Origin of the sequence: Pseudomonas sp. M47T1 (genome assembly GCF_000263855.1) — a bacterium.
Lineage (GTDB): Bacteria > Pseudomonadota > Gammaproteobacteria > Pseudomonadales > Pseudomonadaceae > Aquipseudomonas.
The window spans coordinates 54,419-110,516 of sequence record NZ_AJWX01000016.1 but is presented as its reverse complement, the minus strand read 5'-3'; the positions used below and the strand labels follow the sequence as shown (position 1 = coordinate 110,516).

54 protein-coding genes and 1 pseudogene (2 of these 55 cut by a window edge) are annotated in these 56,098 nt (G+C 62.0%); 30 read left to right on the top strand and 25 right to left on the bottom strand.

The window, feature by feature from the left end; translation table 11 throughout:
* Together PMM47T1_RS17505 and PMM47T1_RS17500 are read right to left on the bottom strand one after the other, a co-directional pair.
* Positions 1–614, bottom strand: the 5' portion of a protein-coding gene (locus PMM47T1_RS17505; RefSeq protein ID WP_008371312.1) for a glutathione S-transferase family protein. 322 nt of this gene lie to the left of the window's left edge; the window shows 614 of its 936 coding nt (coding positions 1–614); the start codon lies at positions 612–614; its stop codon lies off the left edge, out of view.
* A gap of 64 nt (positions 615–678) precedes the next feature.
* Positions 679–990: a GIY-YIG nuclease family protein gene (locus PMM47T1_RS17500; RefSeq protein ID WP_043301216.1), complete on the bottom strand. Its 312-nt coding sequence runs from the start codon at positions 988–990 to the stop codon at positions 679–681.
* 202 nt (positions 991–1,192) lie between these two features.
* Between PMM47T1_RS17500 and PMM47T1_RS17495 the strand changes: the two genes are divergently transcribed.
* Entirely contained in the window at positions 1,193–2,107 is a 915-nt protein-coding gene (locus tag PMM47T1_RS17495) for a hypothetical protein (protein WP_008371310.1), read from the top strand.
* On the opposite strand, the gene PMM47T1_RS17490 is transcribed toward PMM47T1_RS17495, so the two are convergent.
* The 7 genes from PMM47T1_RS17490 to PMM47T1_RS17460 all read right to left on the bottom strand — a co-directional run bounded on the left by PMM47T1_RS17490 (position 2,108) and on the right by PMM47T1_RS17460 (position 9,105).
* Positions 2,108–2,581: a nuclear transport factor 2 family protein gene (locus PMM47T1_RS17490; protein WP_008371309.1), complete on the bottom strand. Its 474-nt coding sequence runs from the start codon at positions 2,579–2,581 to the stop codon at positions 2,108–2,110.
* Positions 2,582–2,699: 118 nt separating this feature from the next.
* Complete coding sequence (locus PMM47T1_RS17485; protein ID WP_008371308.1) at positions 2,700–3,935, bottom strand: CynX/NimT family MFS transporter; 1,236 nt, start codon at positions 3,933–3,935, stop codon at positions 2,700–2,702.
* Positions 3,936–3,950: 15 nt separating this feature from the next.
* The gene (locus tag PMM47T1_RS17480) at positions 3,951–4,610 is read right to left on the bottom strand and encodes a FadR/GntR family transcriptional regulator (protein ID WP_008371307.1); all 660 of its coding nucleotides are present in this window, start codon (positions 4,608–4,610) and stop codon (positions 3,951–3,953) included.
* Positions 4,611–4,940: 330 nt separating this feature from the next.
* Positions 4,941–5,705: an amino acid ABC transporter ATP-binding protein gene (locus tag PMM47T1_RS17475; protein WP_008371306.1), complete on the bottom strand. Its 765-nt coding sequence runs from the start codon at positions 5,703–5,705 to the stop codon at positions 4,941–4,943.
* Between the two features lie 10 nt (positions 5,706–5,715).
* A complete protein-coding gene (locus PMM47T1_RS17470; RefSeq protein ID WP_008371305.1) occupies positions 5,716–6,816 on the bottom strand; it encodes an amino acid ABC transporter permease in 1,101 nt (366 codons plus the stop codon).
* A gap of 10 nt (positions 6,817–6,826) precedes the next feature.
* The gene (locus PMM47T1_RS17465) at positions 6,827–8,005 is read right to left on the bottom strand and encodes an amino acid ABC transporter permease (RefSeq protein ID WP_008371304.1); all 1,179 of its coding nucleotides are present in this window, start codon (positions 8,003–8,005) and stop codon (positions 6,827–6,829) included.
* 71 nt (positions 8,006–8,076) lie between these two features.
* Positions 8,077–9,105 (bottom strand): amino acid ABC transporter substrate-binding protein, encoded by a 1,029-nt coding sequence (locus PMM47T1_RS17460; protein ID WP_008371303.1) that lies wholly within the window; start codon positions 9,103–9,105, stop codon positions 8,077–8,079.
* Positions 9,106–9,584: 479 nt separating this feature from the next.
* On the opposite strand from PMM47T1_RS17460, the gene PMM47T1_RS17455 reads away from it, so the two are divergent.
* Together PMM47T1_RS17455 and rhlB are read left to right on the top strand one after the other, a co-directional pair.
* The gene (locus tag PMM47T1_RS17455; RefSeq protein WP_008371301.1) at positions 9,585–10,241 is read left to right on the top strand and encodes an alpha/beta hydrolase; all 657 of its coding nucleotides are present in this window, start codon (positions 9,585–9,587) and stop codon (positions 10,239–10,241) included.
* A 177-nt stretch (positions 10,242–10,418) separates the two neighbouring features.
* Positions 10,419–11,882 carry an ATP-dependent RNA helicase RhlB gene (gene rhlB, locus PMM47T1_RS17450; RefSeq protein WP_008371299.1) on the top strand — a complete coding sequence of 488 codons (1,464 nt, stop codon included), beginning with the start codon at positions 10,419–10,421 and terminating at the stop codon, positions 11,880–11,882.
* An 86-nt stretch (positions 11,883–11,968) separates the two neighbouring features.
* Here the strand turns inward: rhlB and moaE are convergent, their stop codons facing one another.
* From moaE to PMM47T1_RS17425, 5 genes are all read right to left on the bottom strand, one after another.
* Complete coding sequence (gene moaE, locus PMM47T1_RS17445) at positions 11,969–12,418, bottom strand: molybdopterin synthase catalytic subunit MoaE (protein WP_008371297.1); 450 nt, start codon at positions 12,416–12,418, stop codon at positions 11,969–11,971.
* Between the two features lie 2 nt (positions 12,419–12,420).
* The gene (gene moaD / locus PMM47T1_RS17440; protein ID WP_008371295.1) at positions 12,421–12,666 is read right to left on the bottom strand and encodes a molybdopterin converting factor subunit 1; all 246 of its coding nucleotides are present in this window, start codon (positions 12,664–12,666) and stop codon (positions 12,421–12,423) included.
* Positions 12,663–13,136, bottom strand: a complete 474-nt coding sequence (gene moaC / locus PMM47T1_RS17435; protein ID WP_008371292.1) for a cyclic pyranopterin monophosphate synthase MoaC — start codon at positions 13,134–13,136, stop codon at positions 12,663–12,665. Before moaC ends, moaD begins: the two co-directional genes overlap by 4 nt.
* A 106-nt stretch (positions 13,137–13,242) precedes the next feature.
* Positions 13,243–14,637 (bottom strand): PhoH family protein, encoded by a 1,395-nt coding sequence (locus PMM47T1_RS17430; protein ID WP_008371291.1) that lies wholly within the window; start codon positions 14,635–14,637, stop codon positions 13,243–13,245.
* A gap of 359 nt (positions 14,638–14,996) precedes the next feature.
* A complete protein-coding gene (locus PMM47T1_RS17425; protein WP_008371290.1) occupies positions 14,997–16,121 on the bottom strand; it encodes a polysaccharide deacetylase family protein in 1,125 nt (374 codons plus the stop codon).
* A 185-nt stretch (positions 16,122–16,306) separates the two neighbouring features.
* Between PMM47T1_RS17425 and yaaA the strand changes: the two genes are divergently transcribed.
* The 16 genes from yaaA (at position 16,307) to PMM47T1_RS17345 (ending at position 36,224) form a co-directional block, all read left to right on the top strand.
* Positions 16,307–17,086, top strand: coding sequence for a peroxide stress protein YaaA (gene yaaA / locus PMM47T1_RS17420; RefSeq protein ID WP_008371289.1), 780 nt, complete (start codon positions 16,307–16,309; stop codon positions 17,084–17,086).
* A gap of 829 nt (positions 17,087–17,915) precedes the next feature.
* Entirely contained in the window at positions 17,916–19,232 is a 1,317-nt protein-coding gene (locus PMM47T1_RS17415; protein WP_008371288.1) for a nucleotide sugar dehydrogenase, read from the top strand.
* 79 nt (positions 19,233–19,311) lie between these two features.
* Positions 19,312–20,793 carry a mannuronan synthase gene (alg8, locus tag PMM47T1_RS17410; protein WP_043301214.1) on the top strand — a complete coding sequence of 494 codons (1,482 nt, stop codon included), beginning with the start codon at positions 19,312–19,314 and terminating at the stop codon, positions 20,791–20,793.
* 35 nt (positions 20,794–20,828) lie between these two features.
* Positions 20,829–21,995, top strand: a complete 1,167-nt coding sequence (locus PMM47T1_RS17405) for an alginate biosynthesis protein Alg44 (protein ID WP_008371284.1) — start codon at positions 20,829–20,831, stop codon at positions 21,993–21,995.
* 22 nt (positions 21,996–22,017) lie between these two features.
* A complete protein-coding gene (algK, locus tag PMM47T1_RS17400) occupies positions 22,018–23,436 on the top strand; it encodes an alginate biosynthesis TPR repeat lipoprotein AlgK (RefSeq protein ID WP_085989350.1) in 1,419 nt (472 codons plus the stop codon).
* Complete coding sequence (locus PMM47T1_RS17395) at positions 23,433–24,911, top strand: alginate export family protein (protein ID WP_008371281.1); 1,479 nt, start codon at positions 23,433–23,435, stop codon at positions 24,909–24,911. The genes algK and PMM47T1_RS17395 overlap by 4 nt, the downstream gene beginning before the upstream one ends.
* A gap of 26 nt (positions 24,912–24,937) precedes the next feature.
* Entirely contained in the window at positions 24,938–26,548 is a 1,611-nt protein-coding gene (gene algG / locus PMM47T1_RS17390; protein ID WP_008371278.1) for a mannuronan 5-epimerase AlgG, read from the top strand.
* A gap of 11 nt (positions 26,549–26,559) precedes the next feature.
* The gene (locus PMM47T1_RS17385; RefSeq protein ID WP_008371276.1) at positions 26,560–28,008 is read left to right on the top strand and encodes an alginate O-acetyltransferase; all 1,449 of its coding nucleotides are present in this window, start codon (positions 26,560–26,562) and stop codon (positions 28,006–28,008) included.
* An 8-nt stretch (positions 28,009–28,016) separates the two neighbouring features.
* Positions 28,017–29,144: a mannuronate-specific alginate lyase gene (locus tag PMM47T1_RS17380; protein ID WP_008371274.1), complete on the top strand. Its 1,128-nt coding sequence runs from the start codon at positions 28,017–28,019 to the stop codon at positions 29,142–29,144.
* A 254-nt stretch (positions 29,145–29,398) separates the two neighbouring features.
* Positions 29,399–30,949: an MBOAT family O-acyltransferase gene (locus tag PMM47T1_RS17375; protein WP_008371272.1), complete on the top strand. Its 1,551-nt coding sequence runs from the start codon at positions 29,399–29,401 to the stop codon at positions 30,947–30,949.
* 11 nt (positions 30,950–30,960) lie between these two features.
* A complete protein-coding gene (locus PMM47T1_RS17370; RefSeq protein ID WP_008371271.1) occupies positions 30,961–32,109 on the top strand; it encodes an alginate O-acetyltransferase in 1,149 nt (382 codons plus the stop codon).
* A 46-nt stretch (positions 32,110–32,155) separates the two neighbouring features.
* Positions 32,156–32,806 (top strand): alginate O-acetyltransferase AlgF, encoded by a 651-nt coding sequence (locus PMM47T1_RS17365; protein ID WP_008371269.1) that lies wholly within the window; start codon positions 32,156–32,158, stop codon positions 32,804–32,806.
* A 103-nt stretch (positions 32,807–32,909) separates the two neighbouring features.
* Complete coding sequence (locus PMM47T1_RS17360; protein ID WP_008371267.1) at positions 32,910–34,361, top strand: mannose-1-phosphate guanylyltransferase/mannose-6-phosphate isomerase; 1,452 nt, start codon at positions 32,910–32,912, stop codon at positions 34,359–34,361.
* 135 nt (positions 34,362–34,496) lie between these two features.
* The gene (locus tag PMM47T1_RS17355; protein ID WP_008371265.1) at positions 34,497–34,961 is read left to right on the top strand and encodes a hypothetical protein; all 465 of its coding nucleotides are present in this window, start codon (positions 34,497–34,499) and stop codon (positions 34,959–34,961) included.
* A gap of 79 nt (positions 34,962–35,040) precedes the next feature.
* Positions 35,041–35,388, top strand: a complete 348-nt coding sequence (locus PMM47T1_RS17350) for a thioredoxin family protein (protein WP_008371264.1) — start codon at positions 35,041–35,043, stop codon at positions 35,386–35,388.
* A gap of 23 nt (positions 35,389–35,411) precedes the next feature.
* Complete coding sequence (locus tag PMM47T1_RS17345) at positions 35,412–36,224, top strand: SDR family oxidoreductase (RefSeq protein ID WP_008371261.1); 813 nt, start codon at positions 35,412–35,414, stop codon at positions 36,222–36,224.
* Positions 36,225–36,278: 54 nt separating this feature from the next.
* On the opposite strand, the gene PMM47T1_RS17340 is transcribed toward PMM47T1_RS17345, so the two are convergent.
* From PMM47T1_RS17340 to PMM47T1_RS17325, 4 genes are read right to left on the bottom strand one after another with little or no spacing between them, the layout of a single operon-like run.
* Positions 36,279–37,148, bottom strand: coding sequence for an efflux RND transporter periplasmic adaptor subunit (locus tag PMM47T1_RS17340; protein WP_008371259.1), 870 nt, complete (start codon positions 37,146–37,148; stop codon positions 36,279–36,281).
* A gap of 10 nt (positions 37,149–37,158) precedes the next feature.
* On the bottom strand, positions 37,159–37,359 hold the full coding sequence (locus tag PMM47T1_RS17335; RefSeq protein ID WP_008371257.1) for a DUF1656 domain-containing protein: 201 nt from the start codon (positions 37,357–37,359) through the stop codon (positions 37,159–37,161).
* A 3-nt stretch (positions 37,360–37,362) separates the two neighbouring features.
* Positions 37,363–39,543 carry an FUSC family protein gene (locus PMM47T1_RS17330; protein ID WP_008371254.1) on the bottom strand — a complete coding sequence of 727 codons (2,181 nt, stop codon included), beginning with the start codon at positions 39,541–39,543 and terminating at the stop codon, positions 37,363–37,365.
* A gap of 11 nt (positions 39,544–39,554) precedes the next feature.
* Positions 39,555–41,066 (bottom strand): efflux transporter outer membrane subunit, encoded by a 1,512-nt coding sequence (locus PMM47T1_RS17325; RefSeq protein WP_008371253.1) that lies wholly within the window; start codon positions 41,064–41,066, stop codon positions 39,555–39,557.
* Between the two features lie 188 nt (positions 41,067–41,254).
* Between PMM47T1_RS17325 and PMM47T1_RS17320 the strand changes: the two genes are divergently transcribed.
* The gene (locus tag PMM47T1_RS17320; protein ID WP_008371251.1) at positions 41,255–42,232 is read left to right on the top strand and encodes a LysR family transcriptional regulator; all 978 of its coding nucleotides are present in this window, start codon (positions 41,255–41,257) and stop codon (positions 42,230–42,232) included.
* Positions 42,233–42,318: 86 nt separating this feature from the next.
* Positions 42,319–43,293 (top strand): 2-hydroxyacid dehydrogenase, encoded by a 975-nt coding sequence (locus PMM47T1_RS17315; protein ID WP_008371249.1) that lies wholly within the window; start codon positions 42,319–42,321, stop codon positions 43,291–43,293.
* Here PMM47T1_RS17315 and PMM47T1_RS17310 read toward each other — a convergent pair whose 3' ends face one another.
* Complete coding sequence (locus PMM47T1_RS17310; RefSeq protein ID WP_008371246.1) at positions 43,294–44,196, bottom strand: DMT family transporter; 903 nt, start codon at positions 44,194–44,196, stop codon at positions 43,294–43,296.
* 134 nt (positions 44,197–44,330) lie between these two features.
* Between PMM47T1_RS17310 and PMM47T1_RS17305 the strand changes: the two genes are divergently transcribed.
* Positions 44,331–45,206, top strand: coding sequence for a helix-turn-helix transcriptional regulator (locus PMM47T1_RS17305; RefSeq protein WP_008371244.1), 876 nt, complete (start codon positions 44,331–44,333; stop codon positions 45,204–45,206).
* Here PMM47T1_RS17305 and PMM47T1_RS17300 read toward each other — a convergent pair.
* The 3 genes from PMM47T1_RS17300 to PMM47T1_RS17290 are packed head-to-tail and all read right to left on the bottom strand — an operon-like array spanning position 45,203 to position 47,381.
* A complete protein-coding gene (locus PMM47T1_RS17300) occupies positions 45,203–45,529 on the bottom strand; it encodes a DUF3325 domain-containing protein (protein ID WP_008371242.1) in 327 nt (108 codons plus the stop codon). The genes PMM47T1_RS17305 and PMM47T1_RS17300 overlap by 4 nt on opposite strands.
* On the bottom strand, positions 45,529–47,079 hold the full coding sequence (locus PMM47T1_RS17295) for a PepSY-associated TM helix domain-containing protein (protein ID WP_008371240.1): 1,551 nt from the start codon (positions 47,077–47,079) through the stop codon (positions 45,529–45,531). The genes PMM47T1_RS17300 and PMM47T1_RS17295 overlap by 1 nt, the downstream gene beginning before the upstream one ends.
* The gene (locus tag PMM47T1_RS17290; RefSeq protein ID WP_043301225.1) at positions 47,076–47,381 is read right to left on the bottom strand and encodes a DUF3649 domain-containing protein; all 306 of its coding nucleotides are present in this window, start codon (positions 47,379–47,381) and stop codon (positions 47,076–47,078) included. The genes PMM47T1_RS17295 and PMM47T1_RS17290 overlap by 4 nt, the downstream gene beginning before the upstream one ends.
* 141 nt (positions 47,382–47,522) lie before the next feature.
* Between PMM47T1_RS17290 and PMM47T1_RS17285 the strand changes: the two genes are divergently transcribed.
* From PMM47T1_RS17285 to PMM47T1_RS30925, 7 genes and pseudogenes are all read left to right on the top strand, one after another.
* Positions 47,523–48,056 (top strand): sigma-70 family RNA polymerase sigma factor, encoded by a 534-nt coding sequence (locus tag PMM47T1_RS17285; RefSeq protein WP_050990431.1) that lies wholly within the window; start codon positions 47,523–47,525, stop codon positions 48,054–48,056.
* Positions 48,053–49,006: a FecR family protein gene (locus tag PMM47T1_RS17280; protein WP_008371234.1), complete on the top strand. Its 954-nt coding sequence runs from the start codon at positions 48,053–48,055 to the stop codon at positions 49,004–49,006. Before PMM47T1_RS17285 ends, PMM47T1_RS17280 begins: the two co-directional genes overlap by 4 nt.
* Before the next feature lie 381 nt (positions 49,007–49,387).
* A complete protein-coding gene (fecA, locus tag PMM47T1_RS17275) occupies positions 49,388–51,724 on the top strand; it encodes a TonB-dependent Fe(3+) dicitrate receptor FecA (RefSeq protein ID WP_008371232.1) in 2,337 nt (778 codons plus the stop codon).
* Positions 51,725–51,986: 262 nt separating this feature from the next.
* A complete protein-coding gene (locus tag PMM47T1_RS17270; protein WP_008371230.1) occupies positions 51,987–52,391 on the top strand; it encodes an HPF/RaiA family ribosome-associated protein in 405 nt (134 codons plus the stop codon).
* Between the two features lie 314 nt (positions 52,392–52,705).
* The gene (locus tag PMM47T1_RS17265) at positions 52,706–53,035 is read left to right on the top strand and encodes a DUF3509 domain-containing protein (protein WP_008371228.1); all 330 of its coding nucleotides are present in this window, start codon (positions 52,706–52,708) and stop codon (positions 53,033–53,035) included.
* 192 nt (positions 53,036–53,227) lie between these two features.
* Positions 53,228–53,557 (top strand): YXWGXW repeat-containing protein, encoded by a 330-nt coding sequence (locus PMM47T1_RS17260; RefSeq protein WP_008371225.1) that lies wholly within the window; start codon positions 53,228–53,230, stop codon positions 53,555–53,557.
* Positions 53,558–53,702: 145 nt separating this feature from the next.
* Positions 53,703–53,777: pseudogene (locus tag PMM47T1_RS30925) on the top strand (immunity protein Tsi6 family protein); the annotation flags it as partial.
* A gap of 40 nt (positions 53,778–53,817) precedes the next feature.
* Here PMM47T1_RS30925 and PMM47T1_RS17255 read toward each other — a convergent pair.
* Positions 53,818–54,306, bottom strand: coding sequence for a phosphate-starvation-inducible protein PsiE (locus PMM47T1_RS17255; protein WP_008371223.1), 489 nt, complete (start codon positions 54,304–54,306; stop codon positions 53,818–53,820).
* A 205-nt stretch (positions 54,307–54,511) separates the two neighbouring features.
* Here PMM47T1_RS17255 and PMM47T1_RS17250 point away from each other — a divergent pair, with 205 nt between their 5' ends.
* Positions 54,512–54,775 carry a YebG family protein gene (locus PMM47T1_RS17250; protein WP_008371220.1) on the top strand — a complete coding sequence of 88 codons (264 nt, stop codon included), beginning with the start codon at positions 54,512–54,514 and terminating at the stop codon, positions 54,773–54,775.
* A gap of 55 nt (positions 54,776–54,830) precedes the next feature.
* Here the strand turns inward: PMM47T1_RS17250 and PMM47T1_RS17245 are convergent, their stop codons facing one another.
* Both PMM47T1_RS17245 and PMM47T1_RS17240 read right to left on the bottom strand, forming a co-directional pair.
* A complete protein-coding gene (locus PMM47T1_RS17245; protein WP_008371217.1) occupies positions 54,831–55,934 on the bottom strand; it encodes a dihydrolipoamide acetyltransferase family protein in 1,104 nt (367 codons plus the stop codon).
* Positions 55,935–55,944: 10 nt separating this feature from the next.
* Positions 55,945–56,098: the 3' portion of an alpha-ketoacid dehydrogenase subunit beta gene (locus PMM47T1_RS17240; protein WP_008371215.1), read on the bottom strand. It continues 833 nt past the right edge of the window; the window shows 154 of its 987 coding nt (coding positions 834–987); the start codon falls outside the window, past its right edge; its stop codon occupies positions 55,945–55,947.

Below are 56,098 nucleotides of genomic sequence, written 5' to 3'. Positions count from 1 at the left end.
TCGTCCACCAGTGGCGAAGTGACCGGGGTGCCCTTGAGGAACCACAGTGGATGGGCCATGGCAAAGTCGGCAATCGACGGCTCGCCGAACAGGTAGTCGCCTTCCTCGCGCTGCAATTGCTGCTCCAGGCGGGCCATGAACACGGGCCATTGATGCTTGGCCTGTTCCAGTGGCAAGCGAGTGGCGCTGCCGCCGCTGAACAGCTGCGCACGGTCGGCGATGAACGCCTTGATCGCTTCCGGGGGCAGACGCGCAAAGCGCACGGCCACCGACTCAGGCTGGAACACCAGGCTGACCGCATGGCGAAACAGCTCCGAATCGGCCCAGGCGGCGAAGGTGGCCACGGTCATTTCCTGGCCTTCGGGGAAGAACGCCGGCAGGGCTTTTTCCTGATCCAGACGACGGGCGATCAGCGCAGTATCGCAGTAGATATCGCCACCCACCTGCAACACCGGAGTCTTGCGGTAGCCGCCGGTCAATGCCACCAGGTCCGGCTTGGGCATGACCGGGGAAATCAGCACCGAGCGCCAGGACAGCCCTTTGAAGCCCAGCATCAGGCGGGTTTTCTCGGCGAACGGGGACGTGGGGTAATGATGCAGGATCAGCTCGGTCATCTTCGGTTCCGCCACAGGGCTAAAACGTCAAGCTTACCCCTGTGCCGGATCGTGGCCTAGCCGCTCAGGCCGATAGCGGCTCATCAGCCAGATCTATTGGCACATAGGACGCCACTAACCGCTCCTTGGCGCATTTGCGCAGGCGCTTGATCAGGCGCTCCTGGCGCAGGGCCTCGCCCTTGTCGGGCCAGCACTCCACGTACACCAATGCCACCGCAGGGCTGGAGCTGAAAAAGCGCGCGCCCTTGCCGCTCTGGTGCTGGGTAAAACGGCGCTCGGGGTTGTCGCTGATACCGCAGTACAGCGAGCCGTTGGCAGCGCGTACCAGGTAGACGTACCAGGGTTTCGCGGGCGATGGCAAAGGGGATTCGATCACGCAGTCAGGGCCGGTTCATGGACAGCCCGATTCTACCTTTTCTCACGGGGAAGCGTCCCCTTTCTCTCGCCCTCCTACGCGGGCCCAGGCAAATACCATGGACAGGCAGCGTGTTTTTCCCCCACGGCTGGCCGCTCGGGCGACATACACCCGGTGCCGAAAAAAATAGCGTAGCTAGACCATTCATCATGAGGCTACCCCCATGAAACCTGAACCTGCTAAGCGCAGCCTGCTGGCCTGCGCACTGACTTTGCCACTGGCGTTTGCCGCCCACGCCGACCTCGGCTCAGATACTGCGAAAGCCATGCAGGCCTCATACGACGCCACCCCACAGAACTGCGACGGCAGGCCGGCCTATGGTTGTTCAGGCACGCTGTTGCGCGTTACCAAGCCGTCCGACAAGTACTTCACCTGGAACAACAACCCGAAAGCCGTGGAAAAGGGCGGCATTTCCTTTTCGTACATGCGCGCAGACGCACCGATCACCGCGCTGGCTGAAAGTGCACGAAGCGGCTATACCCTCGCCCCCGTGTTGCAACGCCCGGCCGGCACCATGAAATACCGCCCGCTGTGCGCCTACCCCACCGACGGCGATACCTGGACCCGCGACAAGGCCGGCTGCGGCGATAACTCGCTCACGCCGGCTATCAAAGAGAACCGTTGTGACAAGCTGGGCATACACACAGCCGAACAGTGGGTCAGCCATTACCGCAACTCGCCACAGCCGTTCGCGCCCGACGCCTGGCAGGGCAACAAAGATCAGCGCTTTATCGCACAGTGTGGGTTTGATGTACGTGACAAGGTAGAGATGCCAGGAGCGGAGAACTTCTACCAGGCCTTGCGGGTGATGCAATTGATGAATGATCGACCGTTTGCCTGGAATGAAATCATCGTCGCGGCCTGGGATGAATCACGCTTCAAGGAACTGCCAATCCAGTCGTTCTTCTATATCAAGGGCAACGCGGGCGGCCGTGAAGATGCCCAGCACGTGCAGAGGCAGTGGCACCAGCAGACCGGAAAATTCATCCCGGTCATCCAGATCCAGCTACCTGATGCCGGCAGCAAGGCGCGGTTTGACTACCACCGCGATGACCAGGCGATCATCGCCAACGGTTGATCAGGCGCGCCCGGCTTGAAACGCGCGCAAGCTTTTCAACGCCTGCTGCCGGACCTTGCCCTTGAGCAACGGCGACCAGCCCAGCAGCAGGCCCTTGACCCCCAGGGCCTGACGCGACCAGCGCCAGAAATCGAAATGGTCATGGTGCTCGCAGATCTTGCCGTCACGAAACACGAAGCGGGCGTGGATGTTGTTCACCACCACGCGGCCGGTGGCGCTGAACAGATAGGTCGGCACCCAGTGGGCGGCGCCGGTGGTGTCACGGGCGTGTACATGGTCGAACCTCAGGGAGAAGTCCTTGGCGCGCGAGGCCATCATGCGCCACATGTCGCCGGCGTCCTTCCCGCGCAGAGTGCCGAACGCCGGATCGCTGAACACCACGTCATCGCTGTAGCAGGCCGCCATGGCATCGGCGTCCAGGCGCTGGAAGGCCAGGTAGAAACGGGTGATCAATGCAGCGTTGGCTTCGCTCATGGGCAGGCCTCTTGTTGATGTAGCGCTATCCTAGCACTACGCCCTGCGGGAGCTGGCTTGCCAGCGAGCTTTTAGGGCCAAAAAAAACGCGCTGGCAAGCCAGCTCCCACACAAGAAGTTACTGCGGTGACAGTTTTTCGCTGGTGACCTGCACGTGCAACGAGCGCCCGGCGCCCATGCCGGCAATGATCGCCAGGCTGCCGATCACGGCAAAAATCCAGCCCACCGCGTTCCAGCCACCGGTCCAGTCATGCACCAGGCCCACCGCCAGCGGCCCCATGGACGCCAGGGTATAACCCACGCCCTGAGCCATGCTCGACAGGTTGGCCGCCACGTGGGAGTCACTGGCCCGCAACACAATCAGGGTCAGCGCCACGGCGAACATGGCACCCTGGCCCAGGCCCAACACCACGGCCCAGAACCACAGGCCGCCCAAGGGCGCGTACAGGCAACCGAACAGGCCTGCCAGGGTCAGGCCCATGACGGTGACGATGGCAATGCGCTGGTCCTTGCCGCGCGTCGCCAGCCACGGGGCGATCAGCGAGCTGCCCAGTTGGATGATGATCGAGAACGACATCACCAGGCCCGCCTCGGCCGCGCCCAGGCCACGACCGATCAGCATCGAGGGCAGCCAGCCGAACACGATGTAGGCCAGCGACGACTGCAGGCCCATGAACAGCGTCACTTGCCAGGCCAGACGGTCACGGAACAGGCCGCGCACACGGAAGGCCGCGTGGTGGGCGCCATGCTTGTGAAGGGTCTGGGGCAACCAGAACACGGCGGCCAGCACCGCGGGGATCACCCAGAAGCCGAGCCCCAGGGCCCAGCGATGGCCGAACACTTCCGCCAGCGGCACGCTGGCGCCAGCCGCCAGGGCCGCACCCAGGCACAGCGCCATGGTGTAGACACCGGTCATGGTCCCGGCATTCTTGGGAAAGTCGCGCTTGACGATGCCCGGCAGCAGTACGCCAATGATGCCAATGCTGGCGCCCGACACCACGCTGCCCGCGAACAGCCCCACCACCCCGAACTGGCTGCGCAGGGCAATACCTGCGGCCAGCAGCAGCAGGATGCCCAGCACCACCCGTTCAGCGCCAAAGCGGCGGGACAGCACCGGCGCCAGCGGCGCGAACAGACCCAGGCACAGCACCGGCAAGGTGGTCAGCAACCCCGCCGTCGACCCGCTCAGCCCCAGGCTCTCAGAGACCTGCCCCAACAGCGGCGCCATGCTGGACAGCGCCGGACGCAGGTTCAAGGCCACCAGTACCAGCCCCAGCAGCAACAGCCAAGGCCTGGGCAAGTTCGTCGGCGGATTGGTCGACGCACTGAGCGCCTCGGTGGTTTGGGTGGACATAAGGCAGTTCCTCGATCAAAGGTCCGGGCCGTCGATCAGCGTACGGCAGATCGACATGGCCCGTTCCGGGTCGCTTGCTTCAACGGCGGCCAACAGTTCGCCATGCAAGTCGAATACGTGGGGGTTGCGGGGGGTGTGGTTGAGCGAATGCAGAATCGCCCCACCGACGACGCTGGAAAAAAACCGGTAAAGCTGACTCAGGGTCGGGTTGTGCGCGGCATCCACCAGCAAGCGGTGAAACACCAGGTCGCAGGCAATGTAGCCATCCAGATCGGTGTGGTAATGCGCGCCGCTGTGCTTGAGCGCTTCGCGCAACGCCGCCAGGTCTTCCTCGGTACGCCGTTGCGCCGCCAGGCCAATGGCTTCCACTTCGATGATGCGCCGGGTTTCGCGGGCCTGCTCGATGGAGCAATTGGACAGCACTTTCAGCGTGTCGAACGGGTCGGCACTGCCGCGCAGGTAACTGCCATCGCCCTGGCGAATCTCGATCATGCCGCTGAACGCCAGCACGCGCATGGCCTCGCGCACGGTGTTGCGGCTGATGCCCAGTTCCAGGGCCAGCTCGGGTTCCGTGGGCAGGCGTTGGCCTACGATCCAGTGGCCACGGGTGATGCGGTCGCGCAGTTGGTCCAAGGCTTGATCGACCAGGGAGCGTTTGATCAGCGGGGAAATCATCCAATCATCCGATGAATTGCAGTGATGAAACAGAGTATGGAATGGGACCTGGGTTGGCAAGGTAAATTGCTAGCCATTCGTCGTAATGGGCCAGGTGTCGATGCTTTATCGGCGCTCTTGAGACCGTGCGCCGCCCACGCGGCGCTTCGCGGGTATAACCCGCTCCCACTGTTTGTTTCCAGCGTACCGTTCCAGTGGTATCTCCCACTGTCCGCTTTGTTTGTTTGGCTGCAGATAGGGGGGGGTAGCTTCAGGTGTAGGTGCTCAGCACCCCAAGAACCATAAAAAAACCCGGCACCATGGCCGGGTTTTTGATCGTGCATCAATCCATCAATGCAGAATCTGCCCCAAAAACAACTTGGTCCGCTCGTTCTGTGGGTTATCAAAGAACTCGTTCGGCGGCGCCTGCTCCACGATCTCGCCCTTGTCCATGAAGATCACGCGGTTGGCCACGGTACGGGCGAAGCCCATTTCGTGGGTTACGCACAACATGGTCATGCCGTCTTCAGCCAGGCCGATCATGGTGTCCAGTACCTCTTTCACCATTTCCGGGTCCAGCGCCGAGGTCGGTTCGTCGAACAGCATGATCTTGGGCTTCATGCACAAGGCACGGGCAATGGCCACGCGCTGCTGTTGGCCGCCCGAGAGCTGGCCGGGGAATTTGTGTGCCTGCTCTGGAATGCGTACGCGCTCCAGGTAGTGCATGGCAATTTCCTCAGCCTTGCGCTTGGGCATCTTGCGCACCCACATCGGTGCCAGGGTGCAGTTCTGCAGAATGGTCAAGTGCGGGAACAGGTTGAAATGCTGGAACACCATGCCCACTTCGCGGCGGATGGCTTCGATCTGCTTGAGGTCGTTGGTCAGTTCCACGCCATCCACCACGATACGGCCCTGCTGGTGCTCTTCCAGACGATTGAGGCAGCGGATGGTGGTGGACTTGCCCGAACCCGACGGCCCGCACAGCACGATACGTTCACCCTGTTTCACGTTCAGGTTGATGTCTTTCAGTACGTGGAACTGGCCGTACCACTTGTTCACGCCCTGCATCTGGATAATGCCATCGGCGCCCACAGGCTGTTTGATTGCTTCGCTCATGATGACACTCCTAACGCTTGTGGCCAGTGTCCAGCTTGCGCTCCAGGTGCACGGAGTAGCGGGACATACTGAAACAGAAAATCCAATAGACGGCAGCGGCAAACACATAGCCTTCGGTGGCCATGCCCAGCCATTTGGGGTCGGCGCCCGCTTGCTTGACGCTGTTGAGCAGGTCGAACAGGCCGATGATGATCACAAGGCTGGTGTCCTTGAACAGTGCAATCAGGGTGTTGACGATACCCGGGATCACCAGCTTCAGCGCCTGAGGCAGAATCACCAGGCCCATGGCGCGCCAGTAGCCCAGGCCCATGGCCGCGGCAGCTTCGTACTGGCCCTTGGGAATGGCCTGCAGGCCACCACGCACCACCTCGGCAACGTAGGCGGACTGGAACAAGATTACGCCGATCAAGGCCCGTAGCAGCTTGTCGAAGTTCATGCCTTCGGGCATGAACAACGGCAGCATCACCGAAGACATGAACAGCACGGTAATCAGCGGCACACCGCGCCAGAACTCGATGAAGGTCACGCATACCACCTTCACGGCCGGCATTTTCGAACGCCGCCCCAGTGCCAGCAGGATGCCCAGCGGCAAGGCGCCGGCGATACCCACGGTGGCGATGACCAGGGTCAGCATCAGGCCGCCCCATTGGCTGGTGGCCACGTTTTCAAGGCCCAGGTAGCCGCCATGCAGCAGGCTGTAGGCAATGATCGGGAACGCCACCAGGTAGCACAGGCCGTACAGCGGCTTGCGCGGCATGCGGGCGATAAACAGTGGCGCAGCACCCAGCACGGCCAGCCACACGGTCAGGTCGACGCGCCAGCGCAGTGCCTGCGGGTAGTAGCCGTACATGAACTGGCCGAAGCGCTGCTCGATAAACACCCAGCACGCCCCTGCCTTGGTGCAGTCTTCGCGGGTGGTACCCGTCCAGTTCGCGTCCACGAACGCCCAGCTCAGCAGCGGTGGCACGATCAGGTAGATCAGGTACAACGCCACCAGCGTCAACAGGGTGTTGAACCAGGTGGAAAACAGGTTGGCGCGCATCCAGGCGACAGGGCCTACCGCCATGTTGGGCGGCGGCATGTTCGGTTTGAAAATATGCGTCGTCGTCATGGGCGTTTCCTCACCGTTCGATCAGCGCGATGCGCTTGTTGTACCAGTTCATCAGCAAGGAGATGCTGATGCTGATCGCCAGGTACACGCTCATGGTAATGGCGATGACTTCGATGGCTTGGCCGGTCTGGTTGAGCACCGTGCCAGCGAACAGCGAAACCATTTCCGGGTAACCGATACCGGCCGCCAGCGAAGAGTTCTTCGCCAGGTTCAGGTACTGGCTGGTCAATGGCGGGATAATCACCCGCAGTGCCTGGGGAATGATCACCTTGCGCAGCGTTGGCCCGGGGCGCAGGCCCAGGGAGCGCGCCGCTTCGGTCTGACCGTGGCTGACCGACTTGATGCCCGAACGCACGATCTCGGCGATGAACGCTGCGGTGTACACGCTCAAGGCCAGGGTCAGGGCCAGCAGCTCTGGGATCATCACCCACCCGCCCACGAAGTTGAAACCGCGCAGTTCCGGCATTTCCCAGTGCACGGGGCTGCCGAACACCAGCATGCTCAGGCCCGGGATCACCACCAGCAGGGCAACACCTGCCCAGAACTTGTGGAACGGCTGGCCGGTGTCCTCGAAACGCTTGTTGGCCCATTTCACCATGATGCCGATGGCGACGAACGCCAGCACGATGGCGATCAGGAACGGCCAGATGCCCTCGGCGGTGATGGCCGCCGGCATATTCAGGCCACGGTTGCTCAGGTAGAACATGTTCCACAGGTTATGACTGCCGCGTGGGCCAGGCATGGTCAGGAACACGGCGAAATACCAGAACAGGATTTGCAGCAGCGGCGGAATGTTGCGGAAGGTCTCCACATACACGGTGGCCAGCTTGTTGACCATCCAGTTGGACGACAGCCTGGACACCCCGATGACAAACCCCAGCACAGTGGCCAGGATCACGCCGATGAACGTCACCAGCAGGGTGTTGAGCAGCCCGATCACAAAGACGCGCGAGTAGGTGTCCGACTCGGTGTAGGGGATCAGGTGCTGGGCGATGCCGAAGCCGGCACTGCGGTCAAGGAAGTCGAAGCCGGACGTGATGCCGCGGTGTTGCAGGTTGGTCTGTGTGTTGTTGAACAGGAACCAGCCCAGGGAGATCACCGCCACAATGGTGATGATCTGGAATAGCCACGCACGCACACGTGGATCGGTCAGGGAAAACCCTTTGGGTGCGCCGATTTGATTTTGCATGAAGTGCCCCGGAAGAAAGGGAATGTAACAGCGCCTGGCAGCATTAACGGGCTGCCAGGCGCGGGGCCGACTTAACGTACCGGTGGTGCGTACTGGATGCCGCCATTGTTCCACAGAGCGTTCAGGCCACGGTCAATGGCCAGCGGGGTGCTCTTGCCCAGGTTGCGCTCGAACACTTCACCGTAGTTACCTACCTGCGAAACGATCTTCACTACCCAGTCCTTCGGCAGCTTCAGGTCTTTGCCGTATTCGCCATCGCCGCCCAGCAGGCGAGCCACGTCGGGGTTTTTGGTCGACTTGGCTTCTTCCAGGACGTTCTTGGAAGTGATGCCAGCTTCCTCGGCGTTGAGCATGGCGAACAGGGTCCACTTGACGATGCTGAACCAGTCTTCGTCGCCTTTACGCACGACCGGGCCCAGAGGCTCCTTGGAGATGGTTTCCGGCAGTACCACGTAGTCGCCCGGGGAGGCCAGCTTGGAGCGCTGTGCGTACAACTGCGACTTGTCGGAGGTGAGCACGTCGCAACGGCCGCTTTCCAGCGACTTGGCGCTTTCGTCGGAGGTGTCGAAGGTGATCGGGGTGTATTTCAGGCCGTTGGCGCGGAAGTAGTCCGACACGTTCAGCTCAGTGGTGGTACCGGCCTGGATGCAGATGGTTGCACCGTCCAGCTCCTTGGCACTTTTCACGCCCAGTTTCTTGTTGGCCAGGAAGCCCACGCCGTCATAGTAGGTGACGCCGGTGAACATCAGGCCCATGCCTGCGTCACGGGAACTGGTCCAAGTGGTGTTGCGCGACAGCACGTCGATTTCACCGGACTGCAGCGCGGTGAAGCGCTCCTTGGCGTTCAACTGGCTGAACTTGACCTTGGTGGCGTCACCGAACACAGCGGCAGCCACTGCGCGGCAGACGTCGGCGTCGATGCCCTGGATCTTGCCGGTAGCGTCTGGCACCGAGAAACCAGGCAGGCCATCACTGACGCCGCACTGAATGAAACCTTTCTTCTGAATCGCGTCCAGAGTGGCGCCTGCCTGGGCAAAGCTGCTGACACCGAGAACGGTGGCGGCAGTCAGGACAGCCAGGGTGGATTTCAGCATTTTCATTCAAACCTCCAAAATAGCTCTTGTTGTGTAGAGCGTGTGTCCTGCCGCACCCTTTTGAGGCGATTTCGACCCAGTGTTGGCTTGATTTTGGGTCAAGCGGTGAAGGACGCATTTTTTTGATTGTGTGAGTGCGGCTGCCCTTGCGGTTTGCTGCAAACTCACGGCTCCTTGATCGGTCGAACTGATGAGGCGTTATGGCTCGCCCCTGTCGTTTCGCATGACCCGTGAAAGGTCAGCAATCGGTTTGCGCACCATTGCGCTTTAGCCACCGGGCGTACAGCCTGATAGTGTTACCGGATTGGTATTTCCTTCCACTTGGCGGATACATAGCAAAGCGCGTACCACGTTACAGAGCGCAAGCGTTTCAGCCTCCGTCAATAGGAAAACTTGTACCCTTGCGACATCTTTTTCCCGTATCGCACCGATACGCCCCTTTGCAATGCACTTTATGAGAGCGTTCGCACTTTTTTGGAGCAGTCATGAGCAACCCGATGATCCTCGAACCTACCCAGTCCGCCGACGCCTGTGTGATCTGGTTGCATGGCCTGGGCGCCGACCGCTATGACTTCCTGCCAGTGGCCGAAGCCTTGCAGACCAGCCTGCCCGGCGCACGGTTTATCCTGCCCCAGGCGCCTACCCGGCCAGTGACCATCAACGGCGGCTATGAAATGCCCAGCTGGTATGACATCAAGGCCATGACCCCAGCCCGGGCCATAGACAGCGATCAACTGGATGAATCGGCCGATATGGTCAAGGGCTTGATTGAAGTGCAAGTGGCCTCCGGCATCCCGGCCTCGCGCATTTTCATCGCCGGTTTCTCCCAGGGTGGCGCCGTGGTCTACCACACGGCATTCTCGCGTTACGCCGGTACTTTGGGTGGCGTGATGGCGCTGTCCACCTATGCACCCGGCTTCCACGACGGGGTGCAACTCAGTGCAGCCCAGAAGGCCACCCCGGTGTTGTGCCTGCATGGCACCCGGGACGAAGTGGTATTGCACCCCATGGGTCGCGCGGCCCATGACTTCCTCCACGCCCAGGGCGTGCAGTTGCAATGGCATGAGTACCCGATGGGCCACGAAGTGGTGATCGAAGAAATCCGCGACATCGCCGCCTGGCTCGCGCAAAAGCTCGCCTGACCCCGTGGGAGCGGGCTCTGCCCGCGAAGCAGACGCTGCGGTGCGGCTGATTATCCGTAGTGTCTTTTCGCGGGCAGGCCCGCTCCCACAGGCGCAATGCCTAGAGGCACTACGCCGCGCCCGATTCTTGCATTACACTGCCCGGCGTACATTCCTTAACCAATTAATGAGAAGACCGTGCTCAAAGCACTCAAGAACCTGTTCGGAAAAAGCGAGGCTGAGCCGCTCGCAGCCGAAATGACTGCTGCTGTGGCACCGAGCCTGGCTCGGGAAACGGCCATACCCACGCCAGTGGGGCGTGCAAGCCAAACCGCGCCAGAGGCCCCAGAGCCTGCGCCCCAGGTCCAAGCCGCTGCCCCCGCCCTCGAAGCCGAGCGGGTCAGACCTTCCCCACGCGAACGCAAGCCCAAGCCGGCTGCCGCACTGTGGAAACTGGAAGACTTCAAGGTGGCGCCGCAGGAAGGCAAGACCCGCTTCCACGACTTCAAGCTCTCTGACGAGCTGATGCACGCCATCCATGACCTGGGCTTTCCCTACTGCACGCCCATCCAGGCCGAGGTGATGGGGTTTACCCTGAAGGGCAAGGACGCCATCGGTCGCGCCCAGACCGGCACCGGCAAGACCGCAGCCTTCCTGATTTCGATCATCACCCAGTTGCAGCAGACGCCACCGCCCAAAGAGCGCTACATGGGCGAGCCGCGGGCACTGATCATCGCCCCTACCCGCGAACTGGTGGTGCAGATCGCCAAGGACGCGGCCAACCTGACCAAGTACACCGGCCTGAACGTGATGACCTTCGTCGGTGGCATGGACTTCGACAAGCAACTCAAGCAGCTCGAAGCACGCCACTGCGACATCCTGGTGGCCACTCCGGGCCGCCTGCTGGATTTCAACCAGCGCGGCGAAGTGCACCTGGACATGGTCGAGGTGATGGTGCTGGACGAAGCCGACCGCATGCTCGACATGGGCTTCATCCCCCAGGTCCGTCAGATCATTCGCCAGACCCCGCCGAAAAGCGAACGCCAGACCCTGCTGTTCTCGGCCACCTTCACCGAAGACGTGATGAACCTGGCCAAGCAATGGACCACCGACCCTGCCATTGTCGAGATCGAGCCGGAAAACGTGGCCAGCGAAACCGTGGAACAGCACGTCTACGCGGTGGCCGGCAGCGACAAATACAAGTTGCTGTACAACCTGGTCAACGACAACGGCTGGGAGCGGGTGATGGTGTTCGCCAACCGCAAGGATGAAGTACGGCGCATCGAGGAAAAACTGGTGCGCGATGGCGTCAACGCCGCGCAATTGTCGGGCGATGTACCACAGCACAAGCGCATCAAGACCCTGGAAGGCTTCCGCGAGGGCAAGATTCGCATCCTGGTGGCCACCGACGTGGCAGGCCGCGGCATCCACATTGATGGCATCAGCCACGTGATCAACTTCACCCTGCCGGAAGACCCGGACGACTACGTGCACCGCATTGGCCGTACCGGCCGTGCCGGCATGAGCGGCGTGTCCATCAGCTTTGCCGGCGAAGACGATTCCTACCAGCTGCCGTCCATCGAGGCCCTGCTGGGCCGCAAGATCAGTTGTGAAACGCCGTCGACCGAGCTGCTGCGGCCGGTGCAACGCAAGCACCCCTGATCGGCGTAGCGCCCTGACGCGGCCTGGCGGCCGCCGTGTTGGTGTAGCCGCGCCGTAGGCTGCGGCGACACCGCAGTGGTACAGCGTTATTGCCAGCGATCAGCCGCCTGATTGTCGCTGGCCTTGCCTTCCACCCAGCGCTCGCCTTCCCCGGTCTGTTCCTTCTTCCAGAACGGCGCGCGGGTTTTCAGGTAGTCCATGATGAAGTTGCAGGCGTCGAACGCCGCCTGCCGATGAGCACTGGCCACGCCGACAAACACGATCGGCTCGCCCGGTTCCAGGGCGCCGACGCGGTGCAGCACCTCGACCTTGAGCAACGGCCAGCGCTGTTCGGCCTCGATTACGATCTTGCCCAAGGCCTTTTCGGTCATGCCCGGGTAATGCTCCAGGCACATGCCTGACACCTCCAGGCCGTCGTTGAAGTCCCGCACGTAGCCGACAAAACTCACCACCGCGCCCACGCCGACGTTGGCGGCATGCATGGCATTGACCTCCGCACCCGGATCAAACGCATCAGGTTGCACGCGAACGCCCATGATCAACCCCCGGTCACAGGTGGGAAGAAGGCCACTTCGTCGCCATCGGCCACCGGCTCATCAAGCTTGCACAGATCCTGGTTGCAGGCACACATCAGGTTGGCCTCGCCTAGCACGCTCCAGTTGCCGCCACGCTCCAGCAGTTCCTGGCGCACGTCCTCCAGCGTGGCGAAGGTCCCGTTCAGCTCCTCGCCGTCCATGCCCATAGCTTCGCGGTAGCGGGCGAAATACACCACATTGATGTTCATGCCGGCACCGCCTGGTAGTCACCACTCTTGCCGCCGGTCTTTTCCAGCAGCCGCACGCTCTCGATGATCATGCCCTTGTCCACCGCCTTGCACATGTCATAGAGGGTCAGTGCGGCGACGCTGGCAGCGGTCAACGCTTCCATCTCGACCCCGGTCTGCCCGGCCAGCTTGCAGCGCGCCACGATGCGCACCGCATCGGCGCCGTCGGCCGACAACTCGACCTTGACGCTGGTGAGCATCAGCGGGTGGCACAGGGGAATCAGGTCGCTGGTCTTTTTGGCTGCCTGAATGCCAGCAATGCGCGCCACGGCGAACACATCACCCTTGGGGTGGCCGCCGTCAACAATCATCTGCAGGGTTTGCGGGAGCATCCGCACCCGTGCTTCGGCCACAGCTTCACGAGACGTCACCGCTTTTTCAGTGACATCGACCATGTTGGCACGGCCCTGGGAATCGAGATGGGTCAGCAATTGCCTTGCTCCTATGCGGGGGAGCGGCAATTGTAACCCCTTTGGGGAGCTGCAAGCTTTAAGCTGCAAGCTGTTCGGCGACTAGCTTGCAGCTTGCAGCTACTCCTCAGAGGTGAGACTCGGCGTACTCGGCCAGGATCGAGCGTGGCACCCCTTGCAGGGTGATATGCACCCCATTGGGGAAATCCTTGAAACGCTCGGTCAGGTAGGTCAGGCCAGAGCTTGGCGCCGACAGGTACGGGGTGTCGATCTGCGCCAGGTTACCCAGGCAGATCACCTTGGAACCGGCGCCCGCACGGGTGATGATGGTTTTCATCTGGTGCGGGGTGAGGTTCTGACATTCGTCGATCAGAATCAGGCTCTGCTGGAAGCTGCGGCCCCGGATGTAGTTCAGCGACTTGAACTGCAGCGGCACCTTGCTCAGGATGTAATCGACACTGCCGTGGGTGTTTTCATCGTCCATGTGCAGCGCTTCGAGGTTGTCGGTGATGGCCCCCAGCCAAGGTTCCATCTTTTCCGCCTCGGTGCCCGGCAGGAAACCGATCTCCTGATCAAGCCCCTGCACGCTGCGCGTGGCAATGATGCGCCGGTAACGCTTGGTCACCATGGTTTGCTCGATGGCTGCGGCCAACGCCAGGATGGTCTTGCCCGAACCCGCTGCACCGGTCAGGTTGACCAGGTGAATGTCCGGGTCCAGCAGGGCAAACAGCGCCAGTGCCTGATGCACGTCACGTGGTTTCAGGCCCCAGGCTTCCTGGTGCAGCAGCGGTTCCTGATGCAGGTCCAGCAGCATCAGTTCATCGTCCTTTACCCCCTTGATCCAGCCGACAAAGCCCTGTTCATCAATGATGAACTCATTAATGTGCACCGCAGGCAGTGGTTCCTGAAGTTGCACGCGATGCCAGGTGCGGCCATGGTCCTGGCGAGTCTCGACCTTGCTGACTCGGTCCCAGAACGAGCCCGTCATTTCGTGATAGCCGCGCGACAGCAGGGACACGTCGTCCACCAACTGGTCGGTGCTGTAGTCCTCGGCCGCAATTCCGCAGGCACGCGCCTTGAGGCGCATGTTGATGTCTTTGGTGACCAGCACCACGTCCCAGTCTTTCTTGCGCTCGTGCAGGTCAACCAGCTGGTTGATGATGATGTTGTCGTTGAGGTTGCCCGGCAGCACCGTGGTGGGTGGGCCGCCCTTGGTCATCAGAATGGACAGGAAGCCCTTGGGGGCGCCCTTGCCGCGTTGGATCGGAACGCCCAGCTCGACATCTGCCGGGCAGGCATCGCCCAGGGTCTGGTCGATCAGCCGAATGGCCTGACGGCACTCGGCAGCCACCGATTGCTTGCCGCTCTTCAACTTGTCCAGTTCTTCCAGAACTGTCATGGGAATGGCGACGTGATGCTCTTCAAAATTCAGCAAAGCGTTTGGATCGTGGATCAGTACATTGGTATCGAGCACATAAAGGATTGGCTTGTCGGAAGAAATGGTGCGTCCTTGATCATCCATACTCGGTCACCTTTGAGAGAGCCGTTCGACGCAATACCTGAACGGTGCTGCGCCGCGAAGTGACCGCCGCTTCCGCACGACCCAGAGGGCTGTGGTCGAACGGAACTGCAACTGACGATGGGCCGGGTGCGACGCCACCTGTGTTGCAGGGTTCGGCGATCTGTCTTCGTAATACCGCAAAACCCATGACGTTAAAAAGCACTTTGACGCTTTTTTGAAGTTTATTTTTCTGCATGACGAATAACGCTTGGCGACGGGTGAAAGCACCGTTAAAGTCAGAAGTCCACCCCGCATCAAATCCCTCGAAAATTTACCCCCTGCCGCCGCCATCCTCCCTGTTTAAAGGGGTTTGCCGCTTTTCATTGAAATTGACGACAATCCTGCCAGCCGATGCCTGCCTGTGCGGTCTGCTTGAGCAGCCACGGCAACGCGACTTGAACCTTGGCCTGGGTATCATGGAATGCGATCACGCCATGACGCCATAACAGCATCAGCGTCAGCACGCGCTGGGCGCTCTGCTCGGCCGAGAGCTGGCTGTTAGTGTCCAGCGAATCGATGTCCCACAGCGCCACTTTCATTTGCTGGGTGGTCAGGAAGGCATTGGCGTCGGGACGACGCGTGCCGTACGGAGGCCGAAACAGCGGCACGTAGTTATCCGGTAGCTCGCCCTGCACCGCCGTGGTGGTACGCGTAATCGAGCCCTCCCAGTCGTTCCAGTCAGCATGGGATCGATACTGCCAGCCCTGCACACCCACACACTGGCCCTTGTAGAGAGCAACGAGGCTGCCCGGCTCGCCCTTGTCGCGGCGGTTGGTGAAGTTCTGTCCCAGCACAAAGAAGGTGGCATTGATGCTTTGCTTGCGCAGGAAATCAGCGACCCATTCAGTGCTGCCTACCGCCACGCTGGGGCCGCTGTCAAACGTCAGCAGAAACACTCTATCGTTGAAATCGCTGCCGTTCAGCTCGTTATCAGAGATTTTCAGCACTTCGCTGCTAATCTGCGGAGACAACGCCGCCTTGCGCAACAGCTCGTCCACATAGATAAGGTCGAACACCCGCGCCGGGGCACCCCAGTTGGCATAGAAGGAATCGGGGGCGACGGCAAAATTGTTGGCCTGGGTACGCAAGTCGTCCAGGCTGTCGATGGCGAAACAGAACGAGGCATCCTGCTCGCAGCTTTGCTGGGCCTGGTTGTAGTTCTGCCACAGCTGCTTCCACAACTGCTGGCGCAACTCGTTGATGGCCACCATGTTCACCGTGCGCAGGTCCAGGCGGTCGGCCAGGTCAGCTTCGTCCAGTGACTCCGATTGCAGCAACACATGGGAAAACATGAGGATCTCGGCCCGCGATGCCACGTCGAACAGGGCGGGAGAGCTCAGGGCCTCCGGCCATGAACTGCGGTCGATGGTGGCCACGGGAGGCGGCACGGCGGCCTGGGCAGCGACGCTGGCCAGGGCAGCAAGAAGCAGGCAGGCAAGGCGCAAGGGTGGTCTCTCCATGAGGGGAATGCCCGGCATCATAAACCATCGCACTTGTAGCCGCTGCCGCGAGGCTAGGCGTCCAGTTTCAGGTTCCTGGCAACCACCACCGATCTCACTATCGGGTTAATAGATGGAGTTCCCTGCCCCCAGCCCCTAAAATCGCGCCCACGATAAATGGAGACGAATTCATGCTGACGGTGATTTCCCCCGCCAAGACCCTCGATTACGAAACGCCCCCGGCCACTGACCGCTTCACCCAGCCCCAGTACCTGGACCACAGCCAGGAGCTGATTCAGATCCTGCGTGAACTGGCGCCTGCGAAAATCAGCGAGCTGATGCACCTGTCCGACAAGCTGGCCGGCCTCAACGCCGCGCGCTTCGGCAGCTGGAACCCGGCGTTCACCCCCGAGAACGCCAAGCAAGCCCTGCTGGCCTTCAAGGGTGACGTGTACACAGGCCTGGACGCCAACAGCCTCACCGACGATGACTTCAGCTATGCCCAGGACCACCTGCGCATGCTGTCCGGGCTTTACGGCCTGCTGCGCCCCCTGGACCTGATGCAACCCTACCGCCTGGAAATGGGCACCAAGCTGGCCAATGCCCGCGGCAAGGACCTCTACGCCTTCTGGGGCACGCGCATCAGCCAATGGCTGAACGAAGCCCTGGCAGAGCAAGGCGATGACGTGCTGCTGAACCTGGCCTCCACCGAGTATTTCTCGTCGGTCAAGCGCACCGCCCTGAAGGCCCGCATCATCAATGTCGACTTCAAGGACCTGAAGAACGGCCAGCACAAGATCATCAGCTTCTATGCCAAGAAAGCCCGCGGCATGATGAGCCGTTTTGTCATCCGGGAACGCATCAACGATCCCCAGGCCCTCAAGCAGTTCGACCAGCAAGGCTATTACTACAGCGCCGACCATTCGAAACCCGACCACCTGGTTTTCCTGCGCGATCACGCCGACGACTGAAGCGCGTTTTCGGTGCACTGTTTTGTCCTACAAAACGTGCACCGCTCCCCCTCCCCAAATATGCACATTGCCACTACTCGCCATGAAATTGGCGTCAAATACCCGTCAAATTAGATTATATCCATCAGCCATTCAGCTTCTGTTCAGGAAATTTCGATTTTTTTGACGACTTTTTTTTGAATGCTGGCACAAAAACATGACGCCGCCGCAACTCCCTGCCCACACAGGGCAGAACCGTAGTGTGCTATCAATTTGAAAGCATTTGTACGGATGAAAATCTTGAAGATTTTGTCATCCAGCCGTTCGGGGTTCAGGAACTAATCACAAATTTCGCTGCTCATACCACCCGTAACGATTCTCGAGCGCTATGTGAGAGATGACCTACAGGGAGATTGGAAATAGTGTTGAGCATGAAGCTCGTGAAACTTTGATTGCACCGTCATGTGAATGATCAAAAGTTGATCTCAGGAGAGAACGCACCAAAGAAGTCCGCAAATTGGCCAAGCCAGAGCCCCGTTTACCGAGCTCCTGCAAAGCGTCTTAGTGCTTGATTTCATTGGCGTACAGCCAAGATCGCAGTCAGCACTGCAAGCAAGGAAGTCGCTTTTGTAATACAGGCTGGCTACACATCAGGGCAATTGCCCACTACACGGCCAAGTGCTGCCCAACTTGAGTGCATTCTGACGCACTCATTATTAAAACATGCCTGCAAGCGGGAGTTTGGACATTAAGTTGTCACACTTCCGAGTGCGCAAATGCGGCTGGTTAATTAAACCCGGTCCGACTCTTACTTGTTTGAGTCGGCGTGATAACACATGAGGTGAATGCGATGCGTATCAGCATCTTCGGTTTGGGTTATGTCGGTGCAGTCTGTGCCGGTTGCCTGTCTGCACGCGGTCACGACGTGGTTGGCGTGGATATCTCCAAGGCCAAGATTGACCTTATCAACAACGGCAAATCGCCGATTGTGGAACCGGGCCTGGAAGAACTTCTGGCACAGGGAATTCAAAGCGGCCGCCTGCGTGGCACTACCGACTTCTCGGAAGCCATTCGTGACACCGACCTGTCCATGCTCTGCGTGGGTACGCCCAGCAAGAAGAACGGCGACCTGGAGCTCAACTACATCGAATCGGTGTGCCGTGAAATCGGTTTCGTCCTGCGCGACAAGACCACCCGCCACACCGTGGTGGTACGCAGCACCGTGCTGCCAGGCACCGTGAAAAACGTGGTGATCCCGATTCTGGAAGACTGCTCGGGCAAAAAAGCCGGCGTGGACTTCGGCGTGGCGGTGAACCCCGAGTTCCTGCGTGAATCCACCGCCATCAAGGACTACGACCACCCGCCGATGACCGTCATCGGTGAGTTCGATGCAGCCTCGGGCGACGCCCTGCAGTCGCTGTACGAAGAACTCGACGCGCCGATCATCCGCAAGGACATCGAAGTGGCCGAGATGATCAAGTACACCTGCAACGTGTGGCACGCCACCAAGGTGACCTTCGCCAACGAGATCGGCAACATCGCCAAGGCCGTGGGCGTGGATGGCCGTGAAGTGATGGACGTGGTGTGCCAGGACAAGGCCCTGAACCTGTCCCAATACTACATGCGCCCAGGCTTTGCCTTCGGCGGCTCGTGCCTGCCCAAGGACGTGCGCGCCCTGACCTACCGCGCCAGCTCCCTGGACGTGGACGCCCCGCTGCTCAACTCGCTGATGCGCAGCAACGTGTCCCAGGTGCAAAACGCCTTCGACATCATCTCCAGCCACGACAAGCGCAAGGTCGCCCTGCTGGGCCTGAGCTTCAAGGCCGGCACCGATGACCTGCGCGAAAGCCCGCTGGTAGAGCTGGCCGAAATGCTCATCGGCAAGGGCTTCGAGCTGAAAATCTACGACAGCAACGTCGAGTACGCCCGTGTCCACGGCGCGAACAAGGACTACATCGAATCGAAGATCCCGCACGTGTCCTCGCTGCTGGATTCGGACTTCGAAGGCGTCATCAACAACTCCGACGTGATCATCCTGGGTAACCGCGACGAGAAATTCCGTTCGCTGGTGGAATCGGTGCCGCACGGCAAGCAGGTCATCGACCTGGTGGGCTTCATGCCTAACACCACATGCCCGCAAGCCCGCACCGAAGGGATCTGCTGGTAAGGCCGCCGGGCCTGCCGGTGCGCCGGCAGGCCCGCTTTCCCTATCAGGACTTGCCCGACAATCGATACGGACGCAGATCATGCACAGGCTAAAACACGGTCTTCTACAGGCCGCCGGATGGTTGTTCTACCTGACATTGCTGATGGCACTTGCCCTGGCGTTGCCAACGACCCTTTTCGACTCGCAATCGAAAGACTTTATTTTCCTGATTGGCGCCGTAGGCATCTGGCGCTATTCCATGGGCGCCACGCACTTTGTGCGCGGCATGCTGTTCCTGTACGTGGTGTATCCGCACCTGCGCCGCAAGGTCCGCAAATTGGGCGCCTCGGCCGACCCCAGCCACGTGTTCCTGATGGTCACCAGCTTTCGCATCGACGCGCTGACCACCGCCCAGGTATACAGCTCGGTGATTCGCGAAGCCATCAACTGCGGCTACCCCACCACCGTGGTGTGCTCGCTGGTGGAGATGTCCGATGAACTGCTGGTCAAGGCGCTGTGGGCCAAGATGGCTCCCCCAGACCGCGTCTCGCTGGACTTCGTGCGCATCGCCGGTACCGGCAAGCGTGACGGCCTGGCCTTCGGCTTCCGTGCCATCTCGCGCCACCTGCCTGACGACAACGCGGTAGTGGCGGTGATCGACGGCGACACCGTGCTGGCCGATGGCTGCGTACGCAAGACCGTGCCCTGGTTCAAGCTGTACGAGAACGTCGGCGGCCTAACCACCAACGAGTTCTGCGAAGTGCGCGGCGGCTACATCATGAGCGAATGGCACAAGCTGCGCTTCGCCCAGCGCCACATCAACATGTGCTCCATGGCCCTGTCCAAGCGCGTGCTGACCATGACCGGGCGCATGTCGGTGTTCCGCGCCACCGTGGTCACCAACCCCGAATTCATCGCCGACGTGGAAAGCGACTCGCTGGAACATTGGCGCCTGGGCCGCTTCAAGTTCTTGACCGGCGACGACAAGTCCAGTTGGTTCAGCCTGATGCGCCTGGGCTACGACACCTTCTACGTGCCTGATGCCGCCATCAACACCGTGGAGCACCCGCCCGAGAAGAGCTTCCTGAAGGCCAGCCGCAAACTGATGTACCGCTGGTACGGCAACAACCTGCGCCAGAACTCCAGAGCGCTGGGCCTGGGCGTGCGCCGCCTGGGTGTGTTCACCAGCATCGTGCTGTTCGACCAGCGCGTGTCCATGTGGACCAGCCTGCTGGGCCTGACGGCCGCGATCATTGCCAGCCTCAAGTTCAACATTGCGTTCTTGCTGGGTTACCTGCTGTGGATCGGCATGACCCGATTGATCCTGACCATCATGCTGTTGTGTTCAGGACACTCCGTCGGGCCCGCCTATCCGGTGATCCTGTATTACAACCAGATCGTCGGCGCCATGATGAAGATCTACGTCTTCTTCCGCCTCGACAAGCAGTCCTGGACCCGCCAGCCCACCGTGCTCAAACGCGATCTCGCCAGCTTTCAACAATGGTTCAACACCTGGTCTTCCCGGACCATGACGTTCTCGGCCGCCAGCATTTTCGTGGCTGTGCTGTTCGTGATCGTGTGAGCCGGACACTAATGGATTAAGTAGGAATTACCGCCATGAATAACGCCGTGAACGTCAATGTTGTGCATGAATCGGAAGCCCAGCGCCAGCACGCCCGGGTCAAGCTGCCCGCCAAACTGCGTTACCAGGGGCCCAACCGCGAGACCATCGAGGTGCGCATCGAAGACCTGTCGGCCGGCGGCCTGGCCTTCAACGCGCCCAAGCCGCTGAAAGAAGGTGAAGTGCACCGCGGGCGCCTGATGTTCGTGATCGACACCCTGGGCCTGGGCATGGACATCGAGTTCCAGGTGCGCTCGTTCAACGACAGCACCGGCCGGGTCGGTTGCCAGTTCCAGAACCTGGAACAGCAGGACATCGCCACCATGCGCCACCTGATCACCTCGCACCTGAGCGGCGAGATCATCAGCGTTGGCGACGTGCTGGGCACCCTGCAGCGCGACAACTTCACCAAGGCGCGCAAGGACAAGAAAGTAGGCGCTGGCCAGTCGGCGTTCGCCCGCCTGAAAGCCGTGACCTTCAGCGCCGGTGTGTTCGTGGTAGGCCTGGCAGCGTTCGGTTTCGTACTCAAGTCGGTGTACGGCCTGTACTTCGTCACCCACGCCCAGGCGGGCCTGGTGTCGGCGCCGTCAATGAACATCACCATGCCCCGCGACGGTACCGTGCAAAGCCTGGTAGGCGCTGATGGCATGGCCCCCAAGGGCGCACCGCTGGCCAGCTTCAGCACCAGCATGCTTGACGTGCTCAAAGGCAACCTGGACCCGGACCAGCTGCAACCGGACAAGATCACCGAGCTGTTCGGCAAGCAAATGACCGGCACCCTGACCTCACCGTGTGACTGCACCGTGGGCCAGCAACTGGTCGCCGACGGCCAGTACGCCAGCAAGGGCGACGTGATCTTCACCCTGGTACCGCGCAACACCACCGCCAACGTCGAGGCGCGTTTCGCCTATCGCCAGTTCGGCGACATTACCCCGGGCACCCCGGTGAACTTCCAGGTCGCCGGCGAGAACAGCGTGCGCCAGGGCAAGGTGGTCAATGCCACCAGCATCAACCCGCTGGACCTGTCCTCAGACTTGCGCGTGCAGATCCAGCCAGACGAGCCGCTCAACAGCAACCTCACCGGCCGTGCCGTCGATGTCAGCAGCGACCGTGGTCCGTCGCTGAACTGGCTGATGGACAAAGCCATGGCCGCCGGCCAGTAAGTCGGAATCGAGGAGAACACCTGTGGCTAGCACACTAAAAAAATTGCCAGGATCGGCGCTGTTGGGCCTGGCCGTCGCCATCGGCCTGGCCGGTTGCGCGGGCCTGCCGGACCAGCGGTTGGCCAACGAAGCCTTGAAACGTGGCGACACGGCGCTGGCCCAGCAGAACTATCAGCAACTGGCGGACCTGGGCTACACCGAAGCCCAGGTGGGCCTGGCCGATATTCAGGTGGGCACCCGCGACCCCGAGCAACTGCGCCAGGCCGAGGCGACTTACCGCGCCGCGGCCGATACCTCGCCACGGGCCCAGGCTCGCCTGGGCCGGTTGTTGGCCCTCAAGCCACACCCTACCCAAGCCGAGCAGCGCGAAGCCGAAGGGCTGTTGAAAAAAGCTTTTGCCAATGGCGAGGGCAACACCCTGACGCCGCTGGCCATGCTCTACCTGCAATACCCCAACACTTTCCCGGGCGTGAATGCCCAGGAAAAAATCAACCAGTGGCAGGCAGCCGGCTACGCCGAAGCCAACCTGGCGCAAGTATTGGTCTACCGCATCCAGGGCACCTACGACCAGCACCTGGATGACGTGGAAAACCTGTGCCGCAAAGCATTGAAAGTGGCCGACGTGTGCTACGTGGAATTGGCTACCGTGTACCAGAAACGCCAGCAGACCGACCGTCAGCAAGCACTGCTGGCCCAGTTGCAGGCCGCCTACGCCAGCGGCGCGGTACCGGCCATGCGCGTGGACGCCGTGGCCCGCGTGCTGGGTGACGCCACCCTGGGCCAGACCGACGAGAAAACCGCCCAGGCCATGCTGGAAAAGATCGCCCCGGTGTACCCGGCGTCCTGGGTCAGCCTGGCGCAATTGCTCTACGACTTCCCCGAACTGGGGGACGTGGACAAGATGATGGAGTACCTGGACAAGGGCCGCAACGCCGACCAGCCGCGCGCCGAATTGCTGCTGGGCAAGGTGTACTACGAAGGCAAGCTGGTGATCCCGGACGCGAAGAAGGCCGAGCAGCATCTCAAGGCTGCCGCGCCTACGCAAATCAGTGCTCACTACTACCTGGGCCAGATCTACCGCCGTGGCTACCTGGGCGAACCCGAGCCGCAGAAGGCCGTCGACAACCTGCTGATGGCCGCCCGCGGTGGCCAGGCCAGCGCCGACTTCGCCCTGGCGCAACTGTACTCCGGCGGCCGTGGCACTCAGCCCAATCCGGTGTACGCCTACATGTTCGTGCAGCTGGCCAAGGCCCAGCCTGACCCAGCCCAACCCGTCCTGGACCTTGCCACACAGCTGGAAACCACGATGACGCCCGACCAGCGCACCCAGGCCCAGCAACTGCTGCAACAAGAACAGCATGTGCGCGGTGCCATGAACCAGAACAGCAGCATTGCCCTGCAGACGCTGGAAGACGAAGACGGTGAGGACAAATCGCTATGAGATTGAACCAATGGATGAAAGCCGGCATTGGCCTGGGTTTCGCCGCACTCTGGTCCTGCCCGACACTGGCAGCCCTGACCGCTGACCAGAACTTCGGCATCGAGGTAAAGGGCACGCTGCAATCGGAAGACGACCGCGACCTGGGTACCCGTGACGGCGGCGACGTCAACGGCCTGGGCCTGGACCTGCGCCCTTGGCTGTATGGCCAGTGGGGCAACTGGAGCGCCTATGCCATGGGCCAGTTGGTGACGGCCACCGACACCATCCAGACCGACACCCTGCAAGAGTCCAACGTCACCAGCGACAGCACCGCCAGCGGCCGCGAGCAGAAAAAGAACTACCTGGCCATGCGCGAATTCTGGGTCGGCTACAGCGGCTTCACGCCCTACCCTGGCGAGATCCTGAAGTTCGGCCGCCAGCGCCTGCGCAACGATGACGGCGAGTGGAAAGACACCAACATCGAAGCCCTGAACTGGGACTTCGACACCACCTTGCTGCGTGCACACGCCGGCGTGGCCGAGCGGTTCAGCGAATACCGCACCGACCTCACCGAGCTGTCGGCCAGCGACAAGGACGTACTACACGCCTACGGCGACGTGTCGTACCAGTGGACCCCAGGTCAGTGGATCGGCGTGCGTGCCCACCATACCCACGACAGTGGCAGCCTGCCCCACACTGGCGAGGCCATCGACGATTCGGACAAAAGCAGCACCGGCGACCTGACCTGGCTAGGCCTTGAGGCCGACAGCGATGCCTACAACCACGACAACCTGAACAACATCAATTACTGGGGCAGCCTGACGTTCATGTCCGGCAACCGCGACACCATCGGCAGCGACGTGGTGAACGGCCAGACAGTGGCTGGCACCAAGGACTCGGGGCACGTCGACGGTTGGGCCACCGACTTGGGCCTGCGCGTGCACCTGGACCCGAACTGGCAAGTGGGCGGCGCCTACTCGCGTGCCAGCAGTGACTACGAACAGAACGGCCTGCAAAGCAACCGCTCGACCTGGACCGGCACCCGTGCCCGCGTGGCCCGCTTCGGCGAGGCCTACCAGGCGGAAATGGCCAACGTGCAAAGCGCCTCGCTGTTCACCTCCTGGCAGTTGCGCGATGAATACGACGCCAGCCTGATCTACCACAAGTTCTGGCGCGTGGACGGCAGCAAGGGTATCGGCACCAACACCCTGGACGCGGTGAACACCACCAACGACCCGGAAAACCCGACCGATATCACCTCAATCAGCTCGCTGCCGCTCAGTGACGGTGACAAGGACCTTGGCCAGGAGATGGACTTGGTAGTCAGCAAGTACTTCAAGCAAGGCCTGCTGCCTGCGGCGCTGAGCCAGTCGGTTGACGAGCCTTCGGCGTTGGTGCGCCTGCGCGCCGGTGTGTTCAAGCCAGGCTCGGCCTACGGCAGCGGTACTGACACCTATATGCACCGCGCCTTTATCGACGTGATCTGGCGCTTCTGATGCGACTGCGAAGGGAGTGCGATGAAATGATGAATTCAGACAGATTGCCGTTGCCCAGGGCGCTGCTTGCCACTGTCCTGCTGCTGGCCAGCGGCCTGGCCCTGGCCAGTGCCCCCGCCGCGCACCCGGCGGCGCATCCGGCCACCGCACCGGCACCGGACAAGGACGAAGCCAAGACGTTGCAGCAGGCCAAGACCTACACCGTGACCACTGCGCCACCGGAGTCGCTGGAGCTGGCCGCGCCGAAATTGCCTGATTTGACGGGTTACACCGCCCAGGCCGTGGCCGCCAAGATCGACCGCCGCAAGCCGGGTAAAATCGTGGTCAAGCGCATGCTGCAGGAAGACGTGCTCAAGGAATTCATCGGCGGCGACAACAAGATGACCGAATGGGTAAACCGCCAGCACGGCATTCCCCAGGCCATCTTCATCGAGGACGGCTACGTCAACCTCACCGATCTGGTGCGCAAGCTGCCCAAGCAGTACATCCGTGAAACCTCGCCCGGCGTTTACCTGGCGCGCCTGCCGATTGTGGTCGGGCACACCGGCATCATGGAAATCGACAAGCACACCAAGGAACTGCGCCTGTCCCAGGAAGGCGGTGCGTTCATTGTCAACGATGGCAAGCTGTTCATACGTGACACCCGGGTAATGGGCTGGCGCGAGGCCGACAACGGCCCCTCCACCTTCCGTGATCCCAAGGACTTCCGCCCGTTCCTGTTGTCCTGGGGCGGCACGCAGACCTACATGGTCAACACCGTGATGGCGAGCATGGGCTACAACCAGTCCAAGTCCTACGGGGTGAGCATTTCCCAGTACACGCCGAACATGAGCGCACAGATGAACCGCGCCCAGCCCACCGGCTGGATCATCGGCAGCACTTTCTCGGACATGTGGTACGGCTTCTACTGCTATGAAACCAGCGACTTCGTGGTCAAGAGCAACACCTACCACGACAACGTGATCTACGGCATCGACCCCCACGACCGTTCTCACGGCCTGATCATCGCCGACAACACCGTGTACGGCACCAAGAAGAAGCACGGCATCATTGTTTCGCGGGAAGTGAATGACAGCTTCATCATCAACAACCGCAGCTACGACAACCACCTGTCCGGCATCGTCATCGATCGTAACAGCGTGGGCAACTTGGTGGCCTACAACAAGATCTACAAGAACCACACCGACGGCATCACCCTGTACGAAAGCGCGGACAACCTGCTGTGGGGCAACATGCTGCTGGGCAACAAGCGCCACGGCATCCGCGTGCGCAACAGCACCAACATCCGCCTCTACGAAAACAAGGCGCTGGGCAACGGCCTGACCGGTGTGTATGGCCACATCAAGGACCTGAGCAACACCGACCGCAACATCAAGCTCGACCCCTTCGACGCCCAGGTCTCGCTGATCCTGGTGGGTGGCGAACTGGCCGGCAACGGCACCGGGCCGCTGTCCATCGACTCGCCCCTGTCGGTTGAGATGTACCGCGTGTCCATGCTCGCCCCGACCAAAGCCAGCGGCATCAGCTTCACCGGCATCCTGGGCGAACGCCAGGCCGAAATCATGGACCTGATGGTTCGCCAACAAAAAGCCGTGCTGATCGACCCCGTCGAACGCCAGACCGAAATGCAGGACTGAGGATGAATTTCATGCACCCCACATTGATCAAGCTGCTCAGCCTGTCGGGCCTTGCCGCCGCGATGCTGGCCGCCAACGGCGCCAAGGCCCAGGACTTCGCCGCGCCCAAATACCAGGCCGCCCCGTGCTGCAGCCTGTGCCCGGCCGCCCACGACGCCAAGAACTACGTCACCCGCTACCAGCAGAATTTCACCACCCTGGTACAGGCCCAGGGCGACTGGCTGTTCCGTACCCAGGAAGACCTGCGCACCGAGTTCGACACCAGCCCTGAAGGCTACCGCCGCATGAAGGAGTTGCACGACGCCTTCAAGAGCAAGGGCGTGGAGTTGGTGGTGGTGTACCAGCCCACCCGTGGGCTGGTGGACCGCAACAAACTGTTCCCGGCCGACCGCGACAAGTTCGACTACGCCAAGGCGCTGAAAAACTACCAGGCCATGCTCGGTCGCTTCGCCAGCATGGGCTACAACGTGCCGGACCTGTCGCCGCTGACCAACGAACAACAGGCCCACGATTTCTACTTCCGCGGCGACCAGCACTGGACCCCGTACGGCGCCCAGCGCACGGCAAAAATCGTTGCCGAGACGGTGAAAAAAATGCCTGCCTTCGCCGATATTCCCAAGCGCGAGTTCGAGACCAAGTTGTCCGGGCGCATGGGCAAGACCGGCACCCTGCACAACATGGCCGGGCAGCTGTGCGGCACCAGCTACGCCATCCAGTACATGGACCAGTTCACCACCGAGCCCAAGGGCGAAGCCTCTGACAGCGACCTGTTCAGCGACGCCGGTACCCCGCAGATCACCCTGGTGGGCACCAGCCACAGTGGCAAGAACTACAACTTCGCCGGCTTCCTGGAACAGGACATCGGCGCCGACATCCTCAACGTGGCCTTCCCCGGCGGCGGCCTGGAGGGCTCGATGCTGCAGTACCTGGGCAGCGACGACTTCCAGAAACACCCACCGAAAATCCTCATCTGGGAATTCTCGCCGCTGTACCGCCTGGACCAGGAGACCATCTACCGGCAGATGATGTCGATGCTGGACAACGGCTGCGAAGGCAAGACCGCCGAACTGCAAGCCAGCACCACGCTGAAGACCGGTACCAACGAGCTGCTGATCAACGGTCGCAATGGCATCAAGGACCTGCATAACGGCAATCACCAGATCGACATCAAGTTTGCCGACACCTCGGTCAAGACCCTGCACGCCACCCTGTGGTACCTGAACGGTCGCCATGAAGACCTGAAGATCGAAAAACCGACGACATCCGAAACCGACGGGCGCTTTGCCTTCGAGTTGCGCAACGACGAGGACTGGGCCGCGCAGAACCTGCTGGCCCTGGAGGTGCAAGGCCCGGATGCCGGCCAGCCCGCCCAGAAAGTCGAAGCCACCGTGTGCAAGCGCAACGTCTTCCCTGGCGTTCAGCAATCGCCCAAGCAACAGAACGCCCAAGCCGGACTGTGAGGTTAGTCATGAACCACGCCAAGACCCTACGCCACCTGCTCGCCCCGACCCTGCTGGGCCTGGCCATGTTCGCCGCCAACGCCCAGGCCGCAGCGCCGCTGCATCCGCCACAGGGTTACCTGGCGGCCGTGGACAAGTTCAAGACCAGCCCCAACGACCAGGGCTGCCCAGCCATGCCCACGCCGTACACCCAGAGCCTGCAGTTTCGCAGCAAGTACGAAGGCTCGGACAAAACCCGTTCGACCTTCAATGCCACCTCTGACCAAGCCTTCCGCGATGCCACCAAAAGCATCACCAGCATGGAACGCGGCATCAGCAAGCAGGTGATGGTGTACATGCGCGACGGCAACCCACAGGAGCTCGATTGCACCCTGAACTGGCTGACCGCCTGGGCCCAGGCCGACGCCTTGATGTCCAAGGACTTCAACCACACCGGCAAGTCCATGCGCAAATGGGCGCTGGGCAGCATGGCCTCGGCCTATGTGCGGCTGAAGTTCTCCGACTCTCACCCCCTGGCCAACCACCAGCAGCAGACCCAGGTGATCGAAGCCTGGTTCGGGCGCCTGGCCGACCAGGTGGTCAGCGACTGGAACAACCTGCCGCTGGACCATACCAACAACCACTCGTACTGGGCCGCCTGGTCGGTGATGGCCACGTCCGTGGCGCTGGACCGCCGCGACCTGTTCGACTGGTCGGTGAAGGAATACAAGATCGGCGCCAACCAGGTTGACGCCGACGGCTTCCTGCCCAACGAGGTCAAGCGTCAGCAACGCGCCCTGGCCTACCACAACTATGCCCTGCCACCGCTGTCGATGATCGCCAGCTTCGCCCAGGCCAATGGCGTGGACCTGCGCCAGGAAAATAACGGCGCCCTCAAGCGCCTGGGTGACAAGGTGCTGGCCGGAGTGAAAGACCCGAGCATCTTCGAAGCCAAGAACGGCAAGGACCAGGACATGACTGACCTGAAGGTGGACAGCAAATTCGCCTGGCTGGAGCCCTGGTGCAGCCTTTACACCTGCCCGCCGGATGCACTTGAGCGCAAGCACGAAGGCCAGCCGTTCAAGACCTTCCGCCTGGGCGGCGACCTGACCAAGGTCTACGACCCCGAGCACGAAAAAGGCAACAAGGGCTCGTGAGCTGCTGATGCTGATGCTGATGCTGATGCTGATGCTGATAGTGATAGTGATGCTGATAGTGATGATGTGGGAGCGGGCTCTGCCCGCGAAAAGAACACCGCGTTGTAACTGAAACACCGCAGTGACTGCTTCGCGGGCAGAGCCCGCTCCCACAGGCCCCTTTCAGGCCAGGAATGTGAGTTATCCCCCAGGAATAAATGGGGGGTTTGGGGGGCTTCGGCCCTTGTGTATGGATCAAACAAGGAGAGATCGGGATGGTTTTCTCATCTAACGTGTTCCTGTTCCTGTTCTTGCCGGTCTTTCTCGGCTTGTACTACCTGTGCGGCAATCGTTACCGCAACCTGCTGTTGCTGGTCGCCAGCTACGTGTTCTACGCCTGGTGGCGGGTGGACTTCCTGGCGCTGTTCGCAGCCGTCACCCTGTGGAACTACTGGATCGGCCTGCGCGTAGGCGCCGCCGGCGTGCGTACCAAACCCGCACAGCGCTGGCTGCTGCTGGGCGTGGCCGTGGACCTGTGCGTGCTGGGCTACTTCAAGTACGCCAACTTCGGCGTGGAAAGCATCAACGCCATCATCAGCTCGTTCGGCATGCAGCCATTCATCCTCACCCATGTGCTGTTGCCCATCGGCATCTCGTTCTACATTTTCGAATCGATCAGCTACATCATCGACGTGTACCGCGGCGACACTCCGGCCACGCGCAACCTGATCGACTTCGCCGCGTTCGTGGCCATCTTTCCGCACCTGATTGCCGGGCCGGTGCTGCGCTTCGCCGACCTGGTGGACCAGTTCAACAACCGCACCCACACCCTGGACAAGTTCAGTGAAGGCGCCACGCGCTTCATGCAGGGCTTCATCAAGAAGGTGTTCATCGCCGACACCCTGGCCACAGTCTCTGACCACTGCTTCGCCCTGGCCGCGCCCACCACAGGTGATGCCTGGCTGGGCGCCCTGTCCTATACCGCGCAGTTGTACTTCGACTTCTCCGGCTATAGCGACATGGCCATCGGCCTGGGCCTGATGATGGGTTTCCGCTTCATGGAAAACTTCAAGCAACCCTACATCAGCCAGTCGATCACCGAGTTCTGGCGCCGCTGGCACATCAGCCTGTCCACCTGGCTGCGCGACTACCTGTACATCACCCTGGGCGGCAACCGCAAAGGCACCCTGGCCACCTACCGCAACCTGTTCCTGACCATGCTGCTGGGCGGCCTGTGGCACGGCGCTAACTTCACCTACATCATCTGGGGCGCCTGGCACGGCGCGTGGCTGGCCATCGAGCGCCTGCTGGGCATCAACACCACGCCGCGTGCGCTGAATCCGATCCGCTGGGTACTGACTTTCCTGCTGGTGATCATGGGCTGGGTGATCTTTCGGGCAGAGAACCTGCACGTGGCCTACCGCATGTACGGCGCCATGTTCAGCTTCGGCGACTGGCACCTGTCGGAACTCAATGCCGCCAGCCTCACCGGCCTGCAGGTGGCCACCCTGGTGATCGCCTACATCACCCTGGCTTTCTTCGGCCTGCGTGACCTGTACACCAATCAGCCAAAACCCAAGGCCAAGGCCCCCGTGGCCGAAGCCAACGGCCCGGCCACCGCGCAACCCGGCCTGTACCGCGCCACCCCGGGCGACAACCCGGCGGCGCTGGCCGCCCATGCCCATGGCCACCAGGTGCAAGCCTCGTACTGGACCGTGGACTGGTCGCGCTACCTGATGCGTGCCCTGGTACTGCTGCTGTTCGTGGCGTCGATCCTGAAACTGTCGGCGCAGAGTTTCTCGCCGTTCCTCTACTTCCAGTTTTGAGCGAGCCGACCATGACCCGATCATTACGCATCCTCTACATTCTGCTGTTCCTGGCCGTGTTGCTGGGGCTGGGCCTCTGGTCGCTGTGGAGCTTCGCCAGCTTCAACCGCACCGAACAGATGACCGTGCTCAACGGCAAGTTCACCAAGGCGGTGGAAACCCACTACGACGACCAGTTCCCCATCAAGCGCCTGGGCACCAACCTGTGGGCCGCAGTGGACTTCAAGTTCTTCCATGAAGGCCGCCCCGGCGTGGTGCTGGGCCGCGATCAGTGGCTGTACAGCGATGAGGAATTCGATCCGGTTGCCAATGGCCAACAGATCGAAGCCGACAATTTCGCGCTGATCAAGGGCGTGCGCGACCAGCTCAAGCAGCACGGTGTGCAGTTGGTGCTGGCCATCGTCCCGGCCAAGGCGCGCCTGTACCCGGAACACATCGGCGCCACCGCCCCGGCCGAACTGCATAAAGATCTGTACCAGCAGTTCCACGCCCAAGCCGCGGCCGCTGGCATCTTCGCCCCCGACCTGCTGGCCCCGCTGCAACAAGCCAAGCTACAAGGCCAGGTGTTCCTGCGCACCGATACCCACTGGACGCCCATGGGCGCCGACGTAGTGGCTCACAACCTGGGCAACGCCATTGCCCAGCACGCGCCGCTCAGCGGCCAGCCGCAAACCTTCGTCACCGCCAGCGACACTAGCAAGCCGTACAAGGGTGACCTGACCAACTTCCTGCCGCTGGACCCTTTATTCAGCAACCTGCTGCCCAAGCCCGACGAACTGGCGCAACGCACCACCACTCAGGCCGGCGACAAGCCTGAAAGCGGCGATGCCCTGTTCGGCGGCAGCGATATTCCGGTGGCCCTGGTGGGCACCAGCTACAGCGCCAACCCGCACTGGAATTTCCTGGGCGCGCTGCAGGAATCGCTGCACAGCGACGTCGTCAACTACGCCGAGGACGGCCACGGCCCGATTCTGCCGATGCTCAAGTACCTGCAAACCGACGCTTTCAAGAACAGCCCGCCACAAGTGCTGATCTGGGAGTTCCCGGAACGTTATCTGCCAATGAAGAACGACCTCAGCGACTTTGATCCGAACTGGATCGCCGAGCTGAAAAAAGACCCGAACACCAACCAGAACCTGGCTGTGGGCCAATCCAACTGAGCCTTCGAGACGAGCGCTCAACCTTACAAGCAAAGAGGAACCGCACATGACCGCACATACCGTTAAAACCCGTCTTGCCGCTGCTGTACTGGCTGCCGCCGGCCTGCTGTCTGCCCAGGCATTCGCCGGTGGCGACTCGGCCCTCTACGGCCCTACCGCGCCCAAAGGCTCGGCGTTTGTCCGCGTGTACAACGCCGGCAACCAGGAAGTCAGCGCCAGCGTCGGCAACACCAACCTCAACGAGATCGCGCCGCTGGCCAGCAGCGACTTCAGCTTCATGCCCCAGGGTGACTACAGCGCCAAGATCGGCGCCAAGACCCTGCCGGTGAAACTGGCTTCCGACCACTACTACACCGTGGTCAACAACACCAACGGCAACCCGCAACTGGTGGAAGAGCCGCCGTTCAAGAACAAGCAGAAGTCGCTGGTACGCGTGCAGAACCTCAGTGACAAGCCACTGACCCTGAAGACCGCCGACGGCAAGACCGACGTGGTCAAGGACGTAGCGTCCAAGGGCACCGGCGAGCGCGAGATCAACCCGGTAAAAGTCAGCCTGGCGCTGTACGAGGGCGACAAAAAAGTCAGCGACCTCAAGCCAGTGGCGCTGGAGCGTGGTGAGGCAGCCGTGCTGTACGTGACCGGTGAGGGCAGCACCCTGTCGCCGGTATGGGTACAGCGCCCGGTTTCGACCCGCTGAATGAATCGCGTCCGCCGCCCCGCAACGGGCGGCAGACCAGGAACAAAAACAAGACAGAAACGGCAACGCGTCTAACTAACCATTCGTTTTATGGAGAAACATTATGATTCCGGTGATCTTGTCAGGTGGTAGTGGCTCTCGTCTGTGGCCGCTTTCGCGCAAGCAATTCCCAAAGCAATTCCTGGCCCTGACCGGCGAGCACACGCTGTTCCAGCAAACCCTGGAGCGCCTGGTGTTCGAAGGCATGGACACCCCTATCGTGGTCTGCAACAAAGACCACCGCTTCATCGTCAATGAACAGTTGAGCAACCTGAAGCTGGAAACCCAGGGCATCCTCATGGAGCCCTTCGGCCGCAACACCGCGCCAGCCGTGGCCCTGACCGCCATGAAACTGGTCAACGAAGGCCGTGATGAGCTGATGCTGGTGCTGCCTGCCGACCACGTGATCGATGACCAGAAAGCCCTGCAACGCGCCCTGGCCCTGGCCACCGTGGCCGCCGAGCGTGGCGAGATGGTGCTGTTCGGCGTGCCGGCCACCAAGCCGGAAACCGGCTATGGCTACATCAAGTCAACCAACGATGCGCTGCTGCCCGAAGGCGTGAGCCGCGTCTCGCACTTCGTCGAGAAGCCGGATGAAAAGCGCGCCACCGAGTTTGTCGAAGCCGGCGGCTACTTCTGGAACAGCGGCATGTTCCTGTTCCGCGCCAGCCGTTTCCTGGAAGAGCTGAAAAAGCACGACCCGGACATCTACGACACCTGCATGCTCACCCTTGAGCGCAGCGTGAAAGACGGCGACAACATCGAGATCGACGAAGCCACCTTCGCCTGCTGCCCGGACAACTCCATCGACTACGCCGTGATGGAAAAAACCCAGCGCGCCTGCGTGGTGCCACTGACCGCCGGTTGGAGCGATGTGGGCTGCTGGTCGTCGCTGTGGGACGTGCACGAGAAAGACGCCAACGGCAACGTCGCCAAGGGCGACGTGGTGATCCAGGACAGCCGCAACTGCATGATCCACGGCAACGGCAAGCTGGTGTCGGTGATTGGCCTGGAAAACATCGTGGTGGTGGAAACCAAGGACGCCATGATGATTGCCCACAAGGACAAGGTCCAGGGCGTGAAACAGATGGTCGCCACCCTTAACGAACAGGGCCGCAGCGAAACCCAGAACCACTGCGAAGTGTACCGCCCATGGGGCTCGTACGACTCGGTGGACATGGGTGGCCGCTTCCAGGTCAAGCACATCTCGGTGAAGCCGGGCGCCTGCCTGAGCCTGCAAATGCACCACCACCGCGCCGAACACTGGATCGTGGTATCGGGCACCGCCGAAGTCACCTGTGACGAGAACGTGTTCCTGCTGTGTGAAAACCAGTCCACCTACATCCCGATCGCCTCGGTGCACCGCCTGCGCAACCCGGGCAAGATCCCGCTGGAAATCATCGAAGTGCAGTCGGGCAGCTACCTGGGCGAGGATGACATCGAGCGTTTCGAAGACATTTACGGTCGTTCCACCCCAGTCGAGCGTGGCGTATCGGTGAAAACCATCGCCCAGTAAGGCTGTTTGAAAGCCCCTGCCTCATCCGCTGCGTCCCCTATCCGCAGCCGGTGAGGCGGGGGCTTTTTTGTGGCAGGCACCACAATCCCAACATGAGATAAACTTGCAACACACTTATCTCGAATATTGACCCCCATGCTCATCGGCACCCTCCTCATCATCTCCTGGCTATTCCTGCTGGTTCGCTACCCAAAAAAAGCCCTGCCCATCTCCCTGGCGGCGCTGGTCGGCCTGGCCATGGTCGGCCTCAGCGTGCTGTGGCAGGACAACCGCGAATTGGCACAACTGGCGCGCATGGGCCTGCACTTCAAGTATGACAGCGAACAATGCCCCGCCGACCGGCCGCTGCAGGTCAGCATGAAAAACGGCAACAGCGTGCCCATGGTTGAAATGCAATGGCGCCTGGCGGCCTTCGCCCCCGGCGATACCGTTAACCTGGTGCAGGATAACTACGACGCACCGCGCTACCGTGGGCCCGGCCAGCTGCAACCCGGCGCTACCTGGCAAGACTGCCTGCCCGTGCCGCCCCTGCGCCCAGGCTACCGTGCACAAACCCTGGAATGGCGTGCTGAGCGTGTGCAAGGCAGCTTTGCCAACTGACTGTCAGTTCTTACAGTTTCGCCCGCAGTGCTTCGCAGGTTGATTAAGCGTTCAGCCATTCAACCGCGAGGGTCGCACCATGGGCGTTGTTACCGAACTGCATGATGCCTACGGCTTTGAAGCCAACGTCGGTGTCATCAAGGCCGAGCAATGCACGCTGGTTGGCGTGCAGCCAAAAGTCGTGCTATTTCATTCCCGCGGCTGCGGCCCTTGCGCCGAGCGCAAGATGCAGCTGGCCCAACTGGCCGAGGCTCACGGGAATATCGAGTTCTACACGTTGAAAACCGAAGGCAACAAATCGTTCTGGGGAGCGTTGGGCATTGACGGCGTTCCCACCGTGCTGTGCCTTCACCGCGATGGCCGCCTGACCAAAATCGTGGGCGGCCCATTGAGCCAGGTCGAACGCGCTATCACTGACCTGGCCTGAATCTGATTTCACAAGGATTGTCCATGCCCGTCACTTTGATCACCGGTTGTTCCAGCGGCATCGGCCTGGCCGTGGCCCGAGCCTTCAAACAGGCCGGCCATGAAGTCTGGGCCACCGCACGCAAACCCGCCGACGTTGAGCACCTGGCGCAAGAGGGCTTCACCGCCCGCGCCCTGGATGTCAACGATGAAACGGCCGTGGCCGCCCTGGCCGCCGAGTTGCCGGGGTTGGACATTCTGATCAACAACGCCGGCTACGGGGCCATGGGCCCGGTACTCGACGGCGGCGTGGCCGGCATACGCCAGCAGTTCGAGACCAACGTGTTCTCAATCGTCGGCGTGACCCGCGCGCTGTTTCCGCTGCTGCGTGCCGGCAAGGGGCTGGTGGTGAACATCGGCAGCGTCTCGGGCGTGCTGGTTACCCCGTTCGCCGGTGCCTACTGCGCGTCCAAGGCCGCCGTGCATGGGCTTAGCGACGCGTTGCGCCTGGAACTGGCGCCCTTTGGTATCCGTGTAATGGAAGTCCAGCCCGGCGCCATCGACACCCAGTTCGCCAACAACGCCAGCCGTGAAGCCGAGCAGGTGATCGCCGAAAACTCGCCATGGTGGCCCTTGCAGGCGCAGATCCGCGCACGGGCCAAGGCCTCCCAGGACCGCCCCACCCCGGCGGTGGATTTCGCCCAGGCTTTGCTGGACGCCGTGCGAAAGCCAGTGCCACCGCGGTTGGTGCGGATTGGTAATGGCAGCCGGGCGTTACCGTTTTTGGAGCGCTGGGTGCCGAAAGCGATCGTGGAAGGCATCCTGAAGAAAAAATTCGGGCTGAACCGAGACCTGTAGCAACTGCCGAAGGCTGAGAAGCACGTCTTTCGTTGAGCTAAAGGCCAAAAAACATCACTGCCCCTCAGCCGACCCCTGCTTAACAATCACCGTACAAGTCGTCCCCGCCGCCAGCAGATACCCCTCCGGTACTTCATCAATATGAATACGCACCGGCACCCGCTGTGCCAAGCGCACCCAGTTGAACGTAGGGTTCACGTCCGCCACCAACTCACGGCTCTCGGGGTTGTCACGATCGTAGATACCGCGCGAGATGCTTTCGACGTGGCCCTTGAGCACTTCGCCGCTCATCATCTGCAGGTCGGCCTTGTCGCCCACGTGCACGTTCGGCAGCTTGGTTTCTTCAAAGAAGCCGTAAACCCAGAACGAGTTCTTGTCGACAACGGCCATTTTCGCCTCGCCGGTACGGGCGTAATCGCCTACGTGCACGTTGAGGTTGGTGACGTAGCCGTCGACGGTGGCCAGCACTTTGGTGCGTGACAGGTTCAGCTGGGCAGCGTCCAGCGCGGCCACGGCCTGCTGGTAGTCGGCTTCGGCGGAGCTGGCGACGTTGCCGGCGTCTTCACGGCTTTCTTTCGACACCACCAGGTTGTCCATGTCGGCACGGCGCTTGGCGTTGACCTGGCGCATTTCCCAGGTGGCCTTGCGCGAGGCAACCAGTGCCTGGGCCTGTTTGACGGCAATTTGGTAGTGCTCGGGGTCGATCTGCAGCAGTACGTCGCCCTTCTTCACCAGTTCGTTGTCATGCACAGGCACGGCCACCACGTAACCGGACACGTCGGGGGCGACGTTGATGATGTCGGCGCGCACGCGGCCGTCCCGGGTCCACGGGGTTTGCATGTAGTGCACCCACAACTCGCGGCCGATGAACACGGCCATGGCCAGTACCAGCAGGGTGGCAATCAGGCTGAAAAACTTTTTCATCAAGTCAGTCTCAACGGTAAACGGTTAGCGCCATGGCGCCGAACAGGCAAACGAACAGGCTCAGGCGCAGCAGCGCCGGGTGCCAGAAAAAGCGGTACAGGTCCAGGCCGCTGATAAAACGGTCCAGCGCCCAGCCCACGCCAAGGGCTACCAGGAACATCAGGGTCATGGTTGGCATGTACAAACCATGAAAGGCTATTTCGCGAGGCATGGGTCAATCCTTGGGCGGGCGCGGCGGCGCCAGCTGGGCGAGCGGTGATTGCGGGTCCAGCAGGGTGCTGCGGATGAAGTGCAGGTAGCTTTGCACCCGGCGCAGCGCCGAGGTGTCGAAGTGCCGGGCGAACGGTTCGTCGGTATCGCGCACGCAGTAGATGGCCTGGTCCACGGCCGCCAGGCTGCGTTCCAGGTTGGCGCGGTTGGGCTGGATGAACAGGCGGATCAGCGAACGCCCCATGGCGCGGATAGCCTGGCGCCACGGCTGCGACTGGGCGTAGGCCGGGTGCACCGGCAGCACGTCCTGTTCGCGGCGCAGTTCGATGACCGCGTGGCCCACTTCCAGCACCACGAACATCCAGCGCAGCAAGTTGCGTTGCACTTCAGGCTTGCCCGCCGCCAGCCCGTAGGCCTGGTTGAGCACGTCGCGGGTGCGGCTTTCAAACGCCGAGCCCAGGCCACGCAGCTTGCCACTGATGGCGAACACCACCTGCTCGCGCAGGTTGTTTTCCAGGCGGCTCCACAACCAGCGGCTGTTGGGTGGCAGGATGATAGCGCCCGCGGCGGCACAGGCGAGCATGCCGATGATCATGCCGATGTAGTCGTTGATAAAGGCGTAAGCGTTGTACACCGTGAGGTTGTCGGGCACCGAGCCGATCGAGAAGAAAATCAGCAGGCCCAGGCCATACCCCGCCCACTGCGGCCGCGAAGCCAGGAAGGCGCCAAAGAGGATGACCGGCGCCAGCACCATGCACAGCAGCGCGAAGCCGTCGATCCAGGGAAACACGAAGAAGGTTTCGGCAAAACCCACCACCGCGCCCAGCATGGTGCCGCAGGCCATCTGGAACGACATGCGCTTGGGGTTCGGCGCTGCGGCCGACAGGCCCACGGTGGCCGCGGCCACCAGGGTCATGGTGGCGCCGCTGGGCCAGGCCGTGGCCACCCAGTAGCTGCCCAGCAGGCCCAGCACCGACATGGCGCGCAGCGCGGCGGCCGTGGATACCCACCAACTGGTCTGGGGCATGAACGGCTCGTCCCAGTTTTCCCGCTCGTGGCGGTGATCGGCCAGGGATGCGTGGGTAAGGGCGTAGCTGAGCAGTTCATCGACGAAGCGGTACAGCAGTTCGTAGGCAGTGTGAAAGTCCAGCAGATCGGTTTCGCTGGGCGCGCTCTCCATGAAGATGGCCCGCAGGCGGCGCACATGGGAGGGCAGCTCTTCCTTGTAAAGGGCCATCTGTTCGGCCAGGCGCTTGGCGTCGGCATCGGTAAGTGCATGCCCGGCGAAACCGTCCAGCAACACGGCCAGGGCCTGCAAACCCGGTTCGATGGCCGTCACCACCTCGGCATGGCCGTGGTTGCGGATGCGTTCCAGCAACTGGTGCAAGGCGTTGAAGCGCGTGGTGATGGCCATGAATTCGCTGTTCAGGCGGCTGACCCGGCCGCTGCGGCGGCGCATGTGCGGGTCTTCGAAAGCCACCACGCCGCGCAGGCTTTCCAGGCCCACGGCCTCGGAGATAAAGCGCACGTTGGTGCTTTCAAAGGAGGCGCGCTGGCTGGTGCCACGTAGCCCTTCGGCGACCAGCCCGGCAAACACGCCGAAGCGCTGGTACATGGCATTGCGCATCGACGCGGCGGCCGACTGCGGCAGTATGGCGGCGCTGACCGCGGTGGAGACAATCAGCCCCAGGGAAATTTCCAGCACCCGCCACACCGCCGCCATGAAGGCGCCTTCCGGGTGCGCCAGAGCCGGCAGGCCGATAAACGCCGCCGTGTAACCGGCCAGGACGAAACCGTAACCCTTGAAGTTGCGGTGGCGAACGGCACCGGCCGAACAGATGCCGAACCAGATCACCAGGCTGGGCAGGAACAGTTCGGTGTTCTGCGCAAACAGGGCAATCAAGGCCACCGTCACCACAGACCCGGCAATGGTGCCCACGAAGCGATAGAAGCTCTTGGCGAACACGTGGCCGCTTTGCAACTGCATCACGATGAACACCGTGATCATGGCCGTGCGCGGCTGCGGCAACTCCAGGCGCATGGCCAGCCACAGGGTCAGAAAGGCAGCCAGCAGCGTCTTGAACATGTACGCCCAGGTCACGCCGTCACTGCGCGCCCATTCGAAAAAACCACGGCGCCACTGCAAGGAATCCAGCCAACGCAGCGGTGCAGACAGAGAAGTCATGAATCGATCCGTCAGTGATTGAGAATGGCCAAGGCCGCCGGGGTTTTCGGCGCCGCGGTCTTGGCGTCGCTGGGCACGTCGTTGCCGGCCTGAAGGCCGCCGCCCAGGGCGGTCACCAGGTCAGCCTGGACCGTCAGGCGCGCGGCCTGCACCTGTTGCTGCACTTGCTGCTGGTGGAACAGCTGGGTCTGGGCATTGAGCACGTTGAGGAAGTCGGTCAGGCCCCGCTGGAAAGCCACCTGGGCAATATCGTAGGTCTTCTGCGCCGAGGCCACCGACTGGGCGGCGAAGGCCTGTTGCTTGTCCATGGACTCGCGGCGGATCAGCTGGTCGGAAATGCTTTTCAGCGCCTCCACCAAGGTTTGATTGTAGTGCGCCACCGCCATGTCGTAACCGGCCGACGCTTCACCCAACTGGCTGCGCAGGCGGCCGCCGTCGAAGATGGGCAAGGTCACGGCCGGGCCCACGGTATAGCTGAGCTTGGAGGCATTGAGGAAGCCGAGCATGGTGCCGCCGGTGGCCATGTAGCCCAGGCTGGCCGTCAGGTCCACGTTGGGGTAGAAACCGGCATGGGCCACGTCGATACCACGGGCCTGGGCAGCCACTTGCCAACGGCTGGCCACAACGTCCGGGCGCTGGCCGAGCAGCTCGGCCGGCAGTGCCGACGGCAGCTTCAGCGCCGCGCCCAGGGCCAGGCTTGGCCGTTGCAGGCGGGCAGCGTCGCCCGGCCCCTTGCCGGCCAGGGCCACCAATTGGTTGCCGCTAAGGGCAATATCTTCGTCCAGCGAGTCGATCTGGCGATGGGTTTCAGGCAGCGGCGTCTGCGCCTGGCTGACCTCGAATTGTGTGCCGATACCATGGGCCAGGCGCTTTTGCGCCAATTGCAGAATCTGTTCCTGCTGGGCCAGGGTGGCCTGGGCAATGTCACGCTGGGCGTAATGCAGCGACAGCTGGATGTACACCTTGACGATGTTGTTGGTCAGTTCAAGCTGGGCCTGACGGGCTTGGGCCACGCTCATGTGGGCCATGTCCACGGCCTGCTCGGTGGCGTTGCTTTCGCGGCCCCACAGGTCCAGGGAATAGCTCAGGCCCAGCCCGGCGGTGTTGTCCCAGTCGGTCACGCCGCTGAGCTCACCGGGGCCATAGAAGTTATCCGTGGGCCATTTATGCCGGGTCATGGAGCCCTTGCCGTTGATCTGTACCGACTCGGCCGACTCGGCCACGCCGGCCGCAGCCTTGGCCTGGCGCACGCGGGCGGCGGCCATGGCCAAAGTGGGGCTGCCTTGCAGGGCAGTGTCCACCCATTGGTTCAACTGGGCATCGCCATAGGCGCGCCACCATTGGCTGGCGGGCCAGTGGGCGTCCTTCGCGGCGGCCTGAATGGCCTGGTCGGTGGCCAGGGTGTTGGCTGACAGGGCCTTGCCTTGGGGGGCAATGCCGCCAGTGCCGATGCAGCCGCTGATGGTCAACGTTAAGGCCAAAACGCTGAAAGCATTCAGCTTTCGAAATATGCGACGCGGCACAGCTGCTAATTCCTGACTGAAAGAGAGGGGATTACCTTGAGGCGCCGATTCTAGGGGGTGAAACCGGTGCCGATAAGCTGGGATTCGTGTGATTCTTTATTACGTAAAAAGCGATAATCGGTGTAAAGCCGCGAGACGACAATTGTTACTTCATGCGACAATTTGCCCATCGATTCAGAGAGTGACCCATGGACACCCTGCAAAACATGCGTGCTTTCAGTTGCGTGGCCGAAGCGGGCAGTTTCACTGCCGCTGCCGTGCAACTCGATACAACCACCGCCAACGTCTCACGCGCGGTATCCAACCTCGAAGCGCATCTGCAAACCCGTCTGCTCAACCGCACCACTCGACGCATTGCCCTGACCGAAGCCGGCAAGCGCTATTTGCTGCGCTGCGAGCAGATCCTGGCTTACGTCGAAGAAGCCGAAGCCGAGGCCAGCGACGCCCATGCACGCCCGGCCGGGCAGCTGAAAGTGCACACCATGACCGGTATCGGCATGCACTTTGTGATTGACGCCATTGCCCGCTACCGCAAGACCCACCCCGACGTGACCTTCGACCTGACCCTGGCAAACCGCGTACCGGACTTGCTGGACGAAGGCTATGACGTGTCCATCGTGCTGGCCAGCGAACTCCCCGACTCGGGGTTTGTGTCCCAGCGCCTAGGCATCACCTACAGCATCGTCTGCGCCTCGCCCGAGTACGTGAAGGCCCACGGCACCGCGCGCAAGCCCGGCGACCTGATGTCCCATGCCTGCCTGCGGCTGATCAGCCCGGTGGTGCAACTGGAGAAGTGGCTGTTCGACGGCCCGGAGGGCCAGGAGATGGTCAACATCAGCAATGCACCGTTTCAGGTCAATTCCGCCGACGCAATGAAAAGCGCGATCATCAGCGGCATGGGCGTGGGCGTGCTGCCGATCTACGCAGCCATCGATGGCCTGCGCAACGGCACCCTGGTGCGCCTGCTGCCTGACTACCGCTTGCAAGAGCTGAACCTGTACGCCATCTACCCCTCGCGCCAGTACCTGGACGCGAAGATCAAGACGTGGGTGGAATACCTGCGCGGCTCGCTGCCGGACATTCTGGCGGCGCACGAGGCGGACCTGAAGACCCATGAGTTGAACGGTGAAGCCGCGGCAAGTGGCAAGCTTCAAGCTTCAAGTTAATTGCATTGCACATAGGGCCTTGCGACTCGCCGCTTCTAGCTTGTAGCTTGATGCTTGTCGCTAAAAGCTGCCATTAGGAAAGCCCAATGAAAAAGACCGTACTTGCCTTCAGCCGCATCACGCCGCCCATGGTCGAGCGTCTGCAACAAGATTTCGACGTGATCGTTCCCAATCCGAAGAGCGGTGACATTGGCGCCCAGTTCGACGAGGCCCTGCCCAACGCCCACGGCCTGATCGGTGCCGGCCGCCCGCTGGGTGCCAAGCAACTGGCCAGCGCCGGCAAGCTTGAGGTGGTGTCCAGCGTCTCGGTTGGCTACGACAATTATGACGTGGCCTACTTCAACGAGCGCGGCATCATGCTCACCAATACCCCCGACGTACTCACCGAAAGCACCGCCGACCTCGGCTTCTCGCTGATCATGAGCAGCGCCCGCCGTGTGGCGGAGCTGGACGCCTGGACCAAGGCTGGGGAATGGAAAGTCAGCGTCGGCGCCAATCATTTTGGCACTGACGTGTACGGCAAGACCCTGGGCATCGTCGGCATGGGCAACATCGGCGCAGCCATTGCCCGCCGTGGTCGCCTGGGCTTCAACATGCCGATCCTGTACAGCGGCAACAGCCGCAAGAGCGCCATCGAGCAGGAACTGGGCGCCCAGTTCCGCAGCCTGGACCAACTACTGGCCGAAGCCGATTTCGTCTGCCTGGTGGTACCGCTGAGCGAGAAGACCAAGCACCTGATCAGCCATCGCGAATTGGCGCTGATGAAGCCCTCGGCCATCCTGGTGAACATCGCTCGCGGGCCTATCGTCGACGAACCGGCACTGATCGAGGCGCTGCGCAAAGGCACCATCCGTGGCGCCGGCCTGGACGTCTACGAAAAGGAACCGCTGACCGAATCGCCGCTGTTCCAACTGAGTAACGCCGTCACCCTGCCGCACATTGGCTCCGCCACCTCGGAAACCCGCGAGGCCATGGCCAACCGCGCCATCGACAACCTGACCGCAGCCCTCAAGGGCCAGCGCCCTCAGGACCTGGTGAATCCGCAAACCTTCAAGGGCTGATCAAGCCAGCTTGCCAGCGACCGCCAACACCGGCGGCCGCTGCTTGCGAAACACCAGCAGGTTGCCCGCCATCACCAGCACCAGGCCCGCCAAGGCCGGCGCCGTCCATCGATAGCCTTCGGCATAGGCCGACACGTTCAGCGCCACCAGTGGGAACAACACCGTGCAATAGGCTGCCCGCTCAGGGCCCATGCGCCCCACCAGGGTCAGGTAGGCCGTGAAGCCGATCACCGAGCCTGGTATCACCAGGTACAGCAGCGAGCCGATGTATTGCGCACTCCAGTCGACGCTGAAGGGAATGCCGCGCACCAGGCAATAACCCGCCAGCATTCCCGAACCATAGAGCATGCCCCAGGCGTTGGTAGTCAACGGCCTGAGCCCCGCTTTCTGTTGCAGGCTGGACAGCAGGTTGCCCGCCGAGAAGCACAGGGTGCCGAGCAAGGCCAGCGCCAGGCCGACAAGCGTCTCGCGGCTGGCCGAATGACCCGCCAGTTCGGGCCAGAACAGCAACCCCAAGCCCAGCAGCCCCAGCGCCCCGCCGCCCAGTACATGGCCAGCGATACGCTGGCCGAAGAACACCCGCGCATTCAGCGCGTTCCACAGTGTTGCAGTGGAAAACACCACCGCCACCAGGCCGCTGGGCACCCACTGGCTGGCCGTCAGAAAGCACATGAAGTTCACGCAGAACAGGCACAACCCCTGGGCCACGCACATCAGGTGGCCACGGCGATTCATGGGTTGCAGGCGGCGGCCGAGCAGCAGACTGGCAAACAGCACCAGCGCCGCCAGGGCGAAGCGGTAAACGATCGACACCGGGATGGCGACCACGCCCAATTGCAGCTTCAGGGCGATCCAGGTGGTGCCCCAAATCAGCACGGTAAGCAGGTAAAGAAAGAGGTTCATGGTGCGGGCTCCTGTTGGGCCTCCATCCTCCCAAGCCGCGGGCCGGCGCAGTTGCAGATTCTTGCGCACTTTGTCTGTACCTCACTGCCCACCGGTACGCGAGCGGGTACCATGCACGCAGAGGACAACCGACCATGACAGCCCAGCCCCACATCCACGTGTTCCAATGCCTGCACCGCTCGCCCCACGCACGCCTTGAGCAAAGCGCGTCGCTGGGCGACGGGCTGGTGGCAGCGCTGTGGAACAACCGTCATGACGCGCAACAATACAAGGCGCCCAGCCATCACACCCTGTCGTTCTACGTGGCGGGTGGCACGGGGACGTTTCGCACTGACGCACCGGGGCGCATGGGCGCCCCGCAGGTGTTGTGCACCCTGCCGGCCGGACAGGACTCGGCGTGGGTGGTGAACGGCGAACTGCGCCTGGCGCACCTGTATTTCAGCGAGCAGCAATTCGCGTTGGGCTGCGTCACCCTGCTGGACCGCGAGCCTCGGGAAATGCAGCTGCGCGAACGGACCTTTGTTGAAGACCCCTGCCAGACCGAACGCTTCCGCCACCTGATCGCGCTGGACTGGCAAGAGCCCGGCGATCGGCTGTTGGGCACCAGCCTGGCCCATGAACTGCTGAGCCACACCTTGTTGAGCCAGGCGGGCCGGCGTGAAGGGCTGAAGGTCAAAGGCGGGCTCGCCGCGCACCAGCGCCGCAGCCTGGTGGATTACATCGATGGCGCCCTGGACCAGCCGCTGACACTGGGGGAGCTGGCTGCGCTGTGCAGCCTGTCCGAATACCATTTCGCCCGCATGTTCCGCGCAAGCTTTGGCCTGCCGCCCCATCAGTATGTGCTGGCCCGGCGCCTGGCCCTGGCCTGTCGCCTGCTGCGCACTTGCGCGCAGGCCCTGGCCGACATCGCCCTGGCGTGCGGCTTTGCCAGCGCCAGCCATTTTTCCAACCGTTTCCGCCAGGTCATGGGAGCCACGCCAGGGGCGTATAGAACGGCCCTGCGGGCTTAGAAAACCGCGACCAACGGCGCCAGTACAGTCCCCACGGCCGCCAGGCCCAATGCTGCGCGCGGCCGGTAAGGCAGCAGGAACACCAACAGCACGCCACTGCCCATCAGGCCGGCGCACCAGTGCAGCAGGCCCATGCTCCACCCATCGGCCATGACCACTGCCCGCCACAACCCACCGGCCAGCAGCAGCGCGCCCAGCAGGCGCAATGCCCAGCACACCCGGGCCTGCGGGGCCCGGCCAATAAGGTCGCGGTAGTGACGGTCCATGCCCAGGCACAGGCCGGCAAAGCCCGAGTAGCACAGCCAGCCGACGATCAACATCATCACGCTTGGCTCCCCGCAGCCAGCGCCACCTTGCGCGCGCGCGCGACCGGGGCGCCCTGCCACAACTTGTGCACCGCCCAGGCCAACAACAGGCCCCAGGCCAGCGCTGCAAGGTCCACACCGGCCATGGCCCAATCGCCCGCCGGCAACGAGTGGTTCAAGCCATGCTCCGTGGTCAGCGCGTTGAGCAGCGGCAAGCCGGCAAACAGCAAGGTGGCCAGGCCCAACTGCTCAAGCCAGGCCTGCCGCGCCGGGCGCAGTGCGGCGTGCACGGCCGACAGGCCCCAGATCCAGAAAAACACCTGAACTTCCATCTTACTGCGACCCACTAGCGCCACAGGCAGCAGACGATTGGCCCAGAAGAAGCCGATCACTGCCAGCATCAGCCCGGCCATGCTCATCACGTTGAGTACCGCCACCAGCCGCAGGTGAACCGGTTGCCGGTCACTCTTGGCATGCTTGAGCTGCCGCTTGCCCAGCCACATCACCAGCCCGGTGCCGATCATGGCGGTAGCGCCAACGCCTGCGAGGAAATACAGCCAGCGCAACCCTGCATCGGCAAAGTGGCCCATGTGCAGGCCATACAGGCCACCGGCGATCATCAGCGGCACGCTGTTGATCTGGCTGTCGAAACGCAGCGCACCACTGACGCCGTCGAACACCAGGCCCTGGCCGATCTGGTGCACGATGCGATCAGCACCGTGGCGAGCGAACACCACCGAGGCGTTGGCATCGCCTGGGTGGTCGACTTCCACCAGCCCCAGATGGCTGTTGGGAGCTGCGCGGTGGAACTGTGCGTAAAGCTCCTCCAGCGGCAGCAACCGGGCCGCATGCCCCGCCGCCGCCGGCACATTGCTGGTGGGCATCAGTTCCTGGAACACCGCAGCGGTTTGCGAGCCGTACTGGGCCAGGATGTTGCCGGGCAGCAACATGGTCATGAAAATCACCAGGCTGCTGTACGTGATCAGCAGATGGAACGGCAGCACCAGCACACCCACGGCATTATGGCCATCGAGCCAGGAGCGCTGGCCCTTGCGCGGTCGAAAGGTGAAGAACTCCTTGAAGATCTTCTTGTGGGTGATGACCCCGCTCACCAGGGTCACCAGCATCACCAGCGCACACAGGCTGGCCAGCCAACGGCCCCAGGGGTATGGCAATTGCAGTTGGAAGTGGAATCGGTAAAAGAATTCACCGCCCATGGAGTCGCGGGCAGTCACCGCCTGCCCCGTGCGCGCATCGAGGCTGACTTCGCGCAATGAACCGGAAGCGTCGGGGAACATCAGCGAAATGTCTGGGCGCCGCGCGTCGGGGACGCTGATGTACCACACCGACGCCTGGCTGGCATTGGCCTGCAGATAGCGTTGAGCGTTGGCCAGGCTGGCGGCATCATCGAGTGGGTAGGCGGCGATTTCGGGGTGGGTCCAGTGGCTGACTTCTTCCTTGAAGTAAGAAAGCGTGCCCGTCAGGAATATCGCGAACAGCAGCCAGCCGAACACTAATCCTGCCCAGGTGTGCAGCCACGCCATGGCCTGGCGCAGTCCCTCTTTCATGATTGCCTCAGCCAGTACAGAACGCTGTTGACAGCCACCAGTGCCAGGCTTGGCACCATCATCCCCAGCCAGGCCCGCCCGGCGCTGCGGCAAGCAAAACACCAGAGCACGGCCACCACATACGCCAGGAACGACAGCATCATGCCGCTGACCATGGCCTCGGCCCGTGCCATGGGCACCAACGCCGCCAGGCTGATGCCCAGCAGCGACGCAAGCACATATCCGCCCAGCGCCGCGGCAACGATGCGCGAGCAGACGCCCAGGCGGTAGGCAACGGGCAAGCCGACAGGGAAAGCTTTCATGGTGATGGCCAGGCTCAATGCAGCGAGATAATAATTCAACGATATTAATGATAAATATTCTCATACGCAAAGCACTTACGCAGCCGTCCATTGCCGATGACGTATCAAAAGCCCTACAATGCGAACAATTCTTATTATTTAATGCAGCCTAAGGGCGCTGGAGAGCCGTTGGTGTTGCGCCCCCCTTCTTCCTCTTCGCACCTGATCGAAGGCCTGTACCTGGACCACCAAGGCTGGCTGACCCACTGGCTTCGCCGCCGCCTCGGCTGCCCTGACAGTGCCGCCGACCTTGCCCAGGACACCTTCGTGCGCCTGCTGGCCGCCCGCGAAGCGCCATCCATCAAGGAGCCGCGCGCGTTCCTGACCACCGTGGCCAAGCGCGTGCTGTTCAACCACTACCGCCGCCAGGACGTGGAACGCGCCTACTTGCAGGCCCTGGCCCAGCTTCCGGACGCACTGGCCCCCAGTGAGGAATACCGCGCCATCATCCTGGAGACCCTGGTAGAGCTGGACCGTCTGCTCGACGGCCTGGCCGCACCGGTGCGCCGCGCCTTTGTGCTAGCCCAGGTGGATGGCCTGAGCCAGGCTGAAATCGCTGAGCAGCTGGATATTTCCGTGGCCACCGTCAAACGTCACCTGCACAAGGCAGCGCTGCGCTGCTACTTCGCCCTGTGAGCAGCGCCGGCAGTTTCGCCCCGCAGGTGGCGGAGCAAGCGGTGCAGTGGCTGTTGGACATGCACGATGCGCCGCTGGCCGGGGAACAACAGCAACGCTTCGAACACTGGTTGGCCAGCAACAGCGAACACCAGCGGGCCTGGGCGCACATTCACGCGGTCAACCAGCGCTTGCGCGGGATCGATGGGCCGCTGGCCCACGCCGCCCTTGATTCGCCGCGCCTGGCCGGCCGGCGGCAGGCGCTCAAAGCGCTGTTGGTGGTGGCCATGGGCGGCGCCGCCATCGCCACCCTGAACCAGCAGCCATGGCTGCCGCCACTGACCGCCGACCTGCGCAGCCCGGTCGGCGAACGCCGACATCAGCAGTTGAGCGATGGCAGCCAACTGCAACTCAACACCGGCAGCGCCGTGGATATCCGCTTCGATGCCCACCAGCGCCTGGTGCGCCTGCTGGAAGGCGAACTGCAGATCGACGCCAGCCACGAACAGCGACCGCTGCGCATCGCCACCGCGCAAGGGCAGATCACCCCGCTCGACGGTCGGATCAATGTGCGCCAGCTCCGGCATCGCACCCGCGTCTCCGTCCTCAGCGGCACCGCGCAGTTGCAGCCGGCCTATTTGCAGGGTTACCCACTGCGCTTTGAAACAGGCCAACAGGTGGAATTCGATGCCCATCACGCGCGCGTGCCCAGGCCCATCGACGCCAACAGCAGTGCCTGGGTCAACGGCATGCTGATGGCCTCGCATATGCGCCTGGCGGATTTCCTTGGGGAGCTGGCACGCTACCGTCGTGGCGAACTGACGTGCGCCGACGAGGTGGCCGACCTGCTGATTTCCGGCAGTTACCCCTTGGCCGATACTGAACGCATCCTTGATCTGCTAGAGGTGGCATTGCCCGTGCGCGTCAAGCGTTTCACGCGTTTCTGGGTGTCGGTTCAGGCCCGCGCGTGAGGGGGGTGAAAAAGTGTTTCGCGATGTACGGGGATACCCGGCGATGCTCCGAGAACGGTCCGCTTTAAACCTTGATCCTGCCGTCGGCCCCGTCAAGCGCCATGGCTGTTGCGGTCCCAAAAAGTCAGTCGGCGTACGGCCGAAACCGTCGGCGGTTTCACCCGTAATACTGGATATGCCCTCGGTCCCCGAAGCACGTTCCCAGGAAAGTGGACATATCCATTGCTGCAGTTGCTGTCACCGAAGGTTCCGGCCTACGCCGGGGCCGTCTGGCCATTCGTGAGGGCCGTAAAAATAACCTGCAAAAAGATGAGCTGTCTTTCGATCTCGCGTGACAGACAGGGTAACTCCCCCTTTGCCGACATTCCGAAGGATTCCTGCATGTCTTCGCACCTCACGCCAATGGCCCGCACCTTGCGCCACCTGTTACTGGGCGCCAGCCTGACCCTGGGCACCCTGCCCGAGGTCATGGCCGCCGAGAGCGCGCGCACCTATCACATTGCGCCCGAGTCATTGGACACCGCACTGAACCAGTTTGGGCGCGAGGCCGGTATCCTCATTTCGTTTGGCTCTCAGGTCACCCAAGGTCTGAGCAGCCGTGGGCTGGAGGGCACTTACAGCGTGGAACAAGGCCTGGCCGCGTTGCTGGAAGGCACCGGCCTGAGCGCCCGCGCCGAGGGCGAAAACGCCTACACCCTGCAACAAGCAAGCGCCACAGGCACGGTGGAACTGGGCGCGTCAGCGGTCGTCGGTGACTGGCTGGGCAATGCCGATGCCACCAACGTCTTCGAGCACCCCGGTGCCCGTGACGTGATACGCCGCGATGAGTTCGAGCGCGTGGGCGCCACCAGTGCCCGCGAGGTGCTCAACCGTATCCCCGGCGTGAACGCGCCCGACAACAACGGCACGGGCAGCCACGACATGGCACTCAACTTCGGCATTCGCGGCCTGAACCCGCGGCTGGCCACGCGCTCCACGGTGTTGATGGACGGTATCCCCGTACCCTTCGCGCCTTACGGCCAGCCACAACTGTCCTTTGCCCCCATCAGCATGGGCAACATGGACGCGGTGGACGTGGTCCGCGGCGGCGGCGCGGTGCGTTACGGTCCGCAGAACGTCGGCGGCATCGTCAACTTCGTCACCCGCGCCATTCCCGAACAGGCCACGGTTAGGGGGGGCTTGCAGACCGAAACCAGCCCGCCCTCCAGCCACGATGGCTTCAAGACCAGCGCCAACCTGCTGGCCGGTGGCACCCACGACAACGGCCTGGGCGGCGCGTTGCTGTACTCCGGTACCCGCGGCGGGGACTGGCGCGAACACAGTGACACGCAGATCGACGACCTGATTCTGAAGGGCAAATACCAGATCGACGACGCCAACAGCCTGAATGCCGAGGCGCAATACTACGAAGGCGAAGCGGACATGCCCGGCGGCCTGAGCCGCGCCGCCTATGACGCCAACCCTTACCAGTCGACGCGGCCCAATGACAAATTCTGGGGCCGCCGCACCATGGTCAACCTGGGCTATCGCTACCAGCAGGACGCCCGCGAATTCACCGCCAATACGTTCTTCACCAAAACCCTGCGCAGCGGTTATCTGGATCAGGGCAGCTTCCTCTCGCTGTCGCCTCGCGAGTACTGGGTGCGTGGCCTGGAAACCCACTTCGCGCAAGGTTTTGCGTTAGGTGACACCCAGCACGAGGTGGGCCTGGGTTACCGCTACATCAACGAAGCCAGCCACGAATTGCGCTACCGCGAGCCGACCAGCGCCGATCGCCTGCCCACCACTGACAGCACGCTGGACCGCGACACCCGGGGCGGCACCGAGGCGCACGCCTTTTCGCTGGATGACCGCATCGACATCGGCAAGTGGACCTTCACCCCGGGTATCCGCTACGAAATGATCGATTCGCAGCAGAACAACAACCTCACCCACGTCAACTACAAGGGTGATTACAACACCGCGTTGCCGGCACTGAACGTGCTGTACCACGTCACGGAAAACTGGAACCTGTACGCCAACACCGAGGGCTCGTTCGGTGCCGTGCAGTACAGCCAGATGCCCAACCGCGTGGCGGGCGGCGAAGTGAAACCGGAAAAGGCCCGTACCTGGGAACTGGGCACCCGCTATGACAACGGCAACCTGCGCGCCGAGATCGGTGCGTTCCTGATCAACTTCAACAACCAGTACGACAGCAACCAAACCAACGACACCGTGATCGCCCGCGGCAAGACCCGCCACCAGGGCATCGAAACCAGCGTTCATTACGCCCTCGATGGCCTGGCCCCCGCCCTGGCCGGGTTCGACGTGTACGCCACGTATGCCTACGTGGACGCCACCATCCGCGAGGACGGTCCGAACCAGGGCAACCAGGTGCCCTTCTCGTCGAAACACAAGGGCACCCTGGGTGTGGGCTACACCGAAGGGCCATGGAAGCTGAACCTGGACAGCACCTACCAGAGCAGCCAGTTCGCCGACAACGAAAACACCCGCGCCGAAAGCGCCGACGGCAGCACCGGAAAGATCCCCGGCTACATGCTGTTCAGTTCCCGCGCGGCGTATGACTTCGGGCCACAGCTGTCGAACCTGAACGTGGCCGTAGGGGTGAAGAATATCTTCAACCACGAATACTTCACCCGTTCCTTTGATGACAACAACAAGGGCAAGTACGTGGGTGAGCCACGCACGGTGTACCTGCAGACCTCCATCGCATTCTGAGGAGTCAAACCCCGGAGCTGCCGCCAGGCTGCGAAAAGGTCCGCCGGACCTTCAGCGCTGTCATGTCGATCGCGGCAACGCGCCGCGCGCCTTCGCAGCCTGGCGGCAGCGCCTACGAATGGGGTCGGGGAAGTGATTGCAAAATATTTATCTTCGTTGGGGGGTTGAATTGTTTGCCCAAGTGCCCGACCTTGTAAAACAAGAGGCGCTGATTTCCACCCTCGGCGCATCTCTTGCGAGCTAGCTGAATAAGGGATGAACTATGCAAATCCAAGTCAATAGCGATAACCATATTCAAAGCAGCATCCGACTGGAGGAGTGGGTACGCAGTACCGTCGAAAGCACGCTCGACCGCTACGAAGAGGACCTCACCCGCATCGAGGTTCACCTGGCCGATGAGAACGGCGACAAGCCCGGCCTGCACGACAAGCGCTGCCAGATGGAAGCGCGGCCAAAAGGCCACCAACCGATTTCCGTGACCCACAAGGCCGCCACGCTGGAGCAGGCAGTGGATGGCGCCGCTACCAAGCTTCATCACGCTCTGGAACACCTGTTCGGCAAGCTGCGCAGCAAACGCGCGGTCAACAGCCAGAATGGTGCAGCGAGCGAAGCCGATGCCCTGTTACAGGAAGAATTCCTGGAAAACGAACAGGTCCTCAACAGCTGACATAATTGGCTGCACAATAAAGGCGAGCCCAATGGCTCGCCTTTTTTTATTGCCCGAATTCCGCTCGGCCCCGCAGCCGCTGCCGCCAGGCTGCGCTGGCCCTATGCCCGGCTGGAGATATTCAGTGCCCCGGGGGGCCAAGGCGGTGGCTACAGGGATCGGCTCAACGGCCCGGCATGGCCCTTGCTTTGGTTTCACTACCACGGCAGTGACGATGAACCGAAAGAAGACTTCGCCCAGTGGTCTGGGGTGTCGAACTAACGTGAAAACACCCAGTCAATTGATGCACGTCTTACATCTTCAGGTGACGCACCATGGATAACCCCTTTCAAGCGATCAGTGATGCATTCCAACCCGAATATCGGGTGAACCTCAGCATCGAACGTCTCGACGGCAGCATCATGCTGACCTTGTCCAATGAAACAGGGGTAGTGGCAAAACGCATGATCAGCGCAGCCCAGCGCAACGATCCACAGCGGGTGAAGCGCCTGATCGACAGCATCAAGTTTGGCATTGCCATTGAACAGGGCCACAGTGCCATGGAAATCCTGGCCGCCATGACCGATGGCGACGCGCTGAACCTGCCAACACCGCCCGCCAAGGGCTGGCTGCACAACCGCCCGGGCTTGCAACTGGGCATCTGAATCTTTCCCCACCCACCTGTCACCAAGCCCACATCCTTTTGCAGGGTGCGGGTTTGCTGCGTGCACGCCATTTGCCACGCTAGCTGAACCTGGCCTGTACCATCGTCCTGGCTTGGGTAAAGCCGCTGGGCGAGGTGAAAAGTGTCCTGTAGTTTTCTGATTGGTTACAGAATATTACAAGAGGCCTCGAATATGTTTTTACGCAGTATTGCCCTGCTTGCCGTGGTGGTCGCCACCGCCGGCTGCGTTGAAGAACGCGTAGTCCACGACCACCGCCCGGTGCAACGTGAGTACGTGGAAGTGGTGGCACCGCAGGCGCCGCCCGTGCAAGTCATCGAGGAAGAGCCCGGCCCCCGCCCTGGCTATGTATGGGCCCGCGGCTACTGGGCCTGGGAAGGCGGGCGCTATGTGCCGGTGCGCGGCCACTGGGAACCCCTGCGCCCCGGCTACCGCTATGTTCATCCCCACTGGGTGCAGACGCGTGACGGCTGGCATTGGCGCCAGGGTGGCTGGGTGAACTGATCCCGGTTTTTGCCGGCGGACGATTGCCCTCAGCCTGGACCGCTACCGCAAAACCCCCGGTTTCCAGGTATACACGTCGGTCCTCGTTCATCAAGGCTATCCTTGAAGGGCGTGAAACGGACAAGGCACGCTCGCACGACCTGACCTTGGCGCCATTGCCGCCAAGGCGTTCGAAGCCGACGACCCCGAACTGTCCGATGCGCTGATGGATGCATTTTTCATCGCAGATCAGATGGCCCGGGTTCTCAAGGTCCAGCGCCTTAAGTCTCACCCTTCTCTTCGGTCAACGCGCCCTTCACCGTGGCATCCGGGTCCAGCACCTTGGCCGAGGGGTACTGTGACGAGGCGTAGCGCACCACCAGGATGGCGAACGCCAGCAGCAGGATTGCGCCCGACAGGTACACCACGCCCAGGTCGGCCGGGCCATGGTGCGACACGTCGGAGATCAGCAGGCGGGTCAGCGCGGTAATGGCCACGTAGATCAGAAAACGCACCGGCATATGGTTGGTCTTGAAATAAATGCCCACCATGGCCCCCAGTTCCAGGTAGATGAACAGCAACAGAATGTCATCGACCAGGATGTTGCCCTTCTCCACCATGCCCAGGAACGCCACCACGGCGGCCCAGGCGGTGATTGCACCAATGGCGAACAGCGCCAGGTAGTGGAAGGTTTCGACCAGCAAGTTGCCCAATGACCCGGCCAGGTGGTGGACATTCTTGCGCATGGCATCAGCCCAATTGATTTTCACGGTACAGGTTCCTTGACTCGTGGGTATCGGATGCTTTCATTGTGCATCAGCAGCCTGACCTTGCGGTGACGGCAATTTGTCTCACCCTGCTACAACACCTGAGTAAATTGCCACTATCCAGCAGCAACAAAATCCCTTATGCTTTACTGTATAAACAACCAGTAGTCGAAATCGACAACTTTCGTAAAGGCATGTGAGGTGGTGAATGGCCGTCGAAGTGGTATACCGCAGCAGCCGAGATCTGGAGCGTCTGTTCATGGATAAAGCCGAAGCTGACCGTCATGACAAAATGCTCGAGCTCGCTGAACTGCTCGCAGAAGTCCTGAAAAAGGCCGTCCCGTCCCTGACCGAGCAACAGGTTGAAGACGCGGGCATCTACATGGCCAAGAACCGCGACGTGTTCGCCAAGGCGTTCAAGAGCCAGCCGGATGCGCTGAACGAGCTGATCACCGGCGAAGGCGCCGAGTAAACCAGCCCTTAGCTGCGCCTGTAACCGCTGCCGCGGTTACAGCGTTACAGCCCGATCAACCCTTCTCCAACGCCTCCACCAACGCCCGCATGAACCGCGCGGCCTCCCCTCCCGTCACCGCCCGGTGATCGAACGTCAGCGACAGCGGCAGTATCGGGTGCACCAGCACCTGCCCGTCCACCGCCACCGGCTCTTCGCGAATGCCCCCCGCACCAATGATCGCCACCTGTGGCGGTACTACCACCGGGCTCGCATAGCGGCCGAACAGCGTGCCGAAATTGGACAAGGTAATGGTGGCGCCCATCATCTCCCGTGGCGGGATGGAACGCGCCTTGACGTCCTCACGCAGGCGACTCATGCCGTCCTTGAGGTCTTCGGCGCTGCGGTTGCCTACATCGCGCAGCACCGGCACGAATAATCCATCAGGGGTGTCGACGGCAATGCCCAGGTCCAGATTATCGTGGGTGCGAATCGACAGGTTGCGGCCGTCAAACCAGCTGTTGAGTACAGGCTCCACCTTGCACGCCGCCGCCATGGCCTTGCCCAGGCGAATCAGCGGGTCGCGGGCCTGGCCCCAGCGGTGCAGGTCGGCGTCGCCGAAGATGGTCACCGGAACGACTTCGGCGTGGGACCGGGCCATGTTCAACGCCATGCTGCGGCGCACACCGCGCAGCTTCTCACCACCAAAGCGGTCCTGGGCGGTCTGGGCCGCTGCCTCTACATCGGCGCGGGTGATCAGGCCGTCGCTGCCCGACCCGCTCAATGCGCTGAGGTCCACGTTCATCTGCCGGGCCAATTGCCGAACCGCAGGCGTTGCCCGGGTAGCCAGGTGTTCACGGGTGGACGGCGCGGCGCCTACAAAGAAGCGATCTTCGCTGGCGTTGCCACCGCCCTCCAGCCGGCCCACCACAGTACCGGCGTCGGCTTCGCCTTCATAGCCCAGCAGCGGTTCGCCAACGTGAAGAATATCGCCCTCGCCACCGAACGTCTTGGCCACCACGCCGTCATAGGGCGCCGGGATATCCACCAGCGCCTTGGCGGTTTCCACCGACACCAGCAGTTGGTCAGCCTTGACCGTATCACCCGCTTTGACGTGCCACTGCACGATTTCAGCTTCTTGCAGGCCTTCGCCCAGGTCGGGCAGTTTGAAATATTTCATCGCAGCCTCCTCAGGCGAAATCGAGCACGGTGTCGCAGGCGTGGAGAATGTCCACCACGGCCGGAATATAAAGCTGCTCCAGCCGGTACAGCGGCGGTGGAATGTCAGGAGCGGTGACGCGCTGGATTGGCGCTTGCAGGTCCAGCAGCGCTCGTTCGTATAGG

What these genes read in the sequence shown, in the direction of transcription:
- alg8 (WP_043301214.1), top strand. Translation starts at nt 19,312, where the DNA reads ATGCACAGGCTAAAACACGGTCTTCTACAGGCCGCCGGATGGTTGTTC.
- PMM47T1_RS17430 (WP_008371291.1), bottom strand. Translation starts at nt 14,637, where the DNA reads ATGGATGATCAAGGACGCACCATTTCTTCCGACAAGCCAATCCTTTAT.
- PMM47T1_RS17250 (WP_008371220.1), top strand. Translation starts at nt 54,512, where the DNA reads ATGGCCGTCGAAGTGGTATACCGCAGCAGCCGAGATCTGGAGCGTCTG.
- PMM47T1_RS17480 (WP_008371307.1), bottom strand. Translation starts at nt 4,610, where the DNA reads ATGATTTCCCCGCTGATCAAACGCTCCCTGGTCGATCAAGCCTTGGAC.
- PMM47T1_RS17465 (WP_008371304.1), bottom strand. Translation starts at nt 8,005, where the DNA reads ATGCAAAATCAAATCGGCGCACCCAAAGGGTTTTCCCTGACCGATCCA.
- PMM47T1_RS17470 (WP_008371305.1), bottom strand. Translation starts at nt 6,816, where the DNA reads ATGACGACGACGCATATTTTCAAACCGAACATGCCGCCGCCCAACATG.
- PMM47T1_RS17395 (WP_008371281.1), top strand. Translation starts at nt 23,433, where the DNA reads ATGAGATTGAACCAATGGATGAAAGCCGGCATTGGCCTGGGTTTCGCC.
- PMM47T1_RS17405 (WP_008371284.1), top strand. Translation starts at nt 20,829, where the DNA reads ATGAATAACGCCGTGAACGTCAATGTTGTGCATGAATCGGAAGCCCAG.
- PMM47T1_RS17270 (WP_008371230.1), top strand. Translation starts at nt 51,987, where the DNA reads ATGCAAATCCAAGTCAATAGCGATAACCATATTCAAAGCAGCATCCGA.
- PMM47T1_RS17245 (WP_008371217.1), bottom strand. Translation starts at nt 55,934, where the DNA reads ATGAAATATTTCAAACTGCCCGACCTGGGCGAAGGCCTGCAAGAAGCT.
- PMM47T1_RS17305 (WP_008371244.1), top strand. Translation starts at nt 44,331, where the DNA reads ATGACAGCCCAGCCCCACATCCACGTGTTCCAATGCCTGCACCGCTCG.
- PMM47T1_RS17415 (WP_008371288.1), top strand. Translation starts at nt 17,916, where the DNA reads ATGCGTATCAGCATCTTCGGTTTGGGTTATGTCGGTGCAGTCTGTGCC.
- PMM47T1_RS17360 (WP_008371267.1), top strand. Translation starts at nt 32,910, where the DNA reads ATGATTCCGGTGATCTTGTCAGGTGGTAGTGGCTCTCGTCTGTGGCCG.
- PMM47T1_RS17485 (WP_008371308.1), bottom strand. Translation starts at nt 3,935, where the DNA reads ATGTCCACCCAAACCACCGAGGCGCTCAGTGCGTCGACCAATCCGCCG.
- fecA (WP_008371232.1), top strand. Translation starts at nt 49,388, where the DNA reads ATGTCTTCGCACCTCACGCCAATGGCCCGCACCTTGCGCCACCTGTTA.
- PMM47T1_RS17315 (WP_008371249.1), top strand. Translation starts at nt 42,319, where the DNA reads ATGAAAAAGACCGTACTTGCCTTCAGCCGCATCACGCCGCCCATGGTC.
- PMM47T1_RS17265 (WP_008371228.1), top strand. Translation starts at nt 52,706, where the DNA reads ATGGATAACCCCTTTCAAGCGATCAGTGATGCATTCCAACCCGAATAT.
- PMM47T1_RS17260 (WP_008371225.1), top strand. Translation starts at nt 53,228, where the DNA reads ATGTTTTTACGCAGTATTGCCCTGCTTGCCGTGGTGGTCGCCACCGCC.
- PMM47T1_RS17365 (WP_008371269.1), top strand. Translation starts at nt 32,156, where the DNA reads ATGACCGCACATACCGTTAAAACCCGTCTTGCCGCTGCTGTACTGGCT.
- PMM47T1_RS17295 (WP_008371240.1), bottom strand. Translation starts at nt 47,079, where the DNA reads ATGAAAGAGGGACTGCGCCAGGCCATGGCGTGGCTGCACACCTGGGCA.
- PMM47T1_RS17330 (WP_008371254.1), bottom strand. Translation starts at nt 39,543, where the DNA reads ATGACTTCTCTGTCTGCACCGCTGCGTTGGCTGGATTCCTTGCAGTGG.
- PMM47T1_RS17285 (WP_050990431.1), top strand. Translation starts at nt 47,523, where the DNA reads ATGCAGCCTAAGGGCGCTGGAGAGCCGTTGGTGTTGCGCCCCCCTTCT.
- PMM47T1_RS17380 (WP_008371274.1), top strand. Translation starts at nt 28,017, where the DNA reads ATGAACCACGCCAAGACCCTACGCCACCTGCTCGCCCCGACCCTGCTG.
- PMM47T1_RS17375 (WP_008371272.1), top strand. Translation starts at nt 29,399, where the DNA reads ATGGTTTTCTCATCTAACGTGTTCCTGTTCCTGTTCTTGCCGGTCTTT.
- moaE (WP_008371297.1), bottom strand. Translation starts at nt 12,418, where the DNA reads ATGGGCGTTCGCGTGCAACCTGATGCGTTTGATCCGGGTGCGGAGGTC.
- yaaA (WP_008371289.1), top strand. Translation starts at nt 16,307, where the DNA reads ATGCTGACGGTGATTTCCCCCGCCAAGACCCTCGATTACGAAACGCCC.
- PMM47T1_RS17355 (WP_008371265.1), top strand. Translation starts at nt 34,497, where the DNA reads ATGCTCATCGGCACCCTCCTCATCATCTCCTGGCTATTCCTGCTGGTT.
- PMM47T1_RS17300 (WP_008371242.1), bottom strand. Translation starts at nt 45,529, where the DNA reads ATGATGTTGATCGTCGGCTGGCTGTGCTACTCGGGCTTTGCCGGCCTG.
- PMM47T1_RS17340 (WP_008371259.1), bottom strand. Translation starts at nt 37,148, where the DNA reads ATGAAAAAGTTTTTCAGCCTGATTGCCACCCTGCTGGTACTGGCCATG.
- PMM47T1_RS17460 (WP_008371303.1), bottom strand. Translation starts at nt 9,105, where the DNA reads ATGAAAATGCTGAAATCCACCCTGGCTGTCCTGACTGCCGCCACCGTT.
- PMM47T1_RS17310 (WP_008371246.1), bottom strand. Translation starts at nt 44,196, where the DNA reads ATGAACCTCTTTCTTTACCTGCTTACCGTGCTGATTTGGGGCACCACC.
- PMM47T1_RS17385 (WP_008371276.1), top strand. Translation starts at nt 26,560, where the DNA reads ATGCACCCCACATTGATCAAGCTGCTCAGCCTGTCGGGCCTTGCCGCC.
- PMM47T1_RS17495 (WP_008371310.1), top strand. Translation starts at nt 1,193, where the DNA reads ATGAAACCTGAACCTGCTAAGCGCAGCCTGCTGGCCTGCGCACTGACT.
- PMM47T1_RS17345 (WP_008371261.1), top strand. Translation starts at nt 35,412, where the DNA reads ATGCCCGTCACTTTGATCACCGGTTGTTCCAGCGGCATCGGCCTGGCC.
- algG (WP_008371278.1), top strand. Translation starts at nt 24,938, where the DNA reads ATGATGAATTCAGACAGATTGCCGTTGCCCAGGGCGCTGCTTGCCACT.
- PMM47T1_RS17320 (WP_008371251.1), top strand. Translation starts at nt 41,255, where the DNA reads ATGGACACCCTGCAAAACATGCGTGCTTTCAGTTGCGTGGCCGAAGCG.
- moaD (WP_008371295.1), bottom strand. Translation starts at nt 12,666, where the DNA reads ATGAACATCAATGTGGTGTATTTCGCCCGCTACCGCGAAGCTATGGGC.
- PMM47T1_RS17455 (WP_008371301.1), top strand. Translation starts at nt 9,585, where the DNA reads ATGAGCAACCCGATGATCCTCGAACCTACCCAGTCCGCCGACGCCTGT.
- PMM47T1_RS17335 (WP_008371257.1), bottom strand. Translation starts at nt 37,359, where the DNA reads ATGCCTCGCGAAATAGCCTTTCATGGTTTGTACATGCCAACCATGACC.
- PMM47T1_RS17370 (WP_008371271.1), top strand. Translation starts at nt 30,961, where the DNA reads ATGACCCGATCATTACGCATCCTCTACATTCTGCTGTTCCTGGCCGTG.
- PMM47T1_RS17475 (WP_008371306.1), bottom strand. Translation starts at nt 5,705, where the DNA reads ATGAGCGAAGCAATCAAACAGCCTGTGGGCGCCGATGGCATTATCCAG.
- PMM47T1_RS17350 (WP_008371264.1), top strand. Translation starts at nt 35,041, where the DNA reads ATGGGCGTTGTTACCGAACTGCATGATGCCTACGGCTTTGAAGCCAAC.
- PMM47T1_RS17490 (WP_008371309.1), bottom strand. Translation starts at nt 2,581, where the DNA reads ATGAGCGAAGCCAACGCTGCATTGATCACCCGTTTCTACCTGGCCTTC.
- PMM47T1_RS17290 (WP_043301225.1), bottom strand. Translation starts at nt 47,381, where the DNA reads ATGAAAGCTTTCCCTGTCGGCTTGCCCGTTGCCTACCGCCTGGGCGTC.